Annotated in this window: 54 protein-coding genes (2 of these 54 only partly in view); 27 read left to right on the forward strand and 27 right to left on the reverse strand. The window is 56.1% G+C overall.

Annotated elements, in window-relative coordinates:
- The 7 genes from pstA to ACUTSW_RS21240 form a co-directional block, all read left to right on the forward strand.
- On the forward strand, window positions 1-243 hold the final stretch of the coding sequence (gene pstA, locus ACUTSW_RS21210; protein WP_166729164.1) for a phosphate ABC transporter permease PstA. It extends 1,410 nt beyond the left edge of the window; 243 of the gene's 1,653 nt are visible here — the last part of the coding sequence; its start codon lies beyond the left edge, outside the window; its stop codon occupies window positions 241-243.
- Between the two features lie 28 nt (window positions 244-271).
- Complete coding sequence (gene pstB, locus ACUTSW_RS21215; protein ID WP_006316912.1) at window positions 272-1,084, forward strand: phosphate ABC transporter ATP-binding protein PstB; 813 nt, start codon at window positions 272-274, stop codon at window positions 1,082-1,084.
- Window positions 1,085-1,311: 227 nt separating this feature from the next.
- Window positions 1,312-2,991, forward strand: a complete 1,680-nt coding sequence (locus ACUTSW_RS21220) for a ShlB/FhaC/HecB family hemolysin secretion/activation protein (protein ID WP_445585290.1) — start codon at window positions 1,312-1,314, stop codon at window positions 2,989-2,991.
- Between the two features lie 63 nt (window positions 2,992-3,054).
- A complete protein-coding gene (locus ACUTSW_RS21225; RefSeq protein WP_445585291.1) occupies window positions 3,055-8,910 on the forward strand; it encodes a DUF637 domain-containing protein in 5,856 nt (1,951 codons plus the stop codon).
- A 1-nt stretch (window position 8,911) separates the two neighbouring features.
- Complete coding sequence (gene imm2 / locus ACUTSW_RS21230; RefSeq protein WP_445585292.1) at window positions 8,912-9,274, forward strand: Imm2 family immunity protein; 363 nt, start codon at window positions 8,912-8,914, stop codon at window positions 9,272-9,274.
- A gap of 179 nt (window positions 9,275-9,453) precedes the next feature.
- A complete protein-coding gene (locus tag ACUTSW_RS21235) occupies window positions 9,454-9,972 on the forward strand; it encodes a hypothetical protein (protein WP_445585293.1) in 519 nt (172 codons plus the stop codon).
- Between the two features lie 34 nt (window positions 9,973-10,006).
- Window positions 10,007-10,360 carry a DUF596 domain-containing protein gene (locus ACUTSW_RS21240; protein ID WP_445585294.1) on the forward strand — a complete coding sequence of 118 codons (354 nt, stop codon included), beginning with the start codon at window positions 10,007-10,009 and terminating at the stop codon, window positions 10,358-10,360.
- Between the two features lie 76 nt (window positions 10,361-10,436).
- Here the strand turns inward: ACUTSW_RS21240 and speG are convergent, their stop codons facing one another.
- From speG to purM, 3 genes are all read right to left on the reverse strand, one after another.
- A complete protein-coding gene (gene speG, locus ACUTSW_RS21245) occupies window positions 10,437-10,988 on the reverse strand; it encodes a spermidine N1-acetyltransferase (RefSeq protein ID WP_004951898.1) in 552 nt (183 codons plus the stop codon).
- 114 nt (window positions 10,989-11,102) lie between these two features.
- The gene (purN, locus tag ACUTSW_RS21250; RefSeq protein WP_006327217.1) at window positions 11,103-11,741 is read right to left on the reverse strand and encodes a phosphoribosylglycinamide formyltransferase; all 639 of its coding nucleotides are present in this window, start codon (window positions 11,739-11,741) and stop codon (window positions 11,103-11,105) included.
- On the reverse strand, window positions 11,741-12,778 hold the full coding sequence (gene purM, locus ACUTSW_RS21255; RefSeq protein ID WP_006316901.1) for a phosphoribosylformylglycinamidine cyclo-ligase: 1,038 nt from the start codon (window positions 12,776-12,778) through the stop codon (window positions 11,741-11,743). The genes purN and purM overlap by 1 nt, the downstream gene beginning before the upstream one ends.
- Before the next feature lie 255 nt (window positions 12,779-13,033).
- Here purM and upp point away from each other — a divergent pair, with 255 nt between their 5' ends.
- A complete protein-coding gene (gene upp / locus ACUTSW_RS21260) occupies window positions 13,034-13,660 on the forward strand; it encodes a uracil phosphoribosyltransferase (protein WP_006327216.1) in 627 nt (208 codons plus the stop codon).
- A gap of 200 nt (window positions 13,661-13,860) precedes the next feature.
- Window positions 13,861-15,150, forward strand: coding sequence for a uracil permease (uraA, locus tag ACUTSW_RS21265; RefSeq protein WP_445585295.1), 1,290 nt, complete (start codon window positions 13,861-13,863; stop codon window positions 15,148-15,150).
- A gap of 49 nt (window positions 15,151-15,199) precedes the next feature.
- Here the strand turns inward: uraA and ACUTSW_RS21270 are convergent, their stop codons facing one another.
- Both ACUTSW_RS21270 and ACUTSW_RS21275 read right to left on the reverse strand, forming a co-directional pair.
- The gene (locus ACUTSW_RS21270) at window positions 15,200-15,448 is read right to left on the reverse strand and encodes a GlsB/YeaQ/YmgE family stress response membrane protein (protein WP_004951888.1); all 249 of its coding nucleotides are present in this window, start codon (window positions 15,446-15,448) and stop codon (window positions 15,200-15,202) included.
- A 38-nt stretch (window positions 15,449-15,486) separates the two neighbouring features.
- Window positions 15,487-16,002: a hypothetical protein gene (locus ACUTSW_RS21275; protein WP_006327215.1), complete on the reverse strand. Its 516-nt coding sequence runs from the start codon at window positions 16,000-16,002 to the stop codon at window positions 15,487-15,489.
- Window positions 16,003-16,231: 229 nt separating this feature from the next.
- Between ACUTSW_RS21275 and hda the strand changes: the two genes are divergently transcribed.
- Window positions 16,232-16,933 (forward strand): DnaA inactivator Hda, encoded by a 702-nt coding sequence (gene hda, locus ACUTSW_RS21280; protein WP_013814077.1) that lies wholly within the window; start codon window positions 16,232-16,234, stop codon window positions 16,931-16,933.
- Window positions 16,934-16,973: 40 nt separating this feature from the next.
- Here hda and arsC read toward each other — a convergent pair whose 3' ends face one another.
- Genes arsC through ACUTSW_RS21295 form a run of 3 tightly spaced genes read right to left on the reverse strand, consistent with a single transcriptional unit; the run spans window position 16,974 to window position 19,035 of the window.
- On the reverse strand, window positions 16,974-17,327 hold the full coding sequence (gene arsC, locus ACUTSW_RS21285; protein WP_062868238.1) for an arsenate reductase (glutaredoxin): 354 nt from the start codon (window positions 17,325-17,327) through the stop codon (window positions 16,974-16,976).
- A 20-nt stretch (window positions 17,328-17,347) separates the two neighbouring features.
- Window positions 17,348-18,817 (reverse strand): beta-barrel assembly-enhancing protease, encoded by a 1,470-nt coding sequence (locus ACUTSW_RS21290; protein ID WP_197930008.1) that lies wholly within the window; start codon window positions 18,815-18,817, stop codon window positions 17,348-17,350.
- 29 nt (window positions 18,818-18,846) lie between these two features.
- Window positions 18,847-19,035 (reverse strand): hypothetical protein, encoded by a 189-nt coding sequence (locus tag ACUTSW_RS21295; protein WP_062868236.1) that lies wholly within the window; start codon window positions 19,033-19,035, stop codon window positions 18,847-18,849.
- 165 nt (window positions 19,036-19,200) lie between these two features.
- Here ACUTSW_RS21295 and ACUTSW_RS21300 point away from each other — a divergent pair, with 165 nt between their 5' ends.
- Complete coding sequence (locus tag ACUTSW_RS21300; protein ID WP_311994462.1) at window positions 19,201-19,740, forward strand: RrF2 family transcriptional regulator; 540 nt, start codon at window positions 19,201-19,203, stop codon at window positions 19,738-19,740.
- A gap of 164 nt (window positions 19,741-19,904) precedes the next feature.
- Complete coding sequence (locus ACUTSW_RS21305) at window positions 19,905-21,113, forward strand: NAD(P)/FAD-dependent oxidoreductase (protein WP_445585296.1); 1,209 nt, start codon at window positions 19,905-19,907, stop codon at window positions 21,111-21,113.
- 95 nt (window positions 21,114-21,208) lie between these two features.
- Here the strand turns inward: ACUTSW_RS21305 and ACUTSW_RS21310 are convergent, their stop codons facing one another.
- Together ACUTSW_RS21310 and ACUTSW_RS21315 are read right to left on the reverse strand one after the other, a co-directional pair.
- Window positions 21,209-21,415: a DUF2767 family protein gene (locus ACUTSW_RS21310; RefSeq protein WP_006316883.1), complete on the reverse strand. Its 207-nt coding sequence runs from the start codon at window positions 21,413-21,415 to the stop codon at window positions 21,209-21,211.
- A 29-nt stretch (window positions 21,416-21,444) separates the two neighbouring features.
- Complete coding sequence (locus ACUTSW_RS21315; protein ID WP_004951866.1) at window positions 21,445-21,900, reverse strand: Lrp/AsnC family transcriptional regulator; 456 nt, start codon at window positions 21,898-21,900, stop codon at window positions 21,445-21,447.
- Between the two features lie 208 nt (window positions 21,901-22,108).
- Here ACUTSW_RS21315 and ACUTSW_RS21320 point away from each other — a divergent pair, with 208 nt between their 5' ends.
- The gene (locus ACUTSW_RS21320; protein ID WP_445585297.1) at window positions 22,109-22,726 is read left to right on the forward strand and encodes a LysE family translocator; all 618 of its coding nucleotides are present in this window, start codon (window positions 22,109-22,111) and stop codon (window positions 22,724-22,726) included.
- Window positions 22,727-22,789: 63 nt separating this feature from the next.
- Here the strand turns inward: ACUTSW_RS21320 and ACUTSW_RS21325 are convergent, their stop codons facing one another.
- From ACUTSW_RS21325 to ACUTSW_RS21335, 3 genes are all read right to left on the reverse strand, one after another.
- Window positions 22,790-25,078 carry an FdhF/YdeP family oxidoreductase gene (locus ACUTSW_RS21325; RefSeq protein WP_311994465.1) on the reverse strand — a complete coding sequence of 763 codons (2,289 nt, stop codon included), beginning with the start codon at window positions 25,076-25,078 and terminating at the stop codon, window positions 22,790-22,792.
- 265 nt (window positions 25,079-25,343) lie between these two features.
- A complete protein-coding gene (locus ACUTSW_RS21330; protein ID WP_445585298.1) occupies window positions 25,344-28,100 on the reverse strand; it encodes an AAA family ATPase in 2,757 nt (918 codons plus the stop codon).
- Window positions 28,101-28,376: 276 nt separating this feature from the next.
- Entirely contained in the window at window positions 28,377-29,342 is a 966-nt protein-coding gene (locus tag ACUTSW_RS21335) for a Dyp-type peroxidase (RefSeq protein ID WP_445585299.1), read from the reverse strand.
- Window positions 29,343-29,958: 616 nt separating this feature from the next.
- On the opposite strand from ACUTSW_RS21335, the gene ACUTSW_RS21340 reads away from it, so the two are divergent.
- From ACUTSW_RS21340 to moaE, 6 genes are all read left to right on the forward strand, one after another.
- Complete coding sequence (locus ACUTSW_RS21340) at window positions 29,959-31,368, forward strand: cytochrome ubiquinol oxidase subunit I (protein WP_445585300.1); 1,410 nt, start codon at window positions 29,959-29,961, stop codon at window positions 31,366-31,368.
- Window position 31,369: 1 nt separating this feature from the next.
- Window positions 31,370-32,380 (forward strand): cytochrome d ubiquinol oxidase subunit II, encoded by a 1,011-nt coding sequence (cydB, locus tag ACUTSW_RS21345; RefSeq protein ID WP_062789548.1) that lies wholly within the window; start codon window positions 31,370-31,372, stop codon window positions 32,378-32,380.
- Between the two features lie 28 nt (window positions 32,381-32,408).
- Window positions 32,409-32,555, forward strand: a complete 147-nt coding sequence (locus ACUTSW_RS21350; RefSeq protein ID WP_006327183.1) for a DUF2474 domain-containing protein — start codon at window positions 32,409-32,411, stop codon at window positions 32,553-32,555.
- 158 nt (window positions 32,556-32,713) lie between these two features.
- Window positions 32,714-33,700 carry a GTP 3',8-cyclase MoaA gene (moaA, locus tag ACUTSW_RS21355; protein WP_241921851.1) on the forward strand — a complete coding sequence of 329 codons (987 nt, stop codon included), beginning with the start codon at window positions 32,714-32,716 and terminating at the stop codon, window positions 33,698-33,700.
- A gap of 37 nt (window positions 33,701-33,737) precedes the next feature.
- Window positions 33,738-33,983: a molybdopterin synthase sulfur carrier subunit gene (gene moaD, locus ACUTSW_RS21360; RefSeq protein WP_004951848.1), complete on the forward strand. Its 246-nt coding sequence runs from the start codon at window positions 33,738-33,740 to the stop codon at window positions 33,981-33,983.
- A gap of 1 nt (window position 33,984) precedes the next feature.
- A complete protein-coding gene (moaE, locus tag ACUTSW_RS21365; protein WP_445585301.1) occupies window positions 33,985-34,434 on the forward strand; it encodes a molybdopterin synthase catalytic subunit MoaE in 450 nt (149 codons plus the stop codon).
- Between the two features lie 62 nt (window positions 34,435-34,496).
- Here moaE and ACUTSW_RS21370 read toward each other — a convergent pair whose 3' ends face one another.
- Window positions 34,497-35,414 (reverse strand): bestrophin family protein, encoded by a 918-nt coding sequence (locus tag ACUTSW_RS21370; RefSeq protein WP_166729167.1) that lies wholly within the window; start codon window positions 35,412-35,414, stop codon window positions 34,497-34,499.
- A gap of 603 nt (window positions 35,415-36,017) precedes the next feature.
- On the opposite strand from ACUTSW_RS21370, the gene ACUTSW_RS21375 reads away from it, so the two are divergent.
- A complete protein-coding gene (locus ACUTSW_RS21375) occupies window positions 36,018-37,088 on the forward strand; it encodes an AI-2E family transporter (protein ID WP_062868227.1) in 1,071 nt (356 codons plus the stop codon).
- A 43-nt stretch (window positions 37,089-37,131) separates the two neighbouring features.
- On the opposite strand, the gene bcp is transcribed toward ACUTSW_RS21375, so the two are convergent.
- Complete coding sequence (gene bcp / locus ACUTSW_RS21380; protein WP_006316879.1) at window positions 37,132-37,596, reverse strand: thioredoxin-dependent thiol peroxidase; 465 nt, start codon at window positions 37,594-37,596, stop codon at window positions 37,132-37,134.
- Window positions 37,597-37,598: 2 nt separating this feature from the next.
- Window positions 37,599-38,204 carry a glycine cleavage system transcriptional repressor gene (locus ACUTSW_RS21385; RefSeq protein WP_445585317.1) on the reverse strand — a complete coding sequence of 202 codons (606 nt, stop codon included), beginning with the start codon at window positions 38,202-38,204 and terminating at the stop codon, window positions 37,599-37,601.
- A 110-nt stretch (window positions 38,205-38,314) separates the two neighbouring features.
- Here ACUTSW_RS21385 and dapA point away from each other — a divergent pair, with 110 nt between their 5' ends.
- The 6 genes from dapA to ypfH all read left to right on the forward strand — a co-directional run bounded on the left by dapA (window position 38,315) and on the right by ypfH (window position 45,141).
- Window positions 38,315-39,196, forward strand: coding sequence for a 4-hydroxy-tetrahydrodipicolinate synthase (gene dapA / locus ACUTSW_RS21390; protein WP_004951829.1), 882 nt, complete (start codon window positions 38,315-38,317; stop codon window positions 39,194-39,196).
- Between the two features lie 16 nt (window positions 39,197-39,212).
- Window positions 39,213-40,265, forward strand: coding sequence for an outer membrane protein assembly factor BamC (gene bamC / locus ACUTSW_RS21395; RefSeq protein WP_004951828.1), 1,053 nt, complete (start codon window positions 39,213-39,215; stop codon window positions 40,263-40,265).
- Window positions 40,266-40,516: 251 nt separating this feature from the next.
- Window positions 40,517-41,230, forward strand: coding sequence for a phosphoribosylaminoimidazolesuccinocarboxamide synthase (gene purC, locus ACUTSW_RS21400; protein ID WP_020828051.1), 714 nt, complete (start codon window positions 40,517-40,519; stop codon window positions 41,228-41,230).
- Between the two features lie 173 nt (window positions 41,231-41,403).
- Window positions 41,404-42,270 carry a KPN_02809 family neutral zinc metallopeptidase gene (ypfJ, locus tag ACUTSW_RS21405; protein ID WP_004951822.1) on the forward strand — a complete coding sequence of 289 codons (867 nt, stop codon included), beginning with the start codon at window positions 41,404-41,406 and terminating at the stop codon, window positions 42,268-42,270.
- Window positions 42,271-42,345: 75 nt separating this feature from the next.
- Complete coding sequence (locus ACUTSW_RS21410; protein WP_445585318.1) at window positions 42,346-44,340, forward strand: tRNA(Met) cytidine acetyltransferase TmcA; 1,995 nt, start codon at window positions 42,346-42,348, stop codon at window positions 44,338-44,340.
- Window positions 44,341-44,451: 111 nt separating this feature from the next.
- Window positions 44,452-45,141: an esterase gene (gene ypfH / locus ACUTSW_RS21415; RefSeq protein WP_063197274.1), complete on the forward strand. Its 690-nt coding sequence runs from the start codon at window positions 44,452-44,454 to the stop codon at window positions 45,139-45,141.
- 38 nt (window positions 45,142-45,179) lie between these two features.
- Here ypfH and ACUTSW_RS21420 read toward each other — a convergent pair whose 3' ends face one another.
- From ACUTSW_RS21420 to ACUTSW_RS21450, 7 genes are all read right to left on the reverse strand, one after another.
- The gene (locus tag ACUTSW_RS21420; RefSeq protein ID WP_062868223.1) at window positions 45,180-46,106 is read right to left on the reverse strand and encodes a transglutaminase family protein; all 927 of its coding nucleotides are present in this window, start codon (window positions 46,104-46,106) and stop codon (window positions 45,180-45,182) included.
- A complete protein-coding gene (locus ACUTSW_RS21425) occupies window positions 46,103-48,595 on the reverse strand; it encodes a circularly permuted type 2 ATP-grasp protein (protein ID WP_445585302.1) in 2,493 nt (830 codons plus the stop codon). Before ACUTSW_RS21425 ends, ACUTSW_RS21420 begins: the two co-directional genes overlap by 4 nt.
- A gap of 105 nt (window positions 48,596-48,700) precedes the next feature.
- Window positions 48,701-51,988 carry a transglutaminase family protein gene (locus ACUTSW_RS21430; protein ID WP_445585303.1) on the reverse strand — a complete coding sequence of 1,096 codons (3,288 nt, stop codon included), beginning with the start codon at window positions 51,986-51,988 and terminating at the stop codon, window positions 48,701-48,703.
- A gap of 263 nt (window positions 51,989-52,251) precedes the next feature.
- On the reverse strand, window positions 52,252-52,443 hold the full coding sequence (locus ACUTSW_RS21435; protein WP_004951808.1) for a YpfN family protein: 192 nt from the start codon (window positions 52,441-52,443) through the stop codon (window positions 52,252-52,254).
- 2 nt (window positions 52,444-52,445) lie between these two features.
- Window positions 52,446-53,120, reverse strand: a complete 675-nt coding sequence (locus ACUTSW_RS21440) for a M15 family metallopeptidase (protein ID WP_445585304.1) — start codon at window positions 53,118-53,120, stop codon at window positions 52,446-52,448.
- Window positions 53,117-54,244, reverse strand: a complete 1,128-nt coding sequence (dapE, locus tag ACUTSW_RS21445; protein WP_241921858.1) for a succinyl-diaminopimelate desuccinylase — start codon at window positions 54,242-54,244, stop codon at window positions 53,117-53,119. Before dapE ends, ACUTSW_RS21440 begins: the two co-directional genes overlap by 4 nt.
- Window positions 54,241-54,606: an ArsC family reductase gene (locus tag ACUTSW_RS21450; RefSeq protein ID WP_063197266.1), complete on the reverse strand. Its 366-nt coding sequence runs from the start codon at window positions 54,604-54,606 to the stop codon at window positions 54,241-54,243. Before ACUTSW_RS21450 ends, dapE begins: the two co-directional genes overlap by 4 nt.
- A 226-nt stretch (window positions 54,607-54,832) precedes the next feature.
- Here ACUTSW_RS21450 and ACUTSW_RS21455 point away from each other — a divergent pair, with 226 nt between their 5' ends.
- Complete coding sequence (locus ACUTSW_RS21455) at window positions 54,833-55,258, forward strand: GNAT family N-acetyltransferase (protein WP_445585319.1); 426 nt, start codon at window positions 54,833-54,835, stop codon at window positions 55,256-55,258.
- Window positions 55,259-55,274: 16 nt separating this feature from the next.
- On the opposite strand, the gene ACUTSW_RS21460 is transcribed toward ACUTSW_RS21455, so the two are convergent.
- The 4 genes in view from ACUTSW_RS21460 to ACUTSW_RS21475 are tightly spaced (at most 22 nt apart) and all read right to left on the reverse strand, a layout consistent with a single transcriptional unit that may run on beyond the window.
- Window positions 55,275-55,880, reverse strand: coding sequence for a GNAT family N-acetyltransferase (locus tag ACUTSW_RS21460; protein ID WP_073440503.1), 606 nt, complete (start codon window positions 55,878-55,880; stop codon window positions 55,275-55,277).
- A 22-nt stretch (window positions 55,881-55,902) separates the two neighbouring features.
- Complete coding sequence (locus ACUTSW_RS21465; protein WP_445585305.1) at window positions 55,903-56,223, reverse strand: isochorismate lyase; 321 nt, start codon at window positions 56,221-56,223, stop codon at window positions 55,903-55,905.
- 17 nt (window positions 56,224-56,240) lie between these two features.
- Window positions 56,241-56,672: a GNAT family N-acetyltransferase gene (locus ACUTSW_RS21470; protein ID WP_004951801.1), complete on the reverse strand. Its 432-nt coding sequence runs from the start codon at window positions 56,670-56,672 to the stop codon at window positions 56,241-56,243.
- A 9-nt stretch (window positions 56,673-56,681) separates the two neighbouring features.
- On the reverse strand, window positions 56,682-56,958 hold the 3' portion of the coding sequence (locus ACUTSW_RS21475; RefSeq protein ID WP_013814043.1) for a tetratricopeptide repeat protein. The gene runs 203 nt beyond the window's last position; only the last 277 of its 480 coding nucleotides appear in the window; its start codon lies beyond the right edge, outside the window; the stop codon is at window positions 56,682-56,684.

The following is a 56,958-nucleotide window of genomic DNA, read 5'->3' on the forward strand; positions in this document are numbered from 1 at the left end:
GTGAAATCCGTGCCGGTGCTGCCGGTGGACGATATTTTCCCGTATCTGCATCTGGAGCGGAAGTTTATGCATCTGAGCTTCCAGATTTACGATATGGCCTTCCAGAGCCCGAGCGTGGAAGCCGCACGGCCGCTGGTGTTCGCCACGGCGTTTCTGCTGGTGACGATTGTGGTGGGGTTGAATCTGGCGGCGATGGGCATCCGCCATTCGCTGAGGGAGCGGTACAGAGCATGGTCGCAGTAACAATGACGTTATTTCTGGGGAGTGCGTAATGGGTTTGATGACGCCAGGCAGTTTGCCCCGGCTGGATGTCCAGCATCTTGATGATGAACATACCGCGCTGGCGGTGAACGGCCTCAACCTGTTTTATGGCGAGAAACAGGTACTGCACAATATTTCGCTGCGTATTCCAAAGCACCGCGTTACGGCGCTGATCGGCCCTTCCGGCTGCGGTAAATCGACGTTGCTGCGCTGTTTTAACCGCATGAACGATTTGGTGGATAACTGCCGGATCGAAGGTGAGCTGCAACTGAACGGGCAGGGCATTTCCGGTACGCAGATCGACGTGGCGGCGCTGCGGCGGCGGGTCGGTATGGTGTTCCAGCGCCCTAATCCGTTCCCGAAGTCGATTTATGAAAACGTGGTCTATGGCCTGCGGCTACAGGGCGTGCGCGACCGGCGGATCCTGGACGAGGCGGTGGAGCGTTCGCTGCGCGCCGCAGCGCTGTGGCATGAGGTCAAGGATCGGTTGCGCGAGAATGCGTTCCGCCTTTCCAGCGGCCAGCAGCAGAGGTTGGTGATTGCGCGGGCGATAGCCATTGAGCCGGAAGTATTGTTGCTCGATGAGCCGACCTCGGCGCTGGATCCGATCTCCACCCTGACCATCGAAGAGCTGATCTCCGCGCTGAAACAGCAGTACAGCGTGGTGCTGGTTACCCACAACATGCAACAGGCGGCGCGGGTGTCCGATTACACGGCGTTTATTCACCAGGGGCAACTTGTGGAATACAACGCGACCGACGATATCTTTACGTCACCGCGTCAGCGCCGCACCGAGGATTATATTACCGGGCGTTACGGTTAAGGATTGTTGGGCGCAGCATGCTGCGCCCCGTTCCACTGGAGCTCATTAGCTTCAATGCCCTTTAGTTCATTACCCCGCTCGTCCTCCCGCTCCTTCACGGGTATCCCCTGAATTTTTCGCTATTTTTCGCACTTTGAATAAAAACAATTCTCATTCGTATAGACGAAAAGGGATAAATGTTTATAATTCGCTAATCCGTGTAAATTATCGTAAATGGATGTTTTTAAATGTGTGCATGGAAGCTATGGATCTGGGCTTTGGCGTTTATGGCCAGTGTCGGGCGTTTTCATTGCGTTCAGGCAGCGGAAATTGCCAGCCCGGTCGACCGCGACAGCATTACCCAACAGCAAAAAACGTTGCTGGAACAGGCGCAGCAGCAGCGTGAAGCACTGCAAAACAATGTCGCGTTGCCTGCATTGCCACTGCCTGTGGCGAGTGCGGGTGAGGAAACCTGCCACAATGTGCAACGCATTGTATTTCAGGGGGCGGAACACCTCTCCTGGTCGGTGAAAGAAAAACTGGCAAATCCCTACCAGGGCCGTTGCCTGACGTTGAACCACATCAATCGCTTGGTGCGAGAAACCACCAATGCCTATCTGCAACGCGGCTATATCACCTCGCAGGCCTTCCTGCAGGATCAGGATATTGCTGGCGGTACGTTAATCATCAGCGCCAATGAAGGACGGGTGGAATCCATTACGCTTGATGGAGAAAACACGCTGGCGTTACGTATGGCGTTCCCCGTCAGGGTCGATGAGGTATTGAACCTGCGGGATATTGAACAGGGGATGGAACAGCTCAATCGGTTGCCTTCGCAGCAAGTGAGCATCGATATCCAGCCTGGAGTGCATTCTGGTTATTCAAACGTGGTATTGCGGCGCAGTTCCGCGCGTTTGCCCGTTGCACTTTCTTTTGGTGCAGACAACAGCGGCCAGAAAAGTACGGGCACCGGGCAGATGAATGCCGGCATAACGTTGGATAATCCGTTGCGCCTTGCCGAACAGTGGTCATTTTCTGCGGCACGTAACAACGATTTCAGCCATAGCCATCGCAGCCGCAGCCTCAATGGCGGCGTGACCTTGCCCTACGGCTACTGGTTATTCAGCTATCAATATGCCTGGAATGATTTTTTCCAGAACGTGCCGTTCAATGGCGACGCTTACCGCTATAAGGGAAATAGTCAAACCCAGCGTTTGGGTGCCAACCGCACGCTGTTGCGAGACGGTACGCGCAAGTTTTCTGTCGATATAGGGCTGACGCGCAGGCGTACAGAGAACCAACTGGCGGGCGAACGCCTGGCTATCAGCAGCCCGACGCTCAGCGTATTTAACCTCGGCGGGAATTACAGCGCGGTCGCCGGGCGCGGCTATCTGACGCTGAACCCGACGGTAAGCCACGGCCTGCGTATGTTGGGTGCCACCACGGATGACCCGGAGCATACCAATGCGCCGCGCAGCGAGTTTCGCAAACTCAGCCTCAGCGCCAGCTACTTCTATCCTCTGACTCCCTCTTTGTACTACCTGACATCAGCCTACGGGCAAACTACGCCGGATAACCTGTACTCCAGCGAGCGCGTCTCCGTTGGCGGGCAGTATTCGGTTCGCGGCTTCAAGGAGCAATACCTGACCGGCAATCGCGGTGGGTACTGGCGTAACGAGCTCAACTGGCAATGGATGACGCAGCCGGGGCTGGGAGACCTCTCTTTGATTGGCGCGTTGGACACCGGCTGGGTGCAGGGGCGCGCCGGGCAAATCGACGGTGGAAACGTCAGTGGCGTGGCGCTGGGCGCTTTGCTGAATGGGCGATGGTTCAATCAGTCGTTCACCGTCGGTAAACCCCTGAAGCACCCTGCCAGCTTGCAACCGGATCATTGGGTGGCCTACTGGCAAGCCGCCTTCACGTTATAACGTCAGCACAGGGTAAGACGCCCGCAGATGTCTAAAACCAACATCATTTCAAAGGAGTGAATAATGGATAAGCTCAACCACCCGTTACCCCGGAGTATCAGCTATCTGCTGATTTATCTGACGGCGCTGCAGCCATTGCACCCCGCCTTTGCCGCGGGTATCAACGCCGCCAACGGCAACACTCAGGTGGTCATCAAACCGGGTAACGTACCGGTGGTGAATATCGCCACGCCGAACGGTGCGGGCATTTCTCATAACACCTATAAGGATTTCAACGTCGGGGCTCCTGGTGCTGTGCTGAACAATGCGACACAGGGCGGAAAAACGCAGCTAGGTGTCGATATTATCAACGGCAACCCTAACCTCAAGGGGAAACCGGCCGATTTGATCATCAACGAAGTCACCGGCGGCAGCCGCTCCGAACTGCAGGGCAAGCTCGAGGTGTTCGGCAATAAGGCCAACGTGATGATCGCCAACCCCAATGGCATCAGCTGCGACGGTTGTGGTTTTATCAACGCTCCTGGCGTCACCCTGACTACCGGTAAACCGCAGTTCGACAAGCAGGGCGCGCTGGAAGCGCTGGAGGTGAAAAAGGGGGCCGTCACCATCGGCGGCAAAGGGCTGGACGGCAACAGCGGCGACTACGTCGACATCATCAGCCGTGCTACCGAACTGAATGGCAAGATCAACGCCAATAATCTGTCGCTGACCCTGGGGGCTAACCGCGTCAGTTTTAAAGATGGCACGGTAAAACCGATTAAGGGCGACGGCGCCAAACCCCAACTGGCGGTAGATACCAAGGCGCTGGGTGGCATGTACGCCAACAAGATCCGCCTGGTGGCGAATGAGGACGGGGTTGGGGTGAATCTGAAAGATCTCACCAGCAAACAACGGGATGTCACGTTGAGCGTAAATGGCAAAATCTCGCTTAATGGTACAACGCACAGCAAAACAGACCTCAATGTTAGCGCTAAAGAGTTGCATGTCACGCCGGGAGCTATCGTGCAGGCCGACGGCAACGCCACGTTGGCGGCCACCAGACTGGTAAACGACGGGCAAACCAGCACCAGCGGCGATATGCGCATTTTCAGCGATCATGTCCGCAATGCGGGAGAACACGCCAAGCTTCACGCTAACAAAAATATGTGGATCCAGAAGGATGCGCAGGGCAATAAGGCGAATAGCGTTGAGAACCGCTCGGCGAAGATACTGACCAACAGCGGTGATTTGGTTATTCGTACCAATAAACTCGATAACGTGCGCCAACAGTTTGCCATTTCCTCGACCAACGCACCGAAAGACAACAAGGATATTGATCGTTGGCTGGCTGACGGTGTTTATCAGGACCAATTCGACTACCGATTCTTTGACTATCTGGCTGAGCTCGAAGACAAGAGTTTCACATGGCTGGGGCATATCGATTTCAAAAAAACACCCTGGGTTAACAGTGAGCGCGCGCGTTTTACCGTGGTAAGGGACAGCAAACCGGCTGAGATCATTTCAGGTAAGAGCGCCTATATCAATGTGTCGGAGCTTTGGAACCACGTCAGTACAATAAAGGCGAGCAAAGACCTGATTTTAACTGGCAATAATCTGAGCGTCCGTAGTGAAACCCTTGGCAACCTGAATGATTACGCCTTGTTCGAACAGAAAACACCCAATCAGAACGTCGTACTGGGACATAAATGGCAGGATGCGAAAACGACGACGCCGGAATACATCCTCTACGTCAGGAAAGGCACGCAGAAAAGTTGGGTGGCGGAAGGGTACTCTGTATCCCTGTTGCAGGCCGGTGGCAACCTGGTGGCGGATTTCAAAAACCGGATAGACATCCAAACGCCAACGCCCAACGAAAATCAGCTCAATGACGTCAAAACGACCGGCCGCCCCGAAACCGTCAAAGGGCAGAATGTACTCCTGCATGCGGCCAACATCGTCAGCACCGACGCCATTAACGCCAGCGGCAATCTCACAGCCATTGCCGAAGACCGCATCGTGCTGGGGCAGGGCATTCTGTCCGCAGGTAAAGCGCTGGATTTGAGTGCCGGCAACACCATAGATGCCTGGCAAAGCGAACTGAAAGGGCAGGACGTCACGCTGACCGCCCGCACCGGTGAAATCAAGATCCACACCAGTGAAAAGCCCAACTATTACCACCCGGACGGCGTTCGCTGGCTGGGCAGCCTACAGGCATCACGTGACCTGACGTTGACGGCGGGCAGTACCATTACCCTACTCAATACGTTACTGGCGTCACAGAGCCGCAATATCAGCATGACGGCCCCTGGCAGCATCTCCATCATTAAGAATGACGCCATTCTGACGCGCAATCGTCCCGGCGAAGACCTGCCGGCGGACAAGCGACTGCAATACTTCAACGGCCTGCTTCAGGTCGGTGCGATGAAGGCCACCGGTTCGGTCTCGCTCAACAGTGGCGGCTATCTGGCGTTGCGCGGTGCCAACATCCATGCCGGCAAGGACGTGACGCTGCTGGCCGGGCACAATGCCGACCTCAACTACCGCGCGCTGGACGGCAATTATGGCCATCCCTTTGTTTCCTCTCGCACCCCGGAGCTGGGCAGCCGGATACACGCCGGTGGCAACCTGCTCATTAACACGGCCCGTGACCTGGGCACTCAGGGTGGCTCGTTGTCCGCCAACGGCAACATCACGTTGTTGGCCGGGCAAAACCTGTGGCTGTCCAACGTGGCCTATTCCGCCATCGATGCTGCCAACGACAACAACAAGGATGATCGTCATGCGGTAACGACCATCAATGCTGGAAAAAGCCTGACGGCGGCGGCCAACAACCAGTTGCTGACCTACGGCACCAAACTCACCTCCGGCGGCAATATGACCCTGACGTCTGGTGCCGACATGCGCTTTGAGGCGGTGCAAAACCATACTTATCGCGAAGGTGGTAACGAATTCACTGAAACACGAACCCAGCAGGGTACTGAACTGAATGCCGGTGGCCTGATGACGGTGATTTCCGGTGGCAGCATTTTATTCCAGGCCACCAAACTGGTGGTTAAGGGGTTGGGTGCCAACTGGAGGCCGCCGGTCGCGGTGACTGACTGGGGCCAGCGCATTGCGGTAGCCGAGCAGCAGATTCAGAATGCGCAACTGCAGATTAACCAGGCACAGCAGGAAAAAACAAATGCTGAACACGTTGTGACGCAACGCCTTTCGTCCGTTCAGCAAGCAGAAGCCGCCGTCAGGGATGCTGAGGAAAGACGGGACGAGTTTATGAGTAATAATCCACCTCACGAATATGGCAGCGGCTGGTCAGCTGAAGTAGGGAGTTGGGATAAGTTTGTAGCGCAACGTGAAGCAGAACTTGGTGCTGCCAGAAATAGTCTGGCTGCTGCTCGAAATGACGTTGCACAGGCTGAGCAGCGAATTAATCAAGGCAACAACACAAAAAACGAGGCGCAATCACGCCTGACAACCGCTCGCAATGAGGCGCAAAGCAAGGGGGCTGATGAAACCAAACAAAAAGCCCAGGTCGACGCCCACAACCAGGCCGAAGCCATGCGCGCCGGCAATATGGACATAGCGGCCAAGGGCGGTTATCTCTACGCCCAGGCAATGGAAGAGTCCAGCCATTACGAGAAAAAGGAAACCAAGCGTAAATGGTGGGGCAAGAAAACCGAAGTTAAGCAGACTCGCCATGATGTAGCCAATAAGGTCACCGAGTTTACTGCCGCCGGCAACATCAACCTAATGAGCCGCGACGACAGCACCTATGAAGCCAGCAAAATCGCCGCCGGGCAGAATGCTCGATTAACCAGCATATATGGGCAGGTCAACTTCCGTGCCGTAAAAAATACCTCCTTCGAGCAAACGATCAGCAACTCGAAAGGTTTCTTCATCAAGCAATCCAATAAAGGCTATGAAGACAACAAGTGGGTGCTGCCGAGCATTCATACTGGCGGTACGCTGACCGTCGATGCGGCAAAAGGGGTTAGCGCCGACGTTAAAGTGAAAAACGGCCAGGCGCTGCAAAGCGCGATAGATGCGCTGGGTAATACGCCGGGCACCACCTGGGTAAAAGACCTCAACAAACGCAACGACGTGCAGTGGAACACCGTCAAGGACGCCTACGACAGCTGGGACTACAAGAGCCAACATCTGAACCCGGCGGTGGCGGCGGTGATTGCCATTGCGGCGGCGGCAGTGACCGCCGGCAGTTCGCTCACGGCGTTAGCTGCCAGCAATGTTGCCGGGGCCATTGGTGGCGGTGCAGTGACCAGTGGTGCGGTGACGGCCGGGATGTCGTCGCTTGCCTCTCAAGCGGCAGTGGCATTGGTGGAAAATCAGGGCAACCTATCGAAAACCCTGAAAGTGCTGGGCAGTAACGAAAGCGTCAAGGCGACCGCGACCGCCATGGCGATTGGCGGGGCGCTCAACGGCTTTGACAGTGCGATGGGTTGGAGCAAGGACGCGGCGGGCAAACCGCTCAACCCGAACAACGTCAAGTTGCCGCAACTGAGCAATGGCGACTGGAGCAAGGTGGCGCAGCGGGTGGCGGGGCAGTCTGTTATCAGTTCCAGTTTTAACACCACCATCAACGGCGGCAGCTTTAAGGACAATCTGACCAATGCCCTGTTGGCCAATATCGGCAGCCAGATTAATGCCGAAGGGGCGAAGCTGATTGGCGATAACGGCGCAGTATTGGGCGTAGTCGGGAAATCTGTCAGCCATGCGGTGGTGGCGGGCGTTGCGGCGGAAATCGGACGCGGTGACGGTAAAGGTGCGGCGGCTGGGGCGCTGGCGGCGGAGCTGGCTGGCGTGATTATCAATGACAATCTGGTCAAGAATGAAGGCTGGCAGGAACAGCAGGCACAGATTAGTCGCGTGGCCGGTGCTTTTGCGGGAGCTTTAGCGACCGGTAAAGCTGGCGGAGCCAACAGTGGTGCTAATGCTGCTGAAATTGTTGAGCGCTTTAACCGTCAGCTTCATCAAGATGAATTGAAAGCGATTAAGGAACTTGCTAAGGGCGATAAGGAAAAAGAGGCTCGGTTGCTGGCAGCTTCATGTCGTAAGGTGAGCTGCACCAATCAGGAGGCGTTAAATTCCGAAGAGCGTCAGCAATTTGAAGCGCTGATGAAGAAGTACCCTTTCACGAGGGAAGAAGATGGAGTTATCGCCAACTATTGGGTGCAAAAGGAGCGACAGCGCTACGGTAATTACCCTGCTTATCAGGGTTATGACATGGAAAAACTATTTACCTATAATCAAGGCGATCAAATATCTGATAGCCAACTCTTTGCACGAAACCAGTGGGTAGAAAACCTAGGGAAAATGACCGGCTGGTCAAAAGAGTCCGTAGAGGCGTTAGGTTTATCGGTTTCAATAGCTAGCACTTTTGCTGGTATGGGTAAAGCCAGTATTGGTAATCAGTATCTTTCGGTCAAGCTTGTTGCACCGACAGCGGGTTGGAAAAATTACCTGATTAACGAAAAAACAGCTCAACAAGCTGCGTTATACAGAAAACAGGTGATCGAACTAAGGTCAGGTCTACCTGCCAAGACTAGAACTAGTGGAAATGTTGCTATCGCAGATATCAACATTCCAGGCATGCCGAAAACACTAGCGGGGCACAACCTCATTGAGGTTGAGAGTAAAGGGTTCGTTGGTGCCGGTAGGCAAAACTTTAAATATGAGGAGTTGTTAACTGCGGACCATAGGTCAGTATTAAGGAATATAGATTCTGAGTACAAAATACTTGACAATTTGGCTGACCGTTTGGGTAATGACTTATCAGCGAAAGGGACTGTAACTATATTTACAGAGAAACCCGCCTGTGGAAGCTGTTTAGGGGCCGTAGAGCAGTTCCAAAGCAAATATCCTGGTGTTAAAGTGGAAGTATTAGATAATAATGACGTAAGACTCATTCCGGCAAAGAGGGGATAATATGGAAATAATGACCTATGATGAAATAAAAAACTCCTTTGGGGGGGCTTGCTACTCCTATTGTCAGAACAAAACTATGGTGGCAAGGAAGCATGGGATGGGGTGGGGAGAAAATGAATCCGAGCAAGCATTTGCTTATGAGGCATTAGAAAATTCTTTTTCATCGCCTGTTGAGGGCCTGATGCTTGAAGTGATTACGCTTATCATGATGGCGGGAAGAGGAACTCAACAAGCTGACAAGTATCATAGGGATATAATTGCAGATATTTTATCTAAAAACACTCTTGATGATATTATTCAGCATGTTGATGAAGATGAAAAGAAAGAGCTTCTATACGATATGTCGATACTCGGGGTAATATAGTAATAGCAAGGGATATAGCCATGAAACGGCTCTTAAGAGCCGTTTTTTGCTTGATGTTGTATTCCACATGACGGTAGTTATTTGGTACTGCGTGGCGCCAATGTCAATGCTGGAAAGGATATGACACATAATACCGACCTTACTATAGCGCGTTGATTCTGGGAAAAACCGAGGATAGTGTGAAGAAGCTGAGCCAGCAACTGGTGAAAGCTTCCTATGATCTATACAAAACAAAACTTTCAATACCCAACCGGTTGCCTAATTTACCAAAGGAGAAACGGCTGCGGGGGCTCATCTGTCGACTAAAACGGCGGATTATCTGCGGGATATTCAGAAGGCTAATACTGACCAACTGGTCAAGGTATTTGATCCTAACCAGGGGGGAGAGTAAGTTAAATGTGTTTGGGAAACAGTTTGAACAAGTACTTGGGGAAGGGGGAGGCAATAAAACGGGAACCACCAAGGTCTTTGCCACTGAGGGTATGTCTAAGCAGGATATATTCAATTATGCCCAATCTTTGACCGGTGGAGTTCCGCTTCAGGGAATTACCATAGCACCAGGTCGCTATTACGCTGTGTTGAGCAATGGAAGCACTGTAAACCTTAGAAGTGTGTCAAAAAGTAAGGATGAAACCAAGGCACGTTGGACTCTTGAGATTATAAAAATGAGCAATTTAACAGTCTGCAAGGGAAAGTGAAGAAACCTGTTGAGATCAAATTTAGGTGAATTATATGCGAATCGGAAAAGAAGAGTTTATAGAATATAAGGATACCTTAGAGGGGCATTCTTTAAGTACATTATGGTATGTGACTCCTCCAGAGAAGTATTCTGAAAAAAACTTCACCTTCGATCAAAGGAAAGAGTTTTTTCTTCTGCTTTTGCGAATGCTTCTGGAAGATGGAAAAATCAAACTCGCAGCACATGGCTCCTTTTTAGACGGTAGTTTCGATGAGCAGATAACTCGATTTCGAGAGGCATTACCAGCTACTGAAGAAGATCTCATCCACGGGCTCTGGTTTACTTTCGAAGAATGTCCAGGTGGCATAGTCTGGATCCATGATGATGGATATCAAGACTGGACTTGATTTGCTTTGTCATATTAACAACCCGTAAGGGCCATCAAGTACGCTATAAAAACCCGCTTTCGCGGGTTTTTCACTTTTACTTCACCAGCGGCTTATCGCCAGGCGTTTTGAACTTCGCCAGATACTGCGGCTGGAAGATGCACATGCGCAGCACGGTGCGGTATTCGCCGTTGACGAAGAATTCGTCAATCAGTTCGCCTTCCACTTCGAAGCCCAGTTTGCTGTAGATGTGGATCGCCTTCGGGTTTTCTTTGTCGACGATCAGGTACAGCTTGTACAGGTTCAGCACCGAGAAGCCGTAATCCATCGCCAGCTTGGCGGCGGTGCTGGCGTAGCCTTTGCCCTGATGGGCCGGATCTATGATGATCTGGAATTCTGCGCGGCGGTGGATGTGGTCGATCTCCACCAGCTCCACCAGCCCGACCTTGGCACCTTCGTGGGCGATGATAAAACGCCGTTCGCTCTGATCGTGGATGTGTTTGTCGTAGAGATCGGAAAGCTCGACAAAGGCTTCGTAAGGTTCTTCAAACCAATAGCGCATCACGCTGGCGTTGTTGTCCATCTGGTGGACGAACGCCAGATCATCCCGTTCCAATGGACGTAGCCTGACGCTGGTAGTGCTGGACATGTGTGTTCCTCTATGTCGTGAAATTGTGCAAAGTATAACGTCAGGGGCTTGATTGCGGCGAAAAAAAACGACGCCGTGAAAGGCGCCGTTTAGACGGTGTTCAGAGTACAGCGATCAGTCCGCTGCATGCCCCTGTTCCGGCAGGCGTTCGCCGTCCAGCCAGGCGGCGTTATCACGCATCGCCAGTCGGCCTTCGGCAAACCAGTTCACCACCAGCGGGTAAATGGTGTGTTCCTGGGTTTGCACCCGTTCAACCACCTCGTCTTCCTCGTCGCCGGGGAAAATCGGTACCTTGGCTTGCAGGATCACCGGGCCGCCGTCGAGCTGTTCGGTCACGAAGTGCACCGAGGTGCCGTGTTCGCTGTCACCGTTGTCGATGGCCTGGCGGTGGGTATGCAGCCCAGGGTATTTCGGCAGCAGGGAAGGGTGGATATTCAGCATGCGGCCTGCATAGCGCTGCACGAACTGCGGGCTGAGAATGCGCATATAGCCGGCCAGCACCACCAGATCCGGCTGGTACCGGTCGATGGCGTCCGCCAGCGCAGCGTCAAACGCCGCGCGGTCGGCAAAGGCCTTGGCATCCAGCGCATGGGCGGCAATGCCTGCCGCTTCTGCGCGTTGCAGGCCGTAAGCCTGCGCCTTGTTGCTGAACACCGCCACAATCTCGGCGGCAATCCGGCCCTGCTGGCAGGCGTCAATCAGTGCCTGGAGATTGCTCCCCTGGCCGGAGACCAACACCACGATCTTTTTCATCAGTTGATGACCACTTGTTGTTCGTCGGAAGATGCGGTCAGTTTACCGATCTTCCACGCTTTTTCACCGGCTGCGGTCAACAATGCGATGGCTTGTTCAACGGATTCTTCCGGCAGTGCGATTACCATGCCCACGCCACAGTTAAAGGTGCGGTACATTTCGTGGCGGCTGACGTTACCGGCCTGCTGCAGCCAGCTGAATACCGCCGGCCACTGCCAGCTTGATTCGTCGATCACTGCCTGCATGCCTTCCGGCAGCACGCGCGGGATATTTTCCCAGAAGCCGCCGCCGGTCAGGTGAGCGATGGCGTGCACGTCGATTTTCTCGATCAGTTCCAGTACCGATTTCACGTAAATCTTGGTCGGCTCCAGCAGGTGGTCAGCCAGCGGTTTACCTTCCAGATCGGTGGTGGTTGGATCGGTATTGCTGACTTCCAGGATTTTGCGCACCAGCGAGTAGCCATTGGAGTGCGGGCCGGAAGCGCCCAGCGCGATCAGTGCGTCACCGGACTGCACTTTGCTGCCGTCGATGATTTCGGATTTCTCGACCACGCCGACGCAAAAGCCGGCCACATCGTAATCTTCGCCGTGGTACATACCCGGCATTTCGGCGGTTTCACCGCCCACCAGCGCACAACCGGACTGCTTGCAGCCTTCGGCGATACCGGTGATGACGCTGGCCGCGGTGTCCACGTCCAGTTTGCCGGTGGCGAAGTAATCCAGGAAGAACAGCGGCTCAGCGCCCTGTACCACCAGGTCGTTCACACACATTGCGACCAGATCGATGCCGATGGTGTCGTGGCGTTTCAGGTCCATCGCCAGACGCAGCTTGGTGCCTACGCCGTCGGTACCGGAAACCAGGATCGGCTCGCGGTATTTCTGCGGCAACGCACACAGGGCGCCAAAACCGCCCAGACCACCCATCACTTCCGGGCGGCGGGTCTGTTTAACTACACCTTTGATGCGGTCTACCAATGCATTGCCAGCATCGATATCGACACCTGCGTCTTTATAGCTGAGAGAGGTTTTGTCGGTCACTGCGCGATCCCCACGACGGTTTGCGGTTTGAATACGGTGCATCCGGCGTTGATACCGGAATAAGGCGCGGCAATTCTAACAGCGCAGGCAAACGTTTGCGAGTGGCTTGTGAACCAGCTCCGTTTTTTCGTCATCTATACTGTTATTCGAACTTTAGTTGATCCCGATCGGGCTATTGTGGGTGGCGCGGCCGGTAAAAGGAGTTATAATCCCGCGATTTTTTTGGCCGTCAACCACCTTAATAGGAGAAAAATGATGAAGATCGTTGAGGTGAAACACCCGCTGGTGAAACACAAGCTTGGTCTGATGCGTGAACATGACATCAGCACCAAACGCTTCCGTGAGCTGGCCTCTGAAGTGGGTAGTTTGCTGACCTATGAAGCGACCGCCGATCTGGAGACGGAAAAAGTCACCATCGAAGGCTGGTGTGGGCCGGTTGAAATAGACCAGATTAAAGGGAAAAAAATTACCGTTGTGCCGATCCTGCGTGCAGGTCTGGGCATGATGGAAGGGGTGCTGGAGCACGTCCCGAGCGCGCGTATCAGCGTGGTTGGCGTTTACCGTGACGAAGAAACCCTGGAACCGGTGCCGTATTTCCAAAAGCTGGTGTCCAATATCGAAGAGCGTTTGGCGTTGGTTGTTGACCCTATGCTGGCTACCGGCGGTTCGATGATCGCCACTATCGATCTGCTGAAGAAAGCCGGCTGCAACAGCATCAAGGTGCTGGTGCTGGTTGCGGCACCGGAAGGGATCGCCGCGCTGGAGAAAGCGCATCCGGACGTCGAGCTGTACACCGCCTCCATCGACCAATGTCTGAACGAGAAAGGGTACATCGTGCCGGGCCTGGGTGATGCCGGCGACAAGATATTTGGTACCAAGTAAGACATTTAGCCGACTTAATGAGTCGGCTTTTTTATGCTCTTCGTCTTTCAAGCTACAGCGCAGGAGGCGACTATATTCGATTCGCCCCGAATGACATGCAGCGCTCCTGCCACAATCGGGGATGTCTGGCTGTAACCTGAAATCCGTTGAGCATCTGTAACGACTCTTACACAATGATAATGACCCAGAGGAAAGCACACATGACCCGTCGCGTCATTGGCGTCAGCGAACGCCCGCCGCTACTACAGACCATTCCGCTCAGCTTCCAGCATCTTTTCGCCATGTTCGGCGCTACCGTGCTGGTGCCCATCCTGTTCAAGATCAACCCGGCGACGGTGCTGCTGTTCAACGGCGTCGGCACGCTGCTGTATCTGTTTATCTGCAAGGGCAAGATCCCGGCCTATCTCGGTTCCAGTTTTGCGTTTATCTCACCGGTGCTGCTGCTGTTGCCGCTGGGTTATGAGGTGGCGCTGGGCGGTTTCATCATGTGCGGCGTGCTGTTTTGCCTGGTGGCGCTGATCGTCAAAAAAGCCGGTACCGGCTGGCTGGATGTGATATTCCCGCCGGCGGCGATGGGGGCGATTGTTGCCGTTATCGGCCTGGAGCTGGCGGGCGTGGCGGCCAATATGGCGGGCCTGCTGCCGGCCGACGGTGTCAGCGCAGACACCACTACCATCACTATTTCGCTGGTGACGCTGGGCGTGACCATCCTGGGTTCTGTGCTGTTCCGCGGTTTTCTGGCGATAATCCCGATCCTGATTGGCGTGCTGGTGGGGTATGGGCTGTCGTTCTTTATGGGCGTGGTGGATTTGACGCCAATCCGCGAGGCGCACTGGTTTGCGCTGCCGACCTTCTACACCCCGCGTTTTGAATGGTTCGCCATCTTCACCATTTTGCCGGCGGCGCTGGTGGTGATCGCCGAACATGTTGGCCACCTGGTCGTGACCGCAAATATCGTGAAGAAAGACCTGCTCCGCGATCCGGGCCTGCATCGCTCGATGTTTGCCAACGGCATCTCGACGGTCATCTCCGGTTTCTTCGGCTCAACGCCGAACACCACCTACGGCGAGAATATCGGCGTGATGGCGATCACCAAGGTTTACAGTACCTGGGTGATCGGCGGCGCGGCCATTCTGGCGATTCTGCTTTCCTGCGTCGGCAAGCTGGCGGCGGCCATTCAGGCGGTGCCCGTGCCGGTGATGGGCGGCGTTTCACTGCTGCTGTATGGGGTGATCGGGGCTTCCGGCATTCGTGTGCTGATTGAATCCAAAGTGGATTACAACAAGGCGCAGAACCTGATCCTGACTTCGGTGATCCTGATTATCGGCGTTAGCGGCGCCAAGGTGCATATCGGCGCGGCGGAGTTGAAGGGCATGGCGCTGGCGACTATCGTCGGTATCGGCCTCAGCCTGCTGTTCAAGGTCATCAGCCTGTACCGCAAGGAAGAAGAGGTGATCGACGCAGCGGATGAATTGGCACCACGGAAGTAAATAAAAACGGGCAGCCAAAGGGCTGCCCGTTTCGTTAATGCGTCATCCGTTAACTGCGGATTTTACGGTAAACGAACAGCACCACGATAGCGCCGATCACCGCCACCACGAAGCTGCCGAAATTGAAACCGTCAACTTTGCCATAACCAAAGAAGGTGCTGATATAGCCACCGACCACGGCGCCGACAATACCCAACACGATAGTCAGAATAAAACCGCCACCGTCTTTGCCTGGCATGATCCACTTGGCTAAAATACCGGCGATGAGGCCGAAGATAATCCAGGAAATAATACCCATTTACTGCTCCTTACTTTGCTTTTGAGACTCGATTTTTATTACTGCTGCTTGGCCGGCGGGGTGTTTTCTGTCCCTACAGCGTTGGCATCATTTTTTAATTCTTCCGCTTTGTTCTCAGCGCTGTTTTTAATGGCTTCGGTTTTCGCTTTGGCTTCTTCGGTCAGATCCTTGGCGCCACTGATGGCATCGTTTTTAATGGATTTAGCCTGCTCGACCAATTGTTGGCTTTGTTGGGTAGCGTCATTCTTGATGGCGTCGGCTTTGGCCTTGGCATCGTTGGTGATCGCTTCCGCCTGCTTGGACGCGTCGTCTTTAATGGCTGAAGCCTTGTCTTTAAGCTGGTCAGCCTGAGTGGACGCCTCTTTTTTGATGTCCTTGGCGGTAGCTTCTGCTTTATCGGTCAGATCGTCCGCTTTTTTCTGTGCGGCGTCTTTCATCTGCTCTGCGCTGTCTTTGGCTTTCTCAAGATTGGCGTCGACTTTGGATGAATCATCACAGCCGGCAACCAACAGCCCAATGATTGAGGCCAAAAGCACTTTATTCCATACTTTCATTGTCTATGTCCTTGTAGAAACCTTGTTTATGGTGACTGCATTTCGCCTTTCTATACTAGGATAATCCTTGGATAAAATACAAATTTCACCCGCAATGGCAATGCGTTGGTTGGCCGTCAGTGGGAGCCGTTGTTCACTATTGCGGCATAAAATCCTGCCGGTTCAACAGAGCCCGCTTTTTGTGGTAGACTTACCGCGTTTTCCTGCCAGTTTTGGTTGAGGTGCTTCCCTGAATACGCCGGCACAGCTGTCACTGCCACTTTATCTTCCCGATGATGAAACTTTTGCCAGTTTTTATCCGGGCGAGAACCCATCCCTATTGAGCGCGATCCAGTCCGCCGTTCGTCAGGAACATGGCAGTTATATCTATTTCTGGTCTCGCGAGGGCGGTGGGCGCAGTCACCTGTTGCATGCGGCCTGTGCGGAGCTTTCACAGCGCGGTGAAGCGGTGGGCTATGTCCCGCTGGATAAGCGCGCTTATTTCGTGCCTGAAGTGTTGGATGGCATGGAGCAGTTGGCTCTGGTGTGCATCGACAATATCGAATGCATCGCAGGCGACGAAGAGTGGGAAATGGCGATCTTCAATCTCTACAACCGCATTCTGGAAACCGGCCGCACGCGCCTGTTTATTACCGGCGATCGCCCGCCGCGTCAATTGAACCTCCATCTGCCTGACCTGGCTTCGCGCCTCGACTGGGGACAAATCTACAAGTTGCAACCGCTGTCGGATGAAGAGAAACTGCAGGCTTTGCAACTGCGCGGTAAACTGCGTGGGTTTGAACTGCCGGAAGACGTAGGCCGTTTCCTGTTGAAACGGTTGGATCGTGAGATGCGCACGTTGTTTACGACGCTGGATCAGCTCGATCGCGCCTCTATCACCGCTCAGCGCAAGCTGACTATCCCGTTCGTCAAAGAAATTCTGGGGCTGTAGATAATATTGAGCGCGATAAATATCGCGCTCAAGCGTGAATTTACAGAATCTCCAGCACCTGCTCCGGTGGCCGGCCGATACGCGCTTTACTGCCTTTGACCACGATAGGGCGTTCGATCAGCTTCGGATGCGCCACCATTGCCGCCAGCAATTGCGCTTCGCTCAGGGTTTCATCCGCCAGCTTCAGTTCTTTGTACAGATCTTCTTTTTTACGCATCAACTCGCGTGCGGAACTGAAACCCAGTTCCTTCAGCAGTTTCTTCAGCTCGTCTGCCGACGGCGGCGTTTCCAGATACAGCACCACTTCAGGCGTTACGCCATGCTGTTCCAGCAGCGCCAGGGTCTCGCGGCTCTTGGAACAGCGCGGGTTGTGGTAAATAGTGACGTTTTTCATTTAATTCATCCTTATGAAAATCAGCCGCGCTGGTACTGGCGGAAACGCTCTTGCAACTGGCGCAGCTGGTCGATGCGCGCATCATAACGCGCCTGTTTCAGGCTACCGAGTTTTTGCAGCGAACTGGCGTTGCTGAGCAGGCCGATCGCCTGATCGAGGCGGCCGGTTAGCGCCAGGCTTTCGGCGCGGGCGGACAGCTCTTCATCGCGCAGCCCCTGTGCGGCGCTGGCCTGGGCCAGCAGATCCCAGGCGTTGGGATCGTCCGGGTGGGCGAAGGTGTAGCGGTTAAGTATTTTTGACGCCTGCGCCGGCTGGTTGCCTTCCACGTAGGCGTTGGCCAGATTGAGCTGCAGCACCGGGTTGTTGCTCTGTGCGGCGTTGGCGGCCTGTAGCCGCGCAATGGCCTGCGGCGCGCGTTTCTGACCGAGATCGATGTCGGTCATCAGATCGAGCAGCCAGACGTTTTTCGGATCTTGCGTCAGCAGCGGCAGCAGGATGTTACGGGCGTCGTCGTATTTTTTCGCTTCATAGAACAGAATGGCGCGGCCGTATTTGGCGGCCATCTGCTCGCGTACGTTGCCTTTGCTGTAGGCGTCGAGCAGTTCTTCATTCAGGCTGTAGCCTTCCGTGCTGTACATGCCCAGCGAACGCACCTTGGCCATCAGGTAATCCTGCGTGGATTGCACCAGGTGCTTGGGCATTTGGTTGGCGCGGTTGCGCGCATCGGACAGGCGGCTGTCGGGCAAGGGGTGTGTCAGCAGCATTTCCGGCGGCTTGGAGGCATAGCGCGATTGGTCGGACAGTTTCTGCAAGAAGTTGGGCATCGCTTCCGGATCGAACCCGGCGCGTTGCAGCACCTGAATGCCGATGCGGTCGGCTTCCTGTTCATTCGATTGGGTAAAGCTGATCATGCCCTGCTGGGTGCCGGCCAGCGTGCCGCTCAGCGCCGCCATGCCCATGGTCGGGTTGGCCATCGCCAGCAGGATCGAACCGAGAGCGCCTACCCAGGTCAGCGGGGCATTGCGCTGCTGGTCTTCCATCGCCCGCGCCAGATGGCGCTGGGTAACGTGCGAGATTTCATGCGCCAGCACCGAGGCCAGTTGGCTTTCGTTGTCGGTTTCACGGAACAGGGCGGAGTGCAGCACCACATTGCCGCCAAAAAAGGCGAAGGCGTTGATTTCGTCGTTGCGCACCAGATAGAAATGGAACGGCGTACGCACCGAATAGGCGCTCGCCACCAGCCGGTTGCCCAACTGGTTGATGTATTGGGTTAGCAGCGGATCGTTGATCAGGGGCGCGCTGGCGCGTAACTGGCGCACATAGAAATCCCCCATCGCCAGCTCCTGGCCGATGCTCAGGGTGCCGCCCGCAGAGGTGCCCATGTCCGGCAGTTGATCCTGGGTTTCCGCCTTGGCCGGCGCCATCGCCGTGGCGTTGATCGCGCCGAGCAACAGTACTGCAATCGCTGTTTTGGTCAACCGGGTGGTCATAGTCAGGCCTTTCCCTTAAATAGTCATCTCTAAGACGTCAGCATCACATAAGAGTTCTTCTTCCGTGCCGGGCTCGCCAAAACAATCAGCGCGAAAGTGCGGTGGCTCACAAAACGGCACGCTGCAGCGCCGTTTAAACAGATCACATCATAGTCAGCCGCAGGCGACAATGAAACTTCCGTCAGGGAATAACCGGGCAAAAAAGTTTTATTTTTCATTTCTGAACCCCCGCTTTTATCTCGTTCTGCCCGCCGCTCCCTTTTCGATTAATCCAGGCTGCACGATAAAACGAGGATTAAGTTTGTCCGTGTTTTATTGACAAGACAAACGGAGACTAATATAGTCTGTGTTATTGAAGGCCACATCATACTGAAGACTCAAAAATGGCGTACATCACAACCAGCGTTGAATATGGTATCCACTGTTTGCTCTGGCTGGTCGGCGATAATCAGCGCGCCCTCAGCAGCCGTGAGCTGGCAGAATTGCAGGGGGTTTCTCCCAGCTTCCTCGCCAAAATTTTTCCCAAGCTCGAAAAGGCGGGGATAGTTGCGGCCAGCGAAGGGGTGCGCGGCGGCTACCGGTTGGCGCGCCCGGCGGATGAAATCAGTTTCCTGGAAATCATCGACGCCATTGAAGGGCACAAACCCTTGTTCGACTGCCAGGAAGTGCGTGGCCGTTGCGCCGTATTCGACAATTCTCCGCCCGACTGGGCTGTTTCCGGCAAATGCGCGATCCACGCGGTGATGCTGCAGGCGGAAAAAGCCATGCGCGACGCTCTGGCGGCGCAGACTCTGGGCGCCGTTGCCACGCGTTTTGGCCGCAAGGCACCGCAAGGCTTCTTCAGCGAGGTGAATATCTGGATCGATGAACGCATGAGCGGGCGCACCACCCGCAGCGGCAAACCGGCGCGTACCAAGCCCTAACGTCGCCGCAGTGCTTCCCTGAAAAGACTCTTTTTTCCCGCCTCTCCGGAAGAGGCGGGGGCCCTTCTGCACCCTCTTGACGGGTGGCGGAACGGCGCCGTTCGTCCGGAAAACGTCACGGGCAGCCTGAAGGCCCGGTTATCTATCTTTGAAGGAGTAAACCAATGACGCAGAAAATAGTGATCGCCGGTTCGGGTTTTGCCGGGTTTTGGGCTGCCGTTTCCGCCATGCGCGCCATCGCGATTGCCGGTAAAACCGGGGATATTGAGGTGACGATGGTATCGCCGACGCCAAATGTCACCATACGACCACGCCTCTATGAGGCGGTGCTGGAAAACATGAACCCGGACATTTCCTCCCAGCTTGACGCCGTCGGCGTACATCATCTGGCAGGTCTGGTGGAGCAGGTTGATACCGCGAGCAAATCTCTGGTGGTTCAACAGGCCGACGGGCAAAAAATCACCCTGGGTTATGACCGCTTTGTACTGGCGACCGGTAGCCGGCTGTTTGTGCCTGCGGTGCCGGGTTTTGCAGAATACGGTTTCAACGTGGATACGCTGGAAAACGCGCAGCGCCTGGATACCCATTTAAAAGCGCTGACCAATAAAGCGGAAACCCCTGCGCGCAATAGCGTGGTGGTGGTCGGCGGCGGGCTGACCGGATTGGAAAGTGCCACCGAGATGCCAATGCGGCTACGCGACATTTTGGGCAGCCAAGCGGATATTCGCGTGGTGATTGTTGATACCGCGCCAGAGGTCGGCGCCGGAATGGGCGCGGAACCCGCCGCGGTGATCCAGCAGGCGCTGGCAGAATGCGGCGTTGAGTCGCGGGCCGGAGTGCGCGTCACTGCGATGGATGCAGACGGCGTTACGTTGTCGAACGGCGAACGCATCGCGGCCAACACGGTGATACTGGCTGCGGGCATGCGAGCGCATCCGCTCACTGCGCAGATCCCTGGCGAGCGCGACGGCAGCGGGAGGGTGATCGGTGATGCATACCTGCGTGCACCGGCGGCGGCGGGCGTCTTTGTGACCGGGGATACGGTGAAGGCAGCGACCGACGATTGCGGCAACTACAACGTGATGTCCTGCCAGCATGCCATGAGCCTCGGCCGCGTTGCCGGCCATAACGCGGCGGCAGAACTGACGGGGCTGCCGGTACACCCTTACAGCCAGCCGAAATATGTCACTTGTCTTGATCTCGGCTCTTGGGGGGCGCTCTACACCGAAGGGTGGGATCGTCAGGTACGCTTCACCCGGCAGGAGGGCAAAAAGATTAAGCAGGAGATCAATACGCAGTGGATCTACCCACCGGCACCGGACCGCGACGCGCTTTTCGCCGTTGCCAATCCGGACTTTGTGATTGTGCCCTGAATTGCATGCGGGAGCGGAAACGCTCCCGTTTTATTGCCGGTTTCCCGCGGGTAAAAAAGAACGCGGCCAAACGCCGGTTTTTATCCTCGGCACCGTTATCGCTCCAGCCACTCGATCGCCAATTCGCGCGCTTCATCCAGACCGACATCCCGGCCTTCACGGGTAATCGCCGTTTTGAGCTCATTAATCACGTCCGCTTTTTGCGTTTCACGCTCTTCATTGGCCAATGCCAGGAACGCATCGCCTACCACCGTACAGATGCCGATGTATAAGGCTTTTGAATCCTCGAAACCACTGCTCATCACTGTTTCCTCTTGGGGTTGATTTGAATCTACAACGGCAGAAAAGGCCGGTCTTGCACCACGCTTTTCATGACCAGTGTGGAGGTAAGGCGCTGTACGCCGGGCAGGGCGGAAAGCCGTTCGTCGTAAAGCCGCTGAAATGCCGGCAGATCGCGGGCGATGACGTGCAGCAGATAGTCGGGGTCGCCGAACAGCCGCTGCGCCTGGATGACCTGGGGAATGTCCAGCATGGCATTCTCGAAGGCTTCAACGGCCTGGCGATCCCCTTCCCGCATTGTGACAAACACCAACGCAGAAAAGTTAAAGCCAAGGCAGCCGGGATCGAGGTGCGCGCGGTAGCCCCTGATCACGCCGGATTGCTCCAGAGCGCGTACCCGGCGATGGCAGGGGGAAACGCTGAGCCCGATCCGGTCAGCCAATTCGGTAACGGAAAGACGCCCATCGAACTGGAGTTCAGCAAGGATTTTGCGGTCGATCTTATCCATTTGGAATAATTTCCCTCAATCTGCAATTTATACGCAAATAATTGAAACCACATTCTAACAACTTGGGGATATTCTTTTCAATAATTGAACAATTTTAGACATTCCTGGCTTTTTGAGCCGGAAAGCAGTGTCCTGCGGAGGAAAGTGAAATGATAAAACGGATAAGCCCACCCACCGCGCTGCGGTGGCCGCAAAAGGCGTCGCGCACATGACGCCGGCTATTTTCGCCGCCTTCTGGGCGGTATCCATGCTGTTTGTCATTACGCCGGGGCTGGACTGGGCGTACATCATAGCGGCAGGCATACGCGGACGGGTGGTGGTGCCTGCGGTGGCGGGCTTGCTGTTGGGGCATCTGATGGCGATAGCCATCGTGGCGGCCGGCGTGGGCGCGCTGGTAGCGGGCAATCCGCTGGCCCTCACGGCGTTGACCCTGATTGGCGCGGCTTATCTGTTGTGGATCGGTTTTAACATGCTGCTTTATCCCTCCGCGCCCAACGTGGGTGAAGGGCAACCGTCCGGCTCCTGGCTGCGTTGGGCCGGTAAAGGGATTTGCATCAGTGGCCTGAACCCCAAGGTTTTCCTGTTGTTTTTGGCGCTGTTGCCGCAGTTCACCGATGCCAATGCCGCCTGGTCGATTCCGATGCAGATCCTTGCGTTGGGTCTGTTGCATCTGGTGAGTTGCGGGCTGGTTTATCTGTTGGTGGGATGGGGGTCGCAGTCCCTGTTGCAGACGCGTCCGCAGGCCGCCCGTGTCGTCAGCCGCATTTCCGGCGTTGCCATGCTGTTGATTGCCATCGGTTTGCTCGCCGGGCAGGCGTTCAAATAAAAAGGGGGGAATGCGACTTCCCCCCTTCAATGCAGACTCGTTAACGACGGGTCTATTACGCCGTTAGCTGGCCGTGGCGTGAGTTACGCGAACCGGCACCGATTTATAAGACGGGGTGCCGCTTTCCTTGTCGATATAATCCAGCGGAACCAGAACGTTCGCCTCAGGGTAATAGGCCCCGACGGAACCTGGAGCGATGTTGTAGGAGATCACCGTGATATTTTCCAGCCGCAGTTTTCGCCCGGCCACCACGGTTTCGATATCCACCAGATCACCATGTTCCAGGCCCCGCTTCTCGAGATCGATGTCGTGCATGAACAGAACATCGCGACGGCCAAATACGCCTCTATAACGGTCATCCATTGCGTAAATAGTGGTGTTGTACTGGTCATGGCTGCGCAGGGTGATTAGCCGCAGCACGTCGTCGCCCTGAACCTCGGCGTCTTCTTCTACGCCGCTGAACACCGAGAACATGGCTTTGCCGGTTGGCGTCGGCCATATGCGCTCGGTTGGCGGCAGCGGCATGCGGAACCCACCGGGCTGTGCGATACGCTCATTGTATTTATCGAAACCGGGAATGGTTTTTTCAATCAGATCGCGAATGATGCTGTAATCGGCCACCAGTTCCATCCAGGGGACCTTACTGTCTTGCAAGGTTGCCTTGGCCATACCGGCGACGATCGCCGGTTCTGAAAGCAGGAACGGGGATGCCGGTTTCAGTTTGCCGGAAGAAGCGTGCACCATCGACATGGAATCCTCTACCGTGATCGACTGGCGACCGCTGTCTTGCATATCCAGTTCTGTACGCCCCAGGCAAGGAAGGATATAGGTTTCCTTGGCGACCAGCAGGTGTGAGCGGTTGAGTTTGGTACCGAGATGGACGCTTAAATCCAGCGATTTCATCGCCGGGAAGCACAGATCCGGGTCCGGCAAGGCCACGGCAAAGTTACCGCCAAGGCAAATCAGTGCTTTGGAGGTGCCTTCCACCATGGATTGCATGGCTTTTACCGCATCATGCCCATGCTCTTTCGGGGCGACAAAGCCGAACACGTTTTCCAGATTGGTCAGGAACTCTTGCGAAGGCTTTTCAGTGATGCCGACGGTGCGGTTGCCCTGAACGTTGGAATGGCCGCGCAGCGGGCAGATCCCGGCGCCGGGCTTGCCGATATTGCCGCGCATTAACAGCAGATCGGCAATCAAACGTACGTTTGCCGTCCCTTTGTTGTGCTGGGTAATGCCCATGCCGTAAGTAATGATCGTGGCTTTGGATTTCGCATAGGCCAGCGCGACCTGCTCCAGATCTTCCTGAGTCAGGCCGCTCTCCGCTTCAATGTCTTGCCACGAGGTGGCGGCCAAATCCGTGGCGAATTGCTCAAAGCCGTTGGTGTGTTCGGCAATGAAATCACGGTCGATAACGTTGCTGCCCGCTCCCTGCGCGGCGTCATATTCCAACAGCGCCTTGGCGATCCCTTTCAATGCAGCGGCGTCGCCGCCGGCTTTAACCTGGTAATAGGTGGAGGCAATATTGGTGGAGCTGTAGGTCGCCATCTCGATTACGTTTTGCGGATCGGCAAAGCGCTCAAGTGCGCGTTCACGCAGCGGGTTGAAGACGATAATCGGTATCTGGCGTCGTGCCAGTTCATGCAGGGTACCCATCATGCGCGGGTGATTGGTGCCCGGGTTGTGGCCAATGGAAATCACCAGTTCGGTGTTGTCGAAGTCATCCAATGACACCGTGCCCTTACCGATACCGATGGATTGCGGCAAGCCAACGCTGGTCGGTTCGTGACACATGTTGGAGCAATCCGGGAAGTTGTTGGTACCGAATTCACGGGCAAACAGTTGGAACAGGTAGGCGGCTTCATTGGACGCGCGGCCGGAGGTATAGAATTCAACCTGATCCGGCGACTGCATGCCGCGCAATAGTTCGCCGATGCGCTTGAAGGCATCATCCCATTCGACCGGGCGCAGCGTATCGCTGGCGCTGTCGTAAACCAGCGGATGCGTCAGACGGCCGTAGCCTTCCAGTTCAAAATCCGTTTTTTCCAGCAGGGAGGTCACGGTGTTGGCCGCCAAAAACTCTGGCGTTACCCGCTTGCTGGTGGCTTCCCAGGTTACCGCCTTGGCGCCGTTTTCGCAGAACTGGAAGGTCGAGTGGTGCTCCTTGTCAGGCCAGGCGCACCCAGGGCAGTCGAAGCCGTCCGGTTGGTTGGTCCGCATCAGCGTGACCGGCGCTTCGAAGGTTTCCATTTGTGTTTTCACGGCGATAGCCGTCGCTTTCAAGGCGCCCCAGCCACCCGCAGGTCCATCATAGGGCCGAATTCCGGGAACGGCGCGTTTCTTCTTCATCATATGAACTCCTACCGCCCCTGAGTGGGCGATATCTTATTGAGACAGGTCTATTCGGCGTTCCCCTCGGGAGGCGGGATAACCGACAACTATTATTGCCGCCTGATAATGGCTGCGTGCGCTTTGCCATTTCTCTGTCTGCACCGGCGGCCAGACAGAGCGGGTGCTCAGGCGGCAATAAATCTTTTACGGGTGACTCACTGGGCGTGAAAAAGACGTCTGGCAACTTCACGCCCGATATTCCGCCGCCGCAAGACGGCTTTTTAGCTTATGCCTGCGGCTCCGCGGGCGTTTGCGGCCCAGCCTGAGCAACAGGCGGTTCTGGATTCTCCTTGCTTATGGGGGGCAGTTTGTTAAACACGACCTTGTCAGTGGTTTGATCATAGCCAATCTCGACGCTGTCGCCCGACTTCAGGTTGTCGCCAAGAATTTCCTTCGCCAATCGGGTTTCCACTTCCTGGCGGATCCTGCGTTTCAGTTCGCGGGCGCCAAAGTCAGGCTGATAGCCCACGTCCACCAGGTGTTCCACCAGAGAATCTGCAATATTGAGGGTGATATTCTGAGCCGCCGCCGTACGCGTTAAATGCTCAAGTTGGATATTCACGATTAAACGAATGTTTTCCTGAGACAGGGAGTTGAACACGATGACTTCATCGATGCGGTTCAGGAACTCAGGACGGAAGTGGCCCTTGAGCACTTGCATCAATTCGTCGTGAATCGTCTTGTCTGACTTGCGTTCCGCCTCCGGTAGCGAGGCGTTATTCATGATCACCGCAGAACCGAGGTTGCTGGTAGCAATGATGGTGGTGTTGCTGAAATCGACCACGCGCCCTTTACCGTCCGTCAGGCGGCCATCATCGAATACCTGCAGCAGCACGTTGTAGACGTCCGGGTGCGCTTTCTCGATCTCGTCGAGCAAAATTACGCTGTAAGGGCGGCGTCTTACACGCTCGGTTAACTGGCCGCCTTCGTCATAACCCACATACCCTGGAGGGGCACCGATCAGACGGGCAACGGCATGGCGCTCCATGTATTCCGACATGTCGATACGGATAATGGCCTGTTCGTCACCGAACACCGTTTCGGCGATGGCCTTGGCCAGCTCGGTTTTGCCGACGCCGGTAGGGCCGAGGAACAAGAAGGTGGCGATAGGGCGGTGTGCCTGGCTCAGCCCGGCGCGCGACAGGCGTACGGCGTCGCTGACGGCTTCGACCGCATCATCTTGCCCGACCACGCGTTCACGCAGTTTGTCTTCCATATTGAGCAGTTTTTGCCGCTCTTCCTGGGTTAACTCGGTCACCGGGATGCCGGTCAGGCGCGACACCACTTCAGCGACGGAAGACAGGGTGACTTCCAGCGTCTCCGAACCCGTTTTGCGCTGCCAGGCTTCCGTTAACTCTTCAAGGCGCGCCCGTTTGTCACTAATTTGCGCTTCGAAGCTTTTAACGTCGTCAAATTTTTTACGCGAAGACGCCGAGTCTTGCTCGCGTTTCAGGTGGGCGATTTCCGCTTCCAGTTCCTGAATATCCGCCGGTCGGGAGGTGGCGGAAATGCGAACGCGGGCCGCCGCCTGGTCAATCAGATCGATGGCCTTGTCCGGCAAGAAGCGTGACGTGATATAGCGATCGGACAGTTCGGCCGCCGCGACGAACGCTTCATCAACGAAGGTCACCTGATGGTGCGCTTCCAGTTTGTCGCGCAGACCACGCAAAATGACGATGGTCTGGTCGACGGTCGGTTCCGGTACCAAAACCGGCTGGAATCGACGTTCAAGCGCAGCATCTTTCTCGATATGTTTTTGGTATTCGTTGAGGGTTGTGGCGCCAATCAGGCTCAGTTCACCGCGCGCCAGCGCCGGTTTCAGTACGTTGGCAATGTCCAGGCCGCCTTCGCCGCCGCCCTGACCGGCACCGACAATGGTATGGAGTTCGTCGATAAACAAAATCAGTTCGGCATTTTTCTCGCTGACCTCATCAATCAACTGTTTGGCGCGTTCTTCGAATTCGCCGCGGTATTTTGCGCCCGCCACCATTGAGTTGATATTTACTTCGACCAGGCGCTTGCCCCGCAGCACTTCGGGCACATCACCTTTGACAATGCGCTGCGCCAGCCCTTCCACTATGGCGGTTTTGCCCACGCCAGGCTCGCCGATCAGCACCGGGTTGTTTTTCTTGCGACGGGCAAGCACTTCAATGGTACTTTCAATCTCCTGCGCGCGGCCGAGCACCGGATCCAGCTTGCCCTGGCGCGCCATTTCAGTCAGGTCGCGGCCAAACTTATCCAGCGTTGGCGTGCCCGTCGGGGTATCGATACGGCCGTCTTCCGCACCTTTACCCACAAGCTTCACCACTTTCTGTCGCAGAGCGGCTGGGGTAACGCCGTATTTTTTCAACAGGGCGCCGGCAATGCTGTCCGGCACTTCACTGAGCCCGATCAGCAAATGCTCCGGGCCAACATAGGAATGGCCCAAATCGCGGGAGGCCTGGAAAGCGTACATAAAGGCCTTTTTCAGACGTGGGGAAACCGTCATGTCTTCCAGGGTAGCGCCGGTTTCGGCGGCCCCCTTGTAAGCATGTTGGTCAATGTAGGCCTTGATGTCCTGCGGCGACAACTTGAGTTCTGTCAGCAGGGCGGAGCAGACATCGGTATCCGCCAACACATACAGCAGGTGCTCGGTATCAAGTTCACTGCGGTGCAGTTCATGCGCTTTTTCTGCCGCACGTTGCAGCAGCTCAAGCGTTTGTTTGCTGAAGGCATCGGTGGCATCGACGGATTCGCGCGGGACTTCCGCAGAGAACCCGGACGTTTCTTCCGCCGCTTCGTCTTCGGTTAACTCATTAAAGAAACGCGATAAGGCGCCGCCGCCACCCAACAGAGAGTCGAATGGATTGAGAATATTTTGATGGCGCGTTAATTGCCGGTAATCGTAATCACAGATGGCAATGGATTTCCTTTGACCATTTTGCATCACTGTCACACGGCCCGATGCCGGACGAGCATGACAAATATCACATAAAATAGGCATGGTGAATTAACTCCTATCAAGTTAAAGCGATTTAACTTCAATGAAACAGGCGTTTTAGATATGTCTGTTATTTATTTAATCTTGTCGGATTAAATAATGGCGTTGACGAGTTTAATGCCGGATCCTTATTGGTGATGGTGAGTTAAGGCATCGTTATTACAATGCCGGTTTGCGAAATGAAGTGCATCCGGCATTTTTCAGTAAAATGCTGGATGCGTTACTCTTTAATTGTCTTTTAATAATTGTCTTTTAATGATTTCTTCGCCAGTCGTGACGTCAATGACTATTGGGCGGCACACTGCGCGTCGACAAGGCTTCTAATAACGTCAGCGATGGAATAAAGAATAAACCGCCGGTGACGGCATGGCTGAAGTCGAGCAAACGGTCATAATTACCCGGTGGAAGGCCAATAATCATATTTTCAAGCATTTGTTCTATCGGCGCTGGGGAGCGGGCATAGCCGATAAAATAGGTGCCGAACTCGCCCATACCGGGTCTGCCAAACGGCATGTTATCGCGCAGGATCTTTACTTCGTTACCGTTCTCATCTTCCAGCGTGGTGAGTGAGCTGTGGGATGAGGAAGGTTTTACGTCGGCATCCAGCTCAATATTGGATTGTTTATGGCGCCCGATAATGCCCTCTTGCTGTTCAACGGTCAGCGCATTCCAGCCTTTCATATCATGCAGATATTTTTGCACCAAGGCGTAGCTGCCGCCGGCAAAGGCGCGGTCTTCCTCACCCACCACGGTGAAGTCGATGGCTCCGCGGCCTTCAGGGTTTTCGGTACCGTCGACAAAGCCGATCATGGCGCGTTGATCGAAATAACGGAAACCCTGAACTTCATCCACGACGGTGACGGCATCGCCGAGTTTGTTCAGCAACTGGGTCGCCAGCTCAAAACACAGATCCATTTCTTCGGCACGAATATGTAACAGAATGTCACCGGGTGTAGCGATGGCGACGCGGCCACCGGATCCTATTTCACGAAAAGGATGCAATTGCGCCGGGCGCGGAATGCCGAAAAGCGTATTCCAGGCGGTGGAACCGAATCCGCAGACGCATGACAGCCGTCCATCCGGCGATCTTTTCGCTACCGAGCGCACTACCGCCGCCACGTCGGCACACCAGTTACGTACGGTGGCGTGGTGTTCCGGCGTGTTTGTTATTGTCGCGACCATGAAGATGGCACTGCGCGTAACAGGGCTAAAAACTGCCTGTGAATCATCATAATACGTGCTCATAAGTCGTCTACCATCCAGTAAAGGTTAAATATGATATTTAAAAAGCAACAATAACTGATGTAAAACGCATTAAATATAGAGCTACCTTTTTTACTTTGCATTGTCAATGTTGAAACAACCTTTCCAAATAGCATATCAAAACTTAACAAGGTGCGTGATAGATTGTATCTATTGCGCAATAAAATTAACCAATTTGACGAAATGTTATTGGCAGGTAAAATTAATTCACAAGGCGAGGAAAACTGAGAAAAACCAAGAGAGCATTAGCTGGAAAAAAAAGGCGGTAAGTTCGGAAGACATGCCGTTAAAATTTAAAATAAAATCATCTGCGTCGCTGAGGCGCGTCGAGGCTAATTAATTAGCCTGATTCTAGCCATGTTCGTGCCCATAAACCCACCCTTGGGGCACTCGTAGTCCTGTTTGGCTAAAAAGTACGGCCAGGAAGTTAAATAATTACCGGGATTAAAAAAAGGACGGCATGAGGTTTTCCTCCTGTTTTGCGTGGCTCATTTAAATAATGTGGCCCGATTTTTAATGGATGGCGGGCTGTGACCCGGAATAGCAATATAACTTTGGTTTATAAACTTATCAGAATGGTGATACACAGGGGTGAACAATGTTGGGATTAGATGCCTTCCATTTAGCGAGGATACAGTTTGCCTTTACTGTCTCCTTCCATATTATTTTTCCGGCTATTACCATCGGGCTCGCGAGTTTTCTGGCGGTGCTGGAAGGTTTGTGGCTGAAAACGCGTAATGACACCTACCGTGAGCTTTATCATTTTTGGTCGAAGATATTCGCGGTCAATTTTGGTATGGGGGTGGTGTCAGGTCTGGTAATGGCTTACCAGTTTGGCACCAACTGGAGCGGTTTTTCGCAGTTCGCCGGCAGCATTACCGGGCCGTTATTGACCTATGAAGTACTTACCGCTTTCTTCCTGGAAGCCGGTTTCCTCGGGGTTATGCTGTTTGGCTGGAACCGGGTAGGGCGTGGGCTGCATTTCTTTGCGACCTGTATGGTCGCGCTGGGGACGCTCATCTCGACCTTTTGGATCCTGGCCTCGAACAGCTGGATGCACACGCCGCAAGGCTATGCGATCGAAAATGGCATTGTGATCCCGGTCGACTGGCTGAAAATTATCTTTAACCCGTCATTCCCCTACCGTTTATTGCACATGTCTACCGCCGCTTTCCTGGCCAGTGCCTTCTTTGTCGGGGCATCGGCTGCTTGGCACCTGCTGCGGGGCAATGATTCGCCGGCGGTACGCAAAATGTTTTCCATGGCGCTCTGGATGGCGCTGTTTGTCGCCCCGATTCAAGCGGTTATCGGCGATGCTCACGGCTTGAATACCCTGGAGTATCAACCGGCGAAAATTGCCGCCATTGAAGGCCATTGGGAGAACAAGCCGGGTGAAGCCACGCCGCTGGTGCTGTTCGGCGTGCCGGATATGGAACAGGAAAAAACCCGCTACAAGCTGGAAATTCCTTATCTTGGCAGCCTGATCCTGACGCACAGTCTCGACAAGCAAGTACCGGCGTTGAAAAGTTTTCCTAAGGAAGATCGCCCGAATTCCACCATCATCTTTTGGTCGTTCCGCGTGATGGCCGGTTTGGGCATGCTGATGATTCTGCTTGGCGTTGTCAGCGCATGGCTGCGTTGGAGAGGCCGTCTGTATCAGTCGCGTCCTTTTTTGTGGTTCGCGTTGTTAATGGGGCCTTCAGGCCTGATTGCGTTGTTGGCCGGGTGGTTCACTACTGAAATTGGCCGACAACCTTGGGTGGTGTATGGGGTGCAACGGACCCGCGACGCCGTTTCCGCGCACGGTGATATGCATATGACCTTCAGCCTGCTGGCCTTTATTGCGGTGTATTGCTCGGTGTTCGGCGTTGGCTATATGTACCTGATGCGTCTGATCAAGAAAGGCCCGGGGAGCGACGATACGCATGGCGCCGTTGTCGAGGGTACGCCAGCTCGTCCGCTGTCTGCGGTTCAGGATCCTTTGAACAAGCCGGAAGGGAGAAACTAACATGGGCATCGATCTTTCAATTATTTGGTTCACCATCATCGTCTTCGCCACGTTGATGTATATCGTGATGGATGGTTTCGATCTCGGGATTGGTATCCTGTTTCCGTTCAATAAGGATGCCACCGAGCGCGACATGATGGTCAATACCGTGGCGCCGGTCTGGGACGGCAACGAAACCTGGCTGGTGTTGGGGGGGGCGGCGCTGTATGGCGCTTTCCCGCTGGCCTATGCCGTTATCACCGATGCGTTGTCCATTCCGCTGACCGCGATGCTGATTGGCCTGATCTTTCGCGGCGTGGCGTTTGAATTCCGCTTCAAGGCCACGCCGGAGCATCGTCCGTTTTGGGACAAGGCGTTTATTGTCGGCTCGATCCTGGCGACTTTCAGCCAGGGGGTTGCCGTCGGGGCAATATTGAATGGCTTCGAGGTCACCGGCCGCGTCTACAGCGGTTCGGCACTGAGCTGGCTGGCACCGTTCCCGCTATTCTGCGGCCTCGGCCTGGTGGTCGCCTATGCGTTATTGGGCTGTACCTGGCTGATTATGAAAACGGAAGGGGCCTTGCACCGCAAGATGTCCGAGTTGGCGATCCCCTTGACGCTGGTGCTGCTGGCTGCCATTGCCATCATCAGCATCTGGACGCCGTTAGCGCACCGAGATATTGCCGCGCGCTGGTTCACCGCGCCGAATATCTTCTTGTTCCTGCCGGTGCCGCTGTTGGTTCTGGCCTTTGCCTGGGGCATCGTGCGGGCGGCGTATAACCGCCGGGCCAGCTATGGTCCGTTCCTGATGACCCTGGGCTTGATGTTCCTGGGTTTCAGCGGCCTGGGGATCAGCATTTGGCCGAATATCATCCCGCCGTCGATTTCCATCTGGCAGGCGGCATCGCCGCCTCAAAGCCAGGGCTTTATGCTGGTCGGCGGGTTACTGATTATCCCGGTCATCCTGGCTTACACCTGCTGGAGCTATTACGTGTTCCGCGGAAAAATCAAACCGGACGAAGGTTACCATTGATCGATAACGTTGCCAGGAGACGAATATCATGAAACCTGTGACAGACAGCCACCCGGCCTTTTGGCGGCGCTTGATGTGGATGATGGCCATTTGGGCCGCCAGCGTGCTGGCCCTCGGCGTAGTGGCATCGGTATTTAAACTGCTGATGGTCGCAGCCGGCATGAAGTCTCACTGAAAAAGTAAGCAGCCAGGCTATGGCTTAACAGATAGCCTGGCTTTGCTTCTCGGTCAGCCTCGGGGCAATCAACAGCAACGCCATTATTTTCCGCTCTGACACTTAAGTCATAAGTGCCTGATGATTTCTTGTTACTGCTCATTTGGGAGGTATTGCGGATGTCGACATTTACCGATCCCTGGGAACGTAAGTTCTATTATTTGCGGCTCTCCATTACGGATGTGTGTAACTTCCGTTGCAGCTACTGTTTGCCTGACGGGTATCGTCCCACCGGGGGCAACAACAAAAGCTTTCTGACGTTGGATGAAATTCGGCGGGTTACGCGGGCGTTTGCCGCCTGCGGCACGGAAAAGGTCCGTCTGACCGGTGGCGAACCCTCACTGCGCAGAGATTTTGTCGAGATTATTGAAACTGTCAGACAAAATCCGGAAATCAGCAATATTGCCATGACCACCAATGGTTACCGCATGGCGCGTGATGTGGCGCGTTGGCGGGCCGCTGGGCTGACGTCCATTAACGTCAGCGTGGATAGCCTGGACGCCAACCAGTTTCACGCCATAACCGGCCAGGACAAGTTCAGGCAGGTCATGGACGGCATTGACGCCGCCTTTACGGCGGGGTTTGACAAGGTCAAGGTCAATGCCGTTTTGATGCGCGGGATCAATCATCATAACCTGCAGACGTTCCTTGACTGGATTAAGCACCGCCCGATTCAACTGCGTTTTATCGAACTGATGGAAACGGGGGAAGGACGAGACCTGTTTCGCCAACATCATATTTCGGGAGAGGTGATCCGCGAGCGCCTGGTCGCCATGGGGTGGCAGCGCCGGGAACGAGAGCGCAGCGCAGGCCCGGCTCAGGTGTTTTTCCACCCGGATTACCAGGGGGAAATCGGCCTGATAATGCCGTACGAAAAAAACTTCTGCGCCAGTTGTAACCGGCTGCGGGTCTCCGCAACGGGGAAGTTGCACCTTTGCCTGTTTGGTGACGGCGGCATTGGTTTGCGTGACCTGTTGCAGGCCGACAGCAGCCAGCAAGAGTTGCAAGAGCGTATTGCGCACAGTTTATTGCAGAAAAAACAAACGCATTTCTTGCATCAGGGGAATACCGGCATTACGCAAAACCTGTCGTTTATCGGGGGGTAATTTTACTGGAGAAAGACCATGACCACACGGGGGGATCATGATTGACGTTTTATTCTTTGCTCAGGTACGTGAGCTGATCGGTTGCAACCATCTGCAACTCCCTGCCGACTACGCCACGGTGGCGACGTTACGCCAGGCGCTGTCGCTAAAAGGCGATCGTTGGGCACTGGCGCTGGAGGGCGATAAACTTTTGGCTGCGGTAAACCAAACGCTGGTGCCTTTCGATCACCCCTTGAATGCCGGTGATGAAGTGGCCTTTTATCCGCCGGTAACCGGGGGTTGAGATGCAAAACAAAATCATCGTCGATACCGAGAGTTTTGATATCGCACGGGAACATCAATGGCTATCGGCCTCAGAGACCGAGGGCGCCGTGGTCACTTTCGTCGGCAAAGTACGAAACAATAATCTGGGCTGCGATGTCAGTTCCCTGACGTTGGAACATTATCCCGGCATGACCGAAAAGTTGTTGGCGCAGATTGTTGATGAAGCCCGCGGCCGTTGGCCACTGGGGCGTGTGGTCGTGTTTCACCGCATCGGCGAGATGCAGGCTGGAGATGGCATCGTTTTGGTCGGCGTCAGCAGCGCCCATAGAGCCGACGCCTTTCTTACCGCCGAATTTATTATGGATTATTTGAAAACCAAAGCGCCATTCTGGAAAAGAGAATCGACGCCGCAGGGCGAACTATGGGTTGCCGCAAGGGATAAAGATTGCGCGGCAGCTGAACGCTGGTAGTTATTTGAACATGTTATTCCCATCAGGCTTCGGCACGGTGTATACCGTGCCGAAGAGCGGCGTCAGATCAGATTGAAATAACGGTCGGGTTTGAGCAGCGCAGGCAGAGGTTTTTGATTGTTCATTTCCATCAGATTACGTTCGATGGTATTGCAGATGGCATTCAATGGCAGATCATTGGCGCTGGTACCAAAGGGATCTTCCAGCTCTTCGGCCAGTGAGTCCCAGGACAAAAAGGTATAAGAAATAAAGACGGAAACGAACGGCGTCATGTAATGCAAATCAGAAACCAGCGCAAACGGCAGCAAGGAACAGAATAAATATACGGTGCGTTGCAGGATCAGCGTGTAGGCGAAAGGCACCGGCGTGTTGGCTATTCTTTCGCAACCACCGAGAACATGTGCGAGTTCATCCAGTTTATTATCGAGCATTTTATAGGTGATATCGCTTAATTTACCCGCGAGACGCAATTTGCCAATCTCATCGCCCAATAATAACAAGACTCTGTTAGTGGGCATTGGGCTGGCGATGATCTCCGAGAAAGCCTCTCTCGGTAAAATGCGATATAAGTCAGCCGTGGGATCGGTGTTTCTTAATTGGTGCTTCAAACTCCAGCTAAACGCAATAAGATACTTTGCTATTTCTTCATGATTTTTTTTATCTTCCGGAAGCAGGTTTTTTAATTGTCTCAATAATGTACGCTCCGCTATCAGCAGGGTTCCCCATAACATTCGCGCTTCAACAAAGCGGCTGTAGCTGGCGCTGTTGCGAAAACCCAGAAAAATAGCGATGGCGATCCCCAACAGGCTAAAGGGAGCAATGGTGAGATGTATGCCAAGTTGTTCATACCATTGATAAATGATGATGGCGACAATAGACATGAGGATATTTAAAAACAGGCGGAAGGTGATTTTTGACAACACCGAACCGTGCCAGTCAAACAGGCGGAGAAACCAGTGTTGGTTTGGGCGAATAATCATGGGTTTACTACTCCCTGGTAGCTTACTTTTGGCTGTGATTGTTTTAGTGATGAATAATTATCATGGCCGATAATATGTAACAATGTATGAGATTTATCATTGGCAAGTGAATGTTTACTGTATGACATAGGGCGATGATGATCAGACTCTCTGAGTCGGTGTTTAAATTATCTGATTTATTTATTCAATAATCAATACATCCAAAAAATAATTAAGATTGTGCTGCTAAGATAAATAAGAGTTATTGAATGACCCACCGTTTGTACGCCCCATTTTCGTTTAATGGCCGAGACACGGAAGCCAAATGAGAATAAAGAGTATTTTCTGCCGACGGAATGCCCTGCGCGTTGCCGGGATGTACGGATTGCGATTCGTCTCGGTTTAAGGATACGCTTGCCCTGGGCTCTGGTATTCTTATGGAGCGTGTTGTGAGTTGGATGTTCTCCGGAGCGGCAAATCCAATCCGTTTGGTGTTGAAGCACAGCGGGCTCGTCAGGTACTTTGCGTGTTGGCGTGCCCAAACCTGTACCCTATTCATTTCATGAAAAGACCAACCCCAGGAACCGCAATGCCTGCCAGTCAAACCTCTAGGAGCACTCTCTGATGCTGGAGATGTTATTACAGTGGTACCGTCGTCGCTTCACCGATCCGCAGGCTATCGCTCTGCTGGTGATTCTGGTCGCCGGGTTCCTCATTCTCTATTTTCTGCACGGTATTTTGACGCCGCTGCTGGTGGCCATCGTGCTGGCGTATCTGCTGGAGTGGCCGACCGCGCGGCTGCAGCGTATCGGCTGTTCGCGCAACTGGGCGGCGAGCCTGGTGATGATCATGTTCGCCGGCATCGCGATGCTGCTGGTGTTTGTGGTGGCGCCGACCGCCTGGCAGCAGGGCATCAACCTGATGACCGATCTGCCGGGGATGCTCAATCAATTCTATAACTTTGCGGCGACGCTGCCGAAGCGTTATCCGGCGCTGGTCGATGCCGGTATCATCGATATGATGGCGGAGAACCTGCGCGGGCGGCTGTCGGGCATGGGGGAGTCGGTGGTGAAATTCTCGCTGGCTTCACTGGTCGGGCTGCTGACGCTGGCGATTTACCTGATTCTGGTGCCGATGATGATGTTCTTCCTGCTGAAGGACAAAGAGCAAATGCTCAACGCGGTGCGCCGCGTACTGCCGCGCAATCGCGGGTTGGCGGGGCAGGTGTGGATTGAGATGAACCAGCAGATCACCAACTATATCCGCGGCAAGGTGCTCGAGATGGTGATCGTCGGCGTGGCGACCTATCTGGTGTTCGTTATTTTGGATATGCGCTATTCGCTGCTGCTGGCGGTGCTGGTTGGTTTCTCGGTGCTGATCCCTTATATCGGCGCGGTGTTGGTAACCATTCCTGTGGTGGTGGTGGCGATGTTCCAATGGGGCGTCGGCGCCGATTTCTGGACGCTGATCGTCGCCTATCTGGTGGTGCAGGGGCTGGACGGCAACCTGTTGGTGCCCATTTTGTTCTCCGAGGCGGTCAATCTGCATCCGCTGGTGATTATCTTGTCGGTGATCATCTTTGGCGGGCTGTGGGGCTTTTGGGGCGTGTTCTTTGCTATCCCGCTGGCCACGCTGGTGAAGGCGGTGATACACGCCTGGCCGGACGAACTGCGGGTGGACACGGAACTGGAATAAGCGGGAATGACGAAGCGCAGCAGGCTGCTGCGCTTCGAGAGCATTATTGCTGCAGGTAACTCAGAACGATGTCGTGATGATTGGTGGTTTTGAAATCATCAAACACTTTCTCGACTTTACCCTTGGTATCAATCAGGAAGCTGATACGGTGAATTCCGTCATAGGTTTTCCCCATAAAGGTTTTTTCACCCCAAACGCCGAACTGCTGCGCCACCTGATGATCCTCATCAGATAGCAGCGTGAAATTTAACAACTCTTTCTCGGCAAAACGCGACAGCTTCTCTGGTTTATCCGTGCTGATGCCCAGCACTTCGACACCCGCTTTTTTCAAGTCATCCATGTTATCCCGCAGACCGCAGGCCTGAACGGTGCAACCCGGCGTCATCGCCTTCGGATAAAAATAAACAAGCACTCGCTGTCCCTGGAAGTCGGCCAAATTAATTTCCTCACCGTCCTGGTCAGGCAAACTAAATTTCGGCGCTGTGTCACCGGCTTTCAATGGGCTCATCACTACTCTCCATCTTTCTCATCATGCTGTGGATAGTTAACAACGCTAATACTGCCTTGTGCGTTCAATTCTGTACATAGGCGATGAAAGGCTTGCTCGATATTTGATGCATCCGCGTTGCCGGGGCTGTGCGCGGTGATCTGAATGTAAAGCTGCGGCGGCAGGTGACCTTCCGCCGGTTGGGTTCTGGACACCAGCTCGGCAATGTTCATCTGGCTGGAGTCGAACAGATCGGTGAAGCGTTCAATGATGTGCGGCGAGTCTTTCACCTCAACCTGCACCCACACCGTGGCCGGCATCGGCGGCCTTTCATGCGAATTGGTGCGTTTCATCACAATCAGCAGCTCCATCTCCGCGCCTTTTTGCGGCAGAGTGGATTCAATCAGGGTAATCGCGTTCCAACTGCCGGAAAGCAGCATGATGAAAGTGAACTCCTCACCCAGCATGGCCAGACGGCTATCTTCGATATTGCACCCGCAGCTGCTGACGTGGCGGGTGATGGCATTGACGATTCCGGGGCGGTCGGCGCCGAGCGCGGTAATCACGAGATAGTGTTCATCTGGCTTAGGCAAAATGGATCTTCCTGTCGTGCTCAATGGGGTTACCATGGTAAACATAAAAAAAACCGCCTGCCAAGCGCTTACAACGCTGTTGTTTGCTTGCTTTTGGATAGGTAGCAAAAGTACCATGAGTGACTTGTTTGTGGAGGGGACGGCCAATGTTTACGGGAAGTATTGTTGCACTGGTTACGCCGATGGACGACAAAGGTGCTGTCGATCGTGCGAGCCTAAAAAAACTGATTGATTATCATGTAGCCAGTGGGACCTCGGCCATTGTTTCCGTAGGGACGACCGGCGAGTCCGCAACGCTTGCCCATGACGAGCACGTTGAGGTGGTATTGCAGACGCTGGAACTGGCCGCGGGCCGCATTCCGGTGATCGCAGGTACGGGCTCCAACGCCACCGCCGAAGCCATTTCGCTGACCAAAAGCTTCGAAAATACCGGCGTAGTAGGGTGCCTGACGGTAACGCCTTACTACAATAAGCCGACCCAGGAAGGGCTGTACCAGCACTTCAAGGCGATTGCCGAAAGCACCGAGCTGCCGCAGATCCTCTATAACGTGCCTTCACGCACCGGTTGTGACATGCTGCCGCCGGTGATTGCGCGTTTAGCAAAAATTAAGAATATTGTTGCCGTTAAAGAGGCAACAGGGAACTTAAGTCGTGTAAGTCAGATCCAAGTGCTGGTTGATGATGAAGATTTCATTTTGCTGAGCGGCGATGACGCCAGCGGTCTGGATTTCATGCAACTGGGCGGCAAAGGGGTGATTTCCGTGACGGCCAACGTGGCGGCGCGTGAAATGGCGCAGCTTTGCACGCTGGCAGCACAGGGCAACTTTGCTGAAGCACGCCGCCTAAATCAGCGCTTGATGCCGTTGCATCAGGATTTGTTTGTAGAAGCAAACCCAATTCCGGTGAAATGGGCCTGTAAGGCATTGGGATTGATGGCAACCGATACGATGCGTCTGCCTATGACGCCGTTGACCGACGCTGCTCGTCCGATCGTTGAGCGCGCGTTAAAAAGCGCCGGTTTGCTGTAACTCTAAGGGAAATTTGATGGTTTATTCATTGCAAAAGTCGACGGTAGCAAAAGTCGTGGGTATTTCGCTGGTTATGATGCTGGCCGCCTGTACCACCGATCAGCGTTACAAACGCCAGGTCAGCGGCGATGAGTCTTATCTCAACGCGTCGGAGCTCAAACCGTTGAACGCGCCGGCCGGTATGATCCTGCCGGTGCAGAGCGGGAATTATGATGTTCCGGCAACCACGCAGAAAGGCGGCGTTGGCAAGCAACTGGATATTCGCCCACCTGTGCAGCCGCTGGCGTTGCTGAGCGGTTCACGCGCGCAGTATGCCGGCGACAGCGGTACGCTGCTGCTGGAAAACAGCCCGCAGAACCAGAACCTGTGGTCACGCGTCGTCAGCATGTTGCAGACGAAAAATATCGCGATTGCCTCGCGTCAGGACGCCGGTCAGACACTGACTACCGACTGGGTGAAATGGAACCGTCTGGATGAAGACAACCAGTACGAAGGCCGCTACCAGATCAGCGTGCAGCAGCAGGGTTACCAGCAGGCGCTGGTGGTGAAAACCGTCGGTTTGCAGCAGCAGGGCAAAACCGAGCAGATTACCGATCCTTCCGAAGTGCAGCGCTACAACGGCATGATGATGAACACCATCGTTGAAGGTCTGGACAAGCAGGACAACCTGGTGAGCAGCCAAACCGCTAACCGCTTCGGCGCGCTGGACGTGCAGAGCGGCGCGGATGACACCGGCTTGCCGATGTTGGTCGTGCGCGGTCCTTATACCGTAGTGTGGGATCGCCTGCCTGCGGCGTTGGAAAAACTGGGGATGAAAGTGGGTGACCGCAGCCGTCCGCAGGGCACCGTCGCCGTGACCTACAAATCCCTGAGCGGTAGCGACTGGGATGCGTTGGGCGCCAAGGATCCTGAACTGACCGAAGGCGATTACAAACTGCAGGTCGGTGATTTGAACAACCGTACCAGCCTGCAATTTATCGATCCGAAAGGGAAGCCGTTGACCCAGTCGCAAAACGACGGGTTGGTTGCGGCATTCCAGGCTGCGTTCAGTAAAACCAGCGTTAAATAACTAAAAAAGGGGCTGCGGCCCCTTTTTGTTTTATCTGTACGGTATCGTTTGCGTTCCAGGTTTGGCACAATATGCCCATCATTCTTGAAGCTACAGCTGTGTTGGCTGCGTGCACTCACCCCAGTCACTTACTTGAGTAAGCTCCCGGGGATTCCTGCCCTTGCCGCCTTGCTGTAACTCCAATTATTTTGGGTATATCACACCTGTGTGTTGAAGCGTTTTTAAAACAATTCTTTATTGGAGTATGTAAGATGCAAAAGCTAGCTGAGTTGTATCGCGGAAAGGCAAAAACCGTCTACACCACCGAAAACCCCGATCTGCTGGTGTTAGAGTTCCGCAACGATACGTCAGCACTGGATGGTCAGCGCATTGAGCAGTTTGATCGCAAGGGCATGGTAAACAACAAGTTCAACCATTTCATCATGAGCAAACTGGAAGAAGCCGGCATTCCGACGCAAATGGAACGCCTGCTGTCCGACAACGAAGTGCTGGTGAAGAAGCTCGACATGGTGCCGGTCGAATGCGTGATCCGCAACCGCGCCGCCGGTTCGCTGGTGAAGCGTTTGGGCATTGAAGAAGGCCTGGTGCTGAACCCGCCGCTGTTCGACCTGTTCCTGAAAAACGATGCGATGCACGATCCGATGGTCAACGAATCCTACTGCGAAACTTTCGGCTGGGTGAACAAAGAGCATCTGGCGCGCATGCGTGAGCTGAGCTACAAAGCGAACGACGTGCTGAGCAAGCTGTTTGACGACGCGGGCCTGATCCTGGTCGACTTCAAGCTGGAGTTCGGTCTGTTCAACGGCGAAGTGGTGCTGGGCGATGAGTTCTCGCCGGATGGCAGCCGCCTGTGGGACAAAAACACCCTGGACAAGATGGACAAAGACCGTTTCCGTCAGAGCCTGGGTGGCCTGATTGAAGCCTACGAAGAAGTTGCGCGCCGCATTGGCGTGAAACTGGACTAAGCGTCCTCCCGCAATACGGGGCTATCCTGCCGGAGCGCCCCGTCATTTATTCATTTTCCCTTCCGTCTGCATTTCCAGAAAAATTCTACATTTCCCGCCTCGTTAACCATTTATAATGGCAATCAGTGGGCTAGTTTCCTACGATTATTAAAAACCTAATCTGGAGTTTACTTATGCGTTGGCAAGGGCGTCGGGAAAGTGACAATGTTGAGGATCGTCGCGGGGAGTCTTCAGGTCTGGGCGGCGGCGGGGGCTTTCGCGCGCCAATCGGCGGCAAAGGCGGTATCGTCATTCTGGTGGTGGTGCTGGTGGCCGGCTATTACGGCATCGATCTCTCACCGCTGTTGAACGGCGGTGACGTTAGCCCGCAAACTCAGCAACAGAGCGCCAGCATCAGTCCAAAAGACGATGAGTTGGCCAAGTTTACCTCGGTAGTGCTGGCTTCTACCGAAGATAACTGGAAAGAAGTTTTCCAGCGTATGGGCAAAACCTATCAACCGCCCAAACTGGTGATGTATCGCGGCGTGACGCGCACCAACTGCGGCACCGGCCAGTCTGCGATGGGGCCATTCTATTGCCCGGGCGATAAAACGGTGTATATCGATCTGTCGTTCTACCAGGATATGAAAACCAAGCTGGGCGCCGGCGGTGACTTTGCGCAGGCCTACGTGGTGGCGCACGAAGTCGGCCACCACGTGCAGAACCTGCTGGGCATTGAGCCTAAAGTGCGTCAGATGCAACAGGGCGCCAGCCAGGTTGAAGTGAACCGCCTGTCGGTAAAAATGGAACTGCAGGCAGACTGCTTTGCCGGTGTTTGGGGCAAATATGCCGAGAAGCAGCAGATGCTGGAAGAGGGGGATTTGCAGGCGGCATTGAACGCCGCACAGGCGATCGGCGACGACCGTTTACAGCAGCAGGGCCAGGGGCGCGTAGTGCCGGACAGCTTCACCCACGGCACCTCGCAACAGCGTTACACCTGGTTTAAACAGGGCTTCGACAGCGGCGATCCGAACACCTGCAACACCTTCGCATCCCGTTGATATACCCTGCCGGAGCCTGACTCCGGCATTTTTTTAGGTGGGAACATAGCCTTGCTACAGGCAATGCAACAACTCATGCGGCAGCAGGGCATCAGACGCCTGCTGGTGCTCAGCGGTGAGCCGCAATGGTGCCGCCAACAGGCGCAACAGCTGGCTGCAAGCCTGCCGGGCGACTGGCCGTGGGTGGGAGAAAACCCGCCAACCGGCTTGCAACCTCTGGCGAGCGGCGCGGTGCGAACCCTGTTGGGCCAAGAGCGGCTGCATGCGGTGTTTGACGCGACAATGGGCCTGGATGTTGAAGCCTTGGCGGCGCTGGCGGGCACGCTGCGCGCCGGCAGTTGGCTGTTGTTGCTGACGCCGCCCTGGCGTGAATGGCATCAGCAACCGGACGCCGACAGCCTGCGTTGGAGCGATTGTCCGCAGCCTATCACCACCCCGTATTTTATCCGTCATCTGCGACACCATCTTGCGGCGGACAGCGAAGTCACGTTCTGGCGACAGGGTGAGGCGCTGGCGTTGGCGGCATTGCCGGAGCGCCCGCCCTGGCAGGCACCCGATGGCCACCCCACTGCAGAACAGCAAAGGCTACTGGAGCAACTGCTGAATGCCTCGGCGGGTGTCTGGGTGCTGACCGCGGCACGTGGGCGCGGCAAGTCAACGCTGGCAGGCATGTTGGTGGCGAATACGCCGCTCACCTGCTGGATGACCGGGCCGAGCCGTGCCGCCACCGACGTTGCCGGCGAATGGGCACAGGGGCGCGCGCAGTTCTGGGCGCCGGACGCGCTGCTGGCGCATTGCCGCGAGCATGACGTCAGCAACGTGGGTTGGTTGCTGGTGGATGAAGCGGCGGCTATTCCCGGCCCGCTGTTGCAACAGTTGGTCAGTTATTTCCCTCGTGTATTGCTGACTACCACCGTGCAGGGCTATGAAGGCACCGGCCGGGGGTTTTTGCTGAAGTTCTGCGCCGGGTTGCCTTCGTTCCGGCCATTAGGATTACGGCAACCCATGCGTTGGGCTGAAGGCGATGCGTTGGAACGGGCGATAGATAATGCTCTGTTGTTCAATGAACAACCGGAATGGCGGGCGACTGCGCAGGCCGCCAGTTTCAGCCTGGTCGAACAGAGCGCGCTGTGCGCCGATCCCCAACGGTTGGCGCGTTTTTACGCTCTGCTGAGCAGCGCCCATTACCGCACCACGCCGCTCGATCTACGGCGGCTGATGGATGCACCCGGCATGCACTTTGGCGTGGCGCAGGTGGAAGAAGAAGTGGTTGGCGCGTTGTGGCTGGTGGATGAAGGGGGCCTGAACGCCGAACTGGCGCATGAGGTTTGGGCTGGCCGACGGCGGCCGCGCGGTAACCTGGTGGCTCAGTCGCTGGCGGCGCATGGCGGCCAGTGGTGGGCGCCGACGTTGAGTTCGCGCCGCATTACCCGCATTGCGGTGCTGCCTGCCTTGCGCCAACAGGGCATTGCCCGCAGCCTGATCGCGCAGCAGCGCCAACGGGCGCAGGGGCTGGATTTCCTTTCGGTCAGTTTTGGCTACACCGAACCGCTGTGGCGTTTTTGGCAATCCTGCGGTTTTGAGCTGGTGCGTATTGGCAGCAAGACGGAGGCCAGCAGCGGTTGTTATACCGCCATGGCCATCCTGGCGTTGAGCGAGCAGGGTGAGGCGCTGCGGCATGCGGCGCATAAGCACCTGGCACGCGATTGGCGCTGGTTGCAGCACCGGGTTGATCTGCAACTGGAGATCACCGGCGATGACGGCGATACGCAGCTGAGTGAGGATGACTGGCGTGAACTGGCCGGATTTTCCTTCGCCCATCGGCCGCTGGAGGCCAGCCTGGGTGCGCTGCAACGCTTGCTGTTGGCCAGCGGCTTACCGCTGCCCGCGCTGCGCGAGCATCTGCAACAGCAAAGGACGACGGCAGACTGCGTGACGCAGTTTGGCCTCAGCGGCCAAAAAGCCTTGCTGCGCCACTGGCGGCTGGAGGCAGCGCAGGCGCTCGAACAACTGGATGAGCAACACTGTCTGCGCTGGCGCAACTGGGCGCAGTCGCGGTCATTGCAATAAATCGACAATGTTGTTCAATAAAACCCGATTTTCCTGATTTCTCAGCGGCGTATAGTGGACGCCAACGGCCCGGAACCTCCGGGCGACATCTGATGAAGACGAGGAGTCACCATGAAACATGAGCATTTCGTTGTCCAAAGCCCGGCAACACCGGCGGTACAGCTGATCTTGCTGTTTCACGGTGTCGGCGATAACCCGGTGGCAATGGGCGAAATCGGCAGCTACTTCGCCAAAGATTTCCCGCAGGCGCAGGTCGTCAGTATCGGCGGCCCGGCGGCTTTCGATAACGGCAACGGTCGCCAATGGTTCTCGGTGCAGGGCGTGACCGAAGAGAACCGCGCCGAGCGCATTGCACAGGTAATGCCGCAGTTCGTCGAAACCGTGCGTTATTGGCAACAGCAGAGCGGTGTCGGTTACGCCGGGACCGCGTTGGTCGGTTTTTCTCAGGGATCGATCATGGCGCTGGAAGCCTTGAAAGCGGAAGCTAAACTGGCCGGCCGCGTGGTGGCCTTCAGCGGGCGCTTTGCCAGCTTGCCGGAGCAAGCTTTCGGCGAAAGCGTCGTGCATTTGATCCACGGCGAAGAGGATGCGGTGATCGCCGTGCAGCACGCCAAAGCGGCGGCGGAACGGTTGCAGGCCATCGGCGTGGATTTCACGCTGGACGTGGAGCAGGGCGTCGGGCATGGCATCAATCAGGGCATGATGAATAATGCCCTCGAGCGATTGCACTACTACGTACCTCAGCGCTACTGGGATGAAGCGCTGTTTGGCAAACGCGGCGATTTGATCGCCTTTCGATAATATTCCCCCTGACGGGCGCGGCTATGCTGCGCCCGCTGTCATTGCGGCATCACCGTAACCTGAACGTCCAACTGGTGAGCGCCCCCGCCAAAAATAATGCCGTGCATCGGGCTGACATCGCCGAAATCGCGGCCCCAGGCCACGGTAATGTGCTGGGTATCGGCCAACACATTGTTGGTCGGATCGATATCTACCCAGCCATAGGGCGGACAATACACCGACACCCAGGCGTGAGAGGCATCGGCGCCAATCATTCGCTCCTCCCCCGGCGGCGGCTGCGTGAGGATATAGCCGCTGACATAGCGTGCCGCCAACCCCAGCGAACGCAGGCAGGCGATTTGCAGGTGAGCAAAGTCCTGACAAACCCCTTTCTTCTCCCGCAACAGGGTTTCTACCGGCGTGGCGATGGTGGTGGCCGTCGGATCAAAGGTAAAGTCGTTGAAAATGCGCCCGGTAAAATCCAGCAACGCCGAAAGCAGCGGCCGTTCAGGGGTAAAGCTCGGCAGGGCGTAGTGGCTAAGTGCATTATCGATGGGAATAAAAGTGGAAGGAAACAGGTATTGAATGGGGTCCAGCACTTCGGTTCCCCCGTTGGCCAACTGTTGGCGTACCCGCTCCCAGGACAGGCTGTTTTCCGCCACCCACTGTGCGGCGTGCGGCAAGACCAGCACCTGCGAATCCACCCGCACGGTCAGTTGGGTATGCGGCGTTCGCAGAGCGAATTGCACCAGGTGGTTGCCATAAAAATCGTCCAGTTCAAACCATTCATCGGGCTGCGGATCGACCTGGATCCGCGAAGCGTGGCACTGTTGCCAGGCCAGATTGCGTGGCGACAGCCGCAGCAACTGGCGCGAATGCGGCACCGGCAGGCTGTATTGGTATTCGGTCACGTGACTGACGCTATAGCGGCTTCCGTCGGCGGGCGTGAGAGATTGGCCGGCAGTTTGAGTTTGGCTCTGGCTCATTCGTCGTTTCCCGTGCTGTAGTGGGGGCCATGGTTGAAGAAGCGCAGGCCAATCTGATCGGACAGCCGGTCCAGCGCCAGTTGCCACTGCGACACCGATTCTGACAAGGGTTGCAGGCCGCCGGTAAACCCGGCGTTACCCAGACCGGCAATTTTCTCCGGCAGATCGAAAATGGTCTGATCGGTAAAAGGCCCGAACTGGTCGGTCAGTTTTTTCAAGTACTCCACCAGCCCCTTCAGCAGGAACATCACCGAGCGCGGATTCTCCTGGCTGGTCAACAACAGCGGCAGGGCGGTGACCAGCTCCGGCCGTTGCGGATAACTGGAGCGGTAGGTGATGGTGCTGTCGCACAACTCCAGCCACCATTCCAGCCCGGCGTTGCGCACTTCGTCATCGTCCAGCACCAGCGTCAGCATATGCGTCACCTGCTGCAGGCGTTCCAGCCGACGGCCAATACTGAGGAAACGCCAGCCCACGTCACGCGTCATGCCGTCCAGCGCAAAACCGGAGAGCGCCATCATATGCCCGATCGCCTGATCGAGAAACGCCAGCGCCTCCGCCAGGTTCCAGCGCTGGGCCTGATGGCGCTGTTCCAGATCCTTGGCCAGCCGGTTGAGGATATGCCAGTTGTCCAGCGAAAGCCGCTCACGCAACTGAAAACCGATACGCAGCAGTTGCTGCAAGGTGCCGGCAAACCCCTGTGGAATTTCCGGGTTGAACAGCGCTTCCAGTAGCAGGGTGTTCAACTGTTGCGGCGGCAGTTCTTCAAGCGGAGAGGCTTCGTCGTTCGGCAAAAGACCGTAGTGCAGGCAAAGCTGCATCACGGCTTTATGTTGCTGTTCGCTGCCTTCGTCTTCGTCGAGCCGCAGGGTGAGGGTGGTACGCAGCAGGCGAGCGATGTTGTCGCAGCGTTCGGTATAGCGGCCCAGCCAGAACAAGTTTTCAATCACCCGAGTCGATAGCCTGTGGCCGGTCGGCGGCAACTCTTGCCTCAACACGCCGGGCCGTGGCGGTGGCGCGGAAGGCGGTGCCAACACCCAGGTATCCTTGCTGCCGCCGCCCTGCTGCATGGTCACGATCTGGCGGCTGTTGGGGCCGGAGATGCGGGTCAGGCCGCCGGGCATCACCCGGTAGCCGTCCGGGGTGGCGACGGCGAATACCCGCAGGCAGGTGGCATGGTTTTGCAACTGGTAGGGCGGGCGCGGGGACAGACCCGGCGCCTGCGACAGGCCGATCAACTCTTGGGCGACATAGTTGTAAGGGCGCGCGCGGATGCGTTCCTTTAGCTGAGCCAGCTCGGTGGCGCTTAGATCGCCGGCGATGCAGGTCCTGATGCGCAACTGCGGGAAGGCGCCTTTGACAATCAGGTTAGGCAGGTTTTCCAGCACCGTTTCCCGTGCGGTGCTTTCCCCACACCACCAGGAAGCGACCGAAGGCAACAGCAGCGGTTGCCCGAGGATCTGTTGGCTGAGGTTTGGCAGAAAGCCGTACAGCGCGCCGGTTTCAATCAGGCTGGAACCGAGCGCATTGGCGATCAGCACCTGGCCCTCTCGCGCCGCCTGGATCAGCCCCGGAATGCCCAGCGAAGAGTCGGGGCGCGCCTCCAGCGGATCGCAGAAGTCATCATCCTGCCGCCGTAAAATCACATGCACGCGCTGCAGGCCGTCCAGGGTTTTCAGCCAGACGCGCCCCTGGGACACCATCAGATCCTGGCCTTCCACCAGCGGGAATCCCAGATGCCGCGCCAGATAGGCATGCTCGAAATAGGTTTCATTGTAAGGGCCGGGGGTCAACACCACGATGTGCGGAGCTTCGCCATCACCTGCGGCGAACGGTGCCCAGTGGCGCAGGCTTTGTTGCAGCGTGCGGAAAAAGGTATTCAGCCGCTGCACTTTCAGGTCCCGGAACTGTTCCGGGAAGGCGCGGGAGATCACCGTGCGGTTTTCCAGCGCGTAGCCGGCGCCGGAAGGGGCCTGGGCGCGATCGGCCAACGCCCACCAGCGGCCATCGGCGGAACGGGCCAAATCGACGGCGTACAGATGCAGGTAAACGTTGCCCGGGCAGCGAATGCCGTGCGCCGGGCGCAGAAAACCGGCATGCCCATGCACCAGCGCAGGCGGCAGCAGGCCGTCGCGCAGCAGGGTCTGCTCGCCGTACACGTCGGCCAGAATACGGTTCATCAGTTCCGCACGCTGGGCAATGCCGGATTCTATCTGTTGCCATTCGTCGTGGGGGATAATTTGTGGCAGTAGGTCCAGTTCCCAGGGGCGTTTAACCCCTTGCGGATCGGCGTAGACGTTATAGGTGACGCCGTTTTCAAAAATCTGGCGCGCCACGTGGTTGAGGCGGCTTTGCAGCTGTTCGTTCGGATAGGCGGCCAGCTCGGCGGCAAAACGCTGCCAGTGCGGGCGAAGGGTTGCCTCGCCGGCAAACAGCTCGTCATAGTGCGCTTGCGAGTGGCGATAGCGGGTAAATAGTGATTGCGGCATAGGCATTGCGTTCCCGTTTTCCATGAGGCCTTGCGACGGCAGCTCCCTTGCGGCGCAGGCCGGCACCTTCCTGGTACCGACTTGCGCCCTTCCTGTATCGAACGTTTATTTCCAGCGCAAATCGAGCGTGAACGGGAAGTTCGGATTGCGCGTCTGGGGTTCGACGGTTAATTTTCCAGGCGTATGACCCATCTGCAAGAAACGCGCCAGCCTGCGGCCCTCCGCCTCATAGGCATTGATCGGGTGGGTATCGTGGCTGCGTCCGCCCGGATGGGCGACGTGGTATTGGCAGCCGCCCAGCGAACGTTGCATCCAGGTATCCACCAGTTCCACGGTCAGCGGCGCGTGTACGCCAATGGTGGGATGCAGGCTGGCTGCGGGTTGCCATGCCCGGTAGCGAACGGCGCCGACCGCCTCGCCGACGTTGCCGGTGGGCTGCAGCGGCACCGGGCGGCCGTTGACGGTCACCTGGTGGCGATCGTCATTAAACCCGGTGACTCTGATCTGCAGACGCTCGACGGATGAGTCAACATAGCGCACGGTTCCGCCGCTTGCACCTTCTTCGCCCATCACATGCCAGGGTTCCAGTGCATGATCGATTTGCACCTGGACGCCGTCGGCGGAAAATTCGCCATGCTGCGGGAAGCGGAAGGCGAAGTGTGCGTCGAACCAGGTGGCTTCAAACGGGTAGCCAAATTCACGCAGTTCGGCGAGCACGTCGTTAAAGTCCTGACGCACAAAGTGCGGCAGCATGAAGCGATCGTGCAGTTCGGTGCCCCAACGGCGCAACCGCTCCGGTTGATAAGGCTGCTGCCAGAAACGGGCCAGCAACGCCCGCAGCAATAGCTGCTGGGTGAGCGACATCCGGGCATGCGGCGGCATTTCAAAAGCGCGCAGTTCCAGCAGCCCAAGGCGGCCGCTGGGGCCATCCGGCGAATAGAGTTTGTCGATGCAGAACTCCGCCCGGTGGGTATTGCCGCTGGAGTCGATCAACAGGTTGCGCAGCAGGCGGTCGATAAGCCAGGGTTGCGCTTCCTCGCCCGGCTCCGGGAAGCGGCTAAAGGCGATCTCCATTTCATAGACCGAGTCGTTACGCGCCTCGTCAATGCGCGGCGCCTGGCTGGTCGGGCCGATAAACAGGCCGGAGAACAAATAGGATAGCGACGGGTGGTTATGCCAATAGCCGATCAGGCTACGCAGCACGTCCGGGCGGCGCAGGAACGGGCTTTCCGCCGGGGTGGCGCCACCCATCACCATATGGTTGCCGCCACCGGTGCCGGTATGGCGGCCATCGATCATGAACTTTTCGGTGGTCAGGCGCGACTGGCGCGCGGCGTCGTACAGGAAGGTGGTCTGCTCCACCAGTTCGCCCCAGCTGGCCGCCGGCTGAATGTTGACTTCGATGACGCCGGGATCGGGGGTGATGCGAAAACAGGTAAGACGCGGGTCCGAAGGCGGTTCGTAACCTTCCAGCACCACCGGAATGCCCAGCGAGAGCGAGGTGGCCTCAATGGCCTCCACCACCTGCAGGTAGTCTTCCAGCGTGCGCGTCGGCGGCATGAACAGATAAAGAATGCCGTTGCGCGGCTCGGCGCACAGCGCAGTGCGGGTAATCCAGTCCGCTGACTGCTTTTGCTCCGGGCGCTGGGTTACCGGCTGAGGCTGGGCATGATCGGCTGCAGATGAATGCGGTTGCAGCAGTTGGCGGTAGGCCGGCAGCGTCGGGAAAGACTGATGCGGATCGGCGCTGTGAATGTAGGGATAGTCGCTTTTATGCACCCAGGGTTGGGAATCCAGCGGCAGGCGGTAACCCAGCGGCGAATCGCCCGGCAGCAGGTAGCAGTGCTCGCTGCGCAGGAACCAGGAGCCGCTTTGCCACGGCTGGTTCTCTTCTCTGGCCAGCGGCAGAACGTGGCCGATGATAGCCCCCAGACCTTGTTCAAACACCTTGTGCAACCGCGCTCGCTCCAGCGGATCTTCCAACCGGGAATCCGACGGATCGACGTTGTCCGGCAGGCGTCGTTCGCGCCACAGGTAGTAGAGCGGGTCTTCATAAGCCGGGAAGATATGCTGACCGGAAACCTCCAGATACTGCGCGACGCGTTGCAGGAAATCCGCCGCCTGCCCGGCGGTGACCGCAGAAGGCTCGCGTTCATCGGCAAACATGGCCGGATCGGCCAGCGGCTCACCGTCCCGGCGCCAGAAGCAATTGAGCGACCAGCGCGGCAGTTGCTCGCCGGGGTACCATTTGCCCTGACCAAAATGCACCAGCCCGGCGGGGGCGTAACGCTCACGCATACGCTGGAACAGCTCGGCGGCACGCAGGCGCTTGGTTGGCCCCAGAGCATCGGTATTCCATTCATCGCCGTCAGGATCGTCGACGGCGACGAACGTCGGCTCGCCTCCCATCGTCAGATGAACTCCGTTGGCCTGCAAATCGCTGTCAATCCGATAACCGAGCGCGTCGATGGCCTGCCATTGTTCCTCGCTGTAGGGCTTGGTCACACGCGGCACTTCGTCCACGCGGGCAACGGCCATCAGGTGCTCAAATTCGCATTCGCACTCATCAATCGCACCGCTGATCGGGGCGGCGCTGGAAGGTTCCGGCGTGCAGGCCAGCGGAATGTGCCCTTCACCGGCGAACAACCCGGAGGTGGGATCCAGGCCAATCCAACCGGCACCGGGCAGGTAAACCTCAGTCCAGGCGTGCAGATCGGTGAAGTCTTCCTCCGGCCCCGACGGGCCATCCAGCGATTTGACGTCCGGCGTCAACTGAATCAGATAACCGGACACGAAGCGAGCGGCCAGCCCGAGGTTGCGCAGGATCTGTACCAGCAGCCAGGCGGAATCGCGACACGAACCGCTGCGCAGCGTCAGCGTCTCTTCCGGCGTCTGCACGCCCGGTTCCATGCGGATGGTGTAACCGATGTGTTGCTGCAACTGCTGGTTGATCGCCACCAGGAATTCCGCGCTGCGTTGGGCTTCATCGGGGATGCTGCTCAGGTAGCTTTCCAGCTCGGGGGTCAGCGGCTGGCAGTGCAGATAGGGCGCCAGTTCGATTTTCTGCTCTTCCGAATAGCAAAACGGAATATGTTCCGCCTGCGGCTCCAGGAAGAAATCGAAGGGGTTAATCACCGACATTTCAACCCGCATATCCACTTCCACGCGGAAGTGGTCGGTTTTTTCCGGGAACACCAGCCTGGCCAGGTAGTTGCCGTTAGGATCCTGCTGCCAGTTGATAAAGTGATTTTCCGGGGTCACTTTCAGTGAATAAGCCAGAATGGAGGTGCGGCTGTGTGCGGCAGGGCGCAGGCGTATGACTTGGGGACCCAGGTTGATGCGTCGGTCGTAGCGGTATTCGGTAACGTGGTTTAGCGCAATATTAATAGCCATAAGCTCGAGCCTCAGAATAGGGGAATCTGAAATCGGGTCACATCAGTCTGCTGATGCCATGCTGTAGCCGTTACCGTGGAGGGTGGTGCTTTGGTTAACCCCCGTCTGTATCCAGACCGTTTTAACTGCTGGGAGTGTGATGACCATCACGTTAACCAATTAGGGTTAAATCTAGAGGCAATTTTTTGAGAAGTCGATTCTTTTTTCTGCGGGAAAGAGGAGAAAATGAAGCGCCGCCCTCGGGGGACGGCGCACACAGGCGGTTAAGGTTTTTTCTTCGGCCAGTTGTCGTCTTCGTCGTCCCACTGGGCGTTATTATCGCGGTGTGGCGGCAATTCCGGCTTATCGGCGAGGTAACGTTTTACGTCGACGCGACGCAGCTCTTTGATCCCGCTGATGATCATCCCGGCTAAAATCAGCAGGATAATCCACCAGTAGTCAGCTAACCATTGCATGTTTACTCCTTTCCTTCACTGCGTATGAAACGTGAAAATATCGCGGGCAGATGGCGTTCAAGCCATTCGGCACCGGCAACGTCCTTATTTTGCCAGGCGGCCAGCAGCAGCGCAGGCGTCAGCAGATGCTCGGCTTCCTGCGCCAGCGGCCGATAGCTCAGATGCCAGGGTTCTACCGCCACGCCGTCGCCGTCTTCGGTGAACGGGCGGTAAAAGCCAAATTCGGCCATATGTTCCGTCATCCACTGATTGAGCGGATAAAAGTAACCGCCTTCCTCATATTCCCACGGCTCCAGCAGCAGCTTTTGCCCTTCCGGCAACAACGAAGGGTCGTACACGTCCAGATCGCTGCCCCAGTGATGGCGGCTGGCGCCCGGCAGGGCGGACCAGCGCAGGATCGCTTCGCAGCGTTCGGCGGCGGACAGCGTCTCGATATCGATCGGTCGACTGTCTTTATCTAATACTGGGCGCTCGCCGCAGAATTTGCCATTCCAGATCGCCAGTTGCCGATCGAAATCACGAAATGTGCTGGCGGGTTGCAGATCGAACCCGGCCGCCAACGCCGCCTGCTGCATGGCGAGGAACGCGGTCACCGCTGCGGGCTGCAGGCGATGGTTATCGCTCAGTGGCGCCAGGTGTTCGGTCGAGAGCCCGGTCAGCATGATGGGCGTGATCATGCGACCAACTGCTCCATGATGCGCTGATACATGCGGCTCAGCAGTTGCAAATCGGCTGCGTGCACGCATTCATTGACCTTGTGGATGGTCGCGTTGACCGGCCCCAGCTCAACTACCTGCGCACCCATTTGGGCGATAAAGCGGCCGTCCGAGGTGCCGCCAGTGGTCAGCAACTGCGGCGTCAATTCAGAATAGTGTTCGACGGCGTTAACCACCGCGTCCACCAGCGCACCGCGCGCGGTCAGGAACGGCTGGCCGGACAAACGCCATTCGATGCTGTAGTTCAGCTGATGCCGCTCCAGCAGCTCTTCCACGCGCTGTTTTATCGTCGCGTCGGTTGACTCGGTGCTGAAACGGAAGTTGAACTGGACGAACAGGTCGCCCGGGATCACGTTGTTGCTGCCGGTACCGGCCTGCACGTTGGCGATCTGCATGCTGGTCGGCGGGAAGAACTCGTTGCCGCGATCCCACTCGGTCGCCACCAGCTCATTGAGCGCAGGCATGGCGCGATGCACCGGATTATCCGCCAGGTGCGGATAGGCGACGTGGCCCTGAATGCCGTGAATGTGCAGGTTGGCGGTGATCGAACCGCGGCGGCCGTTTTTCACCACGTCGCCGACGCGTTCGGTGCTGGACGGCTCGCCGACCAGGCAATAATCCAGGCGCTCGTTGCGCGCCATCAGCGCTTCCACCACTTTCACCGTGCCGTGAGTGGCGCTGGCCTCTTCGTCGGAGGTGATCAAGAACGCCAGGCGGCCCCCATGATGCGGGTTGGCCGCCACAAAGCGCTCCGCCGCCACCACCATCGCCGCCAGCGAACCTTTCATGTCCGCCGCGCCGCGGCCATACAGCATGCCGTCGCGAATGGTGGGTTCAAACGGCGGGTTGTCCCAGCGTTTTTCATCGCCGGTGGGCACCACGTCGGTGTGACCGGCAAACGCCAGCGTTTGCCCTTCACCGCGCCAGGCCCAGAAATTCAGGGTGTCGCCGAAGGGCATCGGCTCAACGGTAAAACCAATCGCTTCCAGACGTTCAATCATCAGCGCCTGGCAGCCTTCATCGTGCGGGCTGAGGGACGGGCGTTTGATGAGCTGTTGAGCCAGTTCGATAACCGGGCAAATCATGCTGTAACCTCAGAAATAAATTGCTGGTAGCCTTCGGCGCTGAAGCCGAGCAGGGCATGCCCCTTGCCGTCGTCCAGCAGCGGGCGTTTGATGATTGCCGGCTGCGCCAGCATCAGCGCGATGGCCGCATCGGCGTTGTCGCAGGCGTTGCGCTGCGCTTCATCCAGCTTGCGCCAGGTGGTGCCGCGGGTGTTCAGCAGCGGTTCCCAGCCCAGACGGTCGACGAACCCGCGCAACTGCTGTTCATCCAGCCCGTCGGCGCGGTAGTCATGAAATTGATAAGCCACGCCTTGCTCTTCCAGCCAGCGGCGCGCTTTTTTGATGGTGTCACAATTTTTGATGCCGTACATGGTCAACGTCATGGAATAAGAACCTTCTCTGCAACCCAACACCGGCATGGCGCCAGTGGTAAACCGCCGTGGCGGTAAAATGAAAACCAGCGCCCAGCATGCCGAAAAATGGCGGGGAGTTCCACCGTCCAATGGTCCGAAAACCAGGGAAAGGGTGAAAAAATTCGGGCCGCATTCAGTGCGGCGAATGTTTGCTAATCTGAATGCGGCAGCCTGCCATCCTATCGGAGAGAGTAATGTGGAAAAATACCGTATCGAAACCAGCGAGTACGCCGTCGATAAAATAGAAGCGCTGATCGCGGAAGGGCTGAATCAGTATAACGATGAGGTGACCGGCAGCAGCGATCGTCGTCCGCTGGCGGTGACGGTGAAAGACCCGATCAGCGGTGAGGTGCTTGGCGGCATTACCGGGCGATCTTCGCTGGGCTTGCTGTTTGTGGATTTGTTTTACCTGCCTGAATCAATGCGGGGGGCTGGCCTGGGCAGCGAACTGCTGCGCCGCTTCGAGCTGGAAGGGCGCCGCAGGGGGTGCGTTTCCGCGGTGCTGTACACCATCAGCTTCCAGGCACCGAGGTTTTATGAACTGAACGGTTGGACGCGCTTTGGCGAAGTGCCTTGCCTACCGGCAGGCACCAGCCGAATTTTTATGTCGAAGACCTTATAACTTTGACCCGCGGCAATCACTCTCTGGTCTGGCGTAATTTATACTCCAGACTTTTTTTAACCATTGGCCATTCATGGTCGATGATCGAGAAAACCACCGTATCGCGATAGCTGCCATCCGCATTTTTCTGGTGGTTTCTCAGTACGCCATCTTGCTTGGCGCCCAAACGCGCGATAGCCGTTCTCGATGCGTGATTGTGCCAGTGGGTGCGAAATTCAACGGCAATCACCGCCAGCGTTTCGAACGCATAGCCGAGCAGCAGGCGTTTGCACTCGGTGTTGACGGCGGTTCGCTGATGGCTTTTGGCGTACCAGGTATAGCCAATTTCAACGCGGCGGTTGTGCCCATCGGCATTGCAAATGCGGGTGGTGCCGACAATCTTTTGCGTGTCGTTATGCACCACGACAAACGGCAACGCCCGCCCGGCGACCTGTTCGCTCAGGGCGAAACCGACATAATCATCGACGGTGTTTTCGTTGGGTGCCGAAGTAAACCAAAGTTCCCAGAGGCGCCCATCAGCGGCCGCCTCCACCAGCGCCGCCGCATGTTCTTTACGCAGCGGGATCAGGCTGACGGTTTTGCTTTTCAGCTCGGTTTCGATAAGCCAGGATGAGTCGGACATTTGCCTCTATTTCCCCTTGTGTTCACTTTTCGCCGTTTTCACGCGACCAGTGTTTCATCTCTTCGCCAATAAAATAATTGACCAGGTCGCGATACATTTTTTCTATCACTTCCGGGCTTAAGCCCTGCTCATCGGCCCAGACTCTTCGTTGTTGCAGCATGGCTTCGAAGCGCTCTTTGGCTCGTACCGCATCGGGGCTGGTTTTGAATTTGGCAGCGGCCTTCACGTAGGAAAAGCGCTGGGCGATCAATTTAATGATGTGTTCGTCCAGCATGTCGATTTCCGCGCGGATATCGCCCATGCCCGCACAGTCTTGCGGAGAAAGTTTGTTCTCAATAATCACTCTGGGTTTCCCTTGTTTTACCGCACATAGCCATTTTGTTGCAGGCGATCCAACGCCGGGCCTTCGGCATAGACCATGCCGGTAGTCAGCTCGCGGAAGTGGTACTTTTTATAGAATTCCAGTTTGTCGGGCACCGAATAGATAAACACTTTACCGAGCGGCGCCAAATCCTGCATGACCCGATCCATCAGCAGCCTGCCCAGACCGCGGCCCTGATAGTGAGGGTGGATAGCCACGTCGGCGAGGTAAGCCACCGAGGTCATGTCACTGATGGCGTGGGCGGTGGCCACCAGTTCGCCGTCGAGGTAACCCCAATAGCAAAACTGGCTGTGCTGATAAACGCGCTGTAATTGATGCGGATCGCGCTGGCCCAGCCCGGCGGCGGCCAACAACGCGGCCAACTGCGACCAGTCGATGCGATAGCGGTTTGGGTCGGTCACCATCTCCATGCTTCTCTCCTAGCCGATGCGATCCAGATCGGCGGCGTATTGACGGATAGCGCGCTGATAGCTGCTGATGTCGCGATACGAGGAGGTTTCCGCCAACAGCAGCAACAGATCGGCCACCGCCTGTTTGGTTTCCCCCAGGTTGTACAGCGTCATGGCGCGAAACAGGGTGAGCTCCTTGGCCTGCGGGAATTCGGCCAGCCCATTGTCAAAGGCGGCCAGCGATTGCTGATACAGCCCGAGTGCGCGGTAGGTGCTGCCCAGACCAAGCCAGGCCTCCTGCCGCTGC

This window comes from Serratia sp. TSA_198.1 (genome assembly GCF_052686505.1).

Coding starts and splice junctions, on each gene's coding strand:
- ACUTSW_RS21225 (WP_445585291.1), top strand. CDS start 3,055: ATGGATAAGCTCAACCACCCGTTACCCCGGAGTATCAGCTATCTGCTG.
- ypfJ (WP_004951822.1), top strand. CDS start 41,404: ATGCGTTGGCAAGGGCGTCGGGAAAGTGACAATGTTGAGGATCGTCGC.
- ACUTSW_RS21420 (WP_062868223.1), bottom strand. CDS start 46,106: ATGAGCCAGAGCCAAACTCAAACTGCCGGCCAATCTCTCACGCCCGCC.
- ypfH (WP_063197274.1), top strand. CDS start 44,452: ATGAAACATGAGCATTTCGTTGTCCAAAGCCCGGCAACACCGGCGGTA.
- ACUTSW_RS21320 (WP_445585297.1), top strand. CDS start 22,109: ATGACGCCGGCTATTTTCGCCGCCTTCTGGGCGGTATCCATGCTGTTT.
- ACUTSW_RS21440 (WP_445585304.1), bottom strand. CDS start 53,120: ATGATCACGCCCATCATGCTGACCGGGCTCTCGACCGAACACCTGGCG.
- ACUTSW_RS21290 (WP_197930008.1), bottom strand. CDS start 18,817: ATGACCACCCGGTTGACCAAAACAGCGATTGCAGTACTGTTGCTCGGC.
- dapA (WP_004951829.1), top strand. CDS start 38,315: ATGTTTACGGGAAGTATTGTTGCACTGGTTACGCCGATGGACGACAAA.
- ACUTSW_RS21450 (WP_063197266.1), bottom strand. CDS start 54,606: ATGACGTTGACCATGTACGGCATCAAAAATTGTGACACCATCAAAAAA.
- bamC (WP_004951828.1), top strand. CDS start 39,213: ATGGTTTATTCATTGCAAAAGTCGACGGTAGCAAAAGTCGTGGGTATT.
- moaE (WP_445585301.1), top strand. CDS start 33,985: ATGCAAAACAAAATCATCGTCGATACCGAGAGTTTTGATATCGCACGG.
- moaD (WP_004951848.1), top strand. CDS start 33,738: ATGATTGACGTTTTATTCTTTGCTCAGGTACGTGAGCTGATCGGTTGC.
- ACUTSW_RS21370 (WP_166729167.1), bottom strand. CDS start 35,414: ATGATTATTCGCCCAAACCAACACTGGTTTCTCCGCCTGTTTGACTGG.
- ACUTSW_RS21340 (WP_445585300.1), top strand. CDS start 29,959: ATGTTGGGATTAGATGCCTTCCATTTAGCGAGGATACAGTTTGCCTTT.
- ACUTSW_RS21325 (WP_311994465.1), bottom strand. CDS start 25,078: ATGATGAAGAAGAAACGCGCCGTTCCCGGAATTCGGCCCTATGATGGA.
- ACUTSW_RS21375 (WP_062868227.1), top strand. CDS start 36,018: ATGCTGGAGATGTTATTACAGTGGTACCGTCGTCGCTTCACCGATCCG.
- ACUTSW_RS21435 (WP_004951808.1), bottom strand. CDS start 52,443: ATGCAATGGTTAGCTGACTACTGGTGGATTATCCTGCTGATTTTAGCC.
- ACUTSW_RS21315 (WP_004951866.1), bottom strand. CDS start 21,900: ATGGATAAGATCGACCGCAAAATCCTTGCTGAACTCCAGTTCGATGGG.
- moaA (WP_241921851.1), top strand. CDS start 32,714: ATGTCGACATTTACCGATCCCTGGGAACGTAAGTTCTATTATTTGCGG.
- purN (WP_006327217.1), bottom strand. CDS start 11,741: ATGAAAAAGATCGTGGTGTTGGTCTCCGGCCAGGGGAGCAATCTCCAG.
- ACUTSW_RS21270 (WP_004951888.1), bottom strand. CDS start 15,448: ATGGGTATTATTTCCTGGATTATCTTCGGCCTCATCGCCGGTATTTTA.
- ACUTSW_RS21220 (WP_445585290.1), top strand. CDS start 1,312: ATGTGTGCATGGAAGCTATGGATCTGGGCTTTGGCGTTTATGGCCAGT.
- ACUTSW_RS21460 (WP_073440503.1), bottom strand. CDS start 55,880: ATGTCCGACTCATCCTGGCTTATCGAAACCGAGCTGAAAAGCAAAACC.
- dapE (WP_241921858.1), bottom strand. CDS start 54,244: ATGATTTGCCCGGTTATCGAACTGGCTCAACAGCTCATCAAACGCCCG.
- speG (WP_004951898.1), bottom strand. CDS start 10,988: ATGTCCAGCACTACCAGCGTCAGGCTACGTCCATTGGAACGGGATGAT.
- pstB (WP_006316912.1), top strand. CDS start 272: ATGGGTTTGATGACGCCAGGCAGTTTGCCCCGGCTGGATGTCCAGCAT.
- purC (WP_020828051.1), top strand. CDS start 40,517: ATGCAAAAGCTAGCTGAGTTGTATCGCGGAAAGGCAAAAACCGTCTAC.
- ACUTSW_RS21300 (WP_311994462.1), top strand. CDS start 19,201: ATGGCGTACATCACAACCAGCGTTGAATATGGTATCCACTGTTTGCTC.
- ACUTSW_RS21275 (WP_006327215.1), bottom strand. CDS start 16,002: ATGAAAGTATGGAATAAAGTGCTTTTGGCCTCAATCATTGGGCTGTTG.
- arsC (WP_062868238.1), bottom strand. CDS start 17,327: ATGAAAAACGTCACTATTTACCACAACCCGCGCTGTTCCAAGAGCCGC.
- uraA (WP_445585295.1), top strand. CDS start 13,861: ATGACCCGTCGCGTCATTGGCGTCAGCGAACGCCCGCCGCTACTACAG.
- ACUTSW_RS21335 (WP_445585299.1), bottom strand. CDS start 29,342: ATGAGCACGTATTATGATGATTCACAGGCAGTTTTTAGCCCTGTTACG.
- ACUTSW_RS21295 (WP_062868236.1), bottom strand. CDS start 19,035: ATGAAAAATAAAACTTTTTTGCCCGGTTATTCCCTGACGGAAGTTTCA.
- upp (WP_006327216.1), top strand. CDS start 13,034: ATGAAGATCGTTGAGGTGAAACACCCGCTGGTGAAACACAAGCTTGGT.
- ACUTSW_RS21350 (WP_006327183.1), top strand. CDS start 32,409: ATGAAACCTGTGACAGACAGCCACCCGGCCTTTTGGCGGCGCTTGATG.
- ACUTSW_RS21425 (WP_445585302.1), bottom strand. CDS start 48,595: ATGCCGCAATCACTATTTACCCGCTATCGCCACTCGCAAGCGCACTAT.
- ACUTSW_RS21330 (WP_445585298.1), bottom strand. CDS start 28,100: ATGCCTATTTTATGTGATATTTGTCATGCTCGTCCGGCATCGGGCCGT.
- imm2 (WP_445585292.1), top strand. CDS start 8,912: ATGGAAATAATGACCTATGATGAAATAAAAAACTCCTTTGGGGGGGCT.
- ACUTSW_RS21310 (WP_006316883.1), bottom strand. CDS start 21,415: ATGAGCAGTGGTTTCGAGGATTCAAAAGCCTTATACATCGGCATCTGT.
- ACUTSW_RS21305 (WP_445585296.1), top strand. CDS start 19,905: ATGACGCAGAAAATAGTGATCGCCGGTTCGGGTTTTGCCGGGTTTTGG.
- cydB (WP_062789548.1), top strand. CDS start 31,370: ATGGGCATCGATCTTTCAATTATTTGGTTCACCATCATCGTCTTCGCC.
- ACUTSW_RS21470 (WP_004951801.1), bottom strand. CDS start 56,672: ATGGAGATGGTGACCGACCCAAACCGCTATCGCATCGACTGGTCGCAG.
- ACUTSW_RS21430 (WP_445585303.1), bottom strand. CDS start 51,988: ATGGCTATTAATATTGCGCTAAACCACGTTACCGAATACCGCTACGAC.
- ACUTSW_RS21385 (WP_445585317.1), bottom strand. CDS start 38,204: ATGGTAACCCCATTGAGCACGACAGGAAGATCCATTTTGCCTAAGCCA.
- ACUTSW_RS21240 (WP_445585294.1), top strand. CDS start 10,007: ATGCGAATCGGAAAAGAAGAGTTTATAGAATATAAGGATACCTTAGAG.
- bcp (WP_006316879.1), bottom strand. CDS start 37,596: ATGAGCCCATTGAAAGCCGGTGACACAGCGCCGAAATTTAGTTTGCCT.
- ACUTSW_RS21410 (WP_445585318.1), top strand. CDS start 42,346: ATGCGGCAGCAGGGCATCAGACGCCTGCTGGTGCTCAGCGGTGAGCCG.